General features: G+C 68.6%; 50 protein-coding genes (2 of these 50 only partly in view). 17 read left to right on the plus strand and 33 right to left on the minus strand.

What is annotated here, in order from left to right; translation table 11 throughout:
* The 11 genes from ACWPXK_RS14005 to dop form a co-directional block, all read right to left on the minus strand.
* Window positions 1-1294 carry the 5' end (the start) of a DEAD/DEAH box helicase gene (locus ACWPXK_RS14005; protein ID WP_454196549.1) on the minus strand. The gene continues 1409 nt to the left of window position 1, outside the view, so 1294 of the gene's 2703 nt are visible here — the first part of the coding sequence; its start codon is at window positions 1292-1294; its stop codon lies beyond the left edge, outside the window.
* 3 nt (window positions 1295-1297) lie between these two features.
* The gene (gene tatC / locus ACWPXK_RS14010; RefSeq protein ID WP_454196550.1) at window positions 1298-2251 is read right to left on the minus strand and encodes a twin-arginine translocase subunit TatC; all 954 of its coding nucleotides are present in this window, start codon (window positions 2249-2251) and stop codon (window positions 1298-1300) included.
* Window positions 2252-2349: 98 nt separating this feature from the next.
* Window positions 2350-2610 carry a Sec-independent protein translocase subunit TatA gene (gene tatA, locus ACWPXK_RS14015; protein WP_454196551.1) on the minus strand — a complete coding sequence of 87 codons (261 nt, stop codon included), beginning with the start codon at window positions 2608-2610 and terminating at the stop codon, window positions 2350-2352.
* Between the two features lie 64 nt (window positions 2611-2674).
* The gene (locus ACWPXK_RS14020) at window positions 2675-3724 is read right to left on the minus strand and encodes a 2-dehydropantoate 2-reductase (protein ID WP_454196552.1); all 1050 of its coding nucleotides are present in this window, start codon (window positions 3722-3724) and stop codon (window positions 2675-2677) included.
* A 125-nt stretch (window positions 3725-3849) separates the two neighbouring features.
* A complete protein-coding gene (locus ACWPXK_RS14025; protein WP_454196553.1) occupies window positions 3850-4824 on the minus strand; it encodes a helix-turn-helix transcriptional regulator in 975 nt (324 codons plus the stop codon).
* Window positions 4825-4837: 13 nt separating this feature from the next.
* Entirely contained in the window at window positions 4838-5836 is a 999-nt protein-coding gene (locus ACWPXK_RS14030) for a helix-turn-helix transcriptional regulator (RefSeq protein WP_454197036.1), read from the minus strand.
* Window positions 5837-5996: 160 nt separating this feature from the next.
* Window positions 5997-7355, minus strand: a complete 1359-nt coding sequence (pafA, locus tag ACWPXK_RS14035) for a Pup--protein ligase (protein WP_174186519.1) — start codon at window positions 7353-7355, stop codon at window positions 5997-5999.
* Between the two features lie 220 nt (window positions 7356-7575).
* Window positions 7576-8373, minus strand: coding sequence for a proteasome subunit alpha (gene prcA, locus ACWPXK_RS14040; protein WP_454196554.1), 798 nt, complete (start codon window positions 8371-8373; stop codon window positions 7576-7578).
* A 2-nt stretch (window positions 8374-8375) separates the two neighbouring features.
* The gene (prcB, locus tag ACWPXK_RS14045) at window positions 8376-9230 is read right to left on the minus strand and encodes a proteasome subunit beta (RefSeq protein ID WP_454196555.1); all 855 of its coding nucleotides are present in this window, start codon (window positions 9228-9230) and stop codon (window positions 8376-8378) included.
* Entirely contained in the window at window positions 9227-9421 is a 195-nt protein-coding gene (locus ACWPXK_RS14050) for a ubiquitin-like protein Pup (protein WP_014986166.1), read from the minus strand. Before ACWPXK_RS14050 ends, prcB begins: the two co-directional genes overlap by 4 nt.
* A gap of 136 nt (window positions 9422-9557) precedes the next feature.
* Complete coding sequence (gene dop, locus ACWPXK_RS14055; RefSeq protein WP_454196556.1) at window positions 9558-11057, minus strand: depupylase/deamidase Dop; 1500 nt, start codon at window positions 11055-11057, stop codon at window positions 9558-9560.
* 121 nt (window positions 11058-11178) lie between these two features.
* Here dop and ACWPXK_RS14060 point away from each other — a divergent pair, with 121 nt between their 5' ends.
* From ACWPXK_RS14060 to ACWPXK_RS14080, 5 genes are all read left to right on the plus strand, one after another.
* Window positions 11179-12393, plus strand: coding sequence for a DUF418 domain-containing protein (locus ACWPXK_RS14060; RefSeq protein ID WP_454196557.1), 1215 nt, complete (start codon window positions 11179-11181; stop codon window positions 12391-12393).
* 184 nt (window positions 12394-12577) lie between these two features.
* Complete coding sequence (locus tag ACWPXK_RS14065; RefSeq protein WP_454196558.1) at window positions 12578-13141, plus strand: NUDIX hydrolase; 564 nt, start codon at window positions 12578-12580, stop codon at window positions 13139-13141.
* Between the two features lie 111 nt (window positions 13142-13252).
* A complete protein-coding gene (locus ACWPXK_RS14070) occupies window positions 13253-13540 on the plus strand; it encodes a DUF427 domain-containing protein (protein ID WP_067470643.1) in 288 nt (95 codons plus the stop codon).
* A 256-nt stretch (window positions 13541-13796) separates the two neighbouring features.
* Window positions 13797-14594 (plus strand): helix-turn-helix domain-containing protein, encoded by a 798-nt coding sequence (locus ACWPXK_RS14075; protein WP_454196559.1) that lies wholly within the window; start codon window positions 13797-13799, stop codon window positions 14592-14594.
* Window positions 14595-14932: 338 nt separating this feature from the next.
* Window positions 14933-15583: a slipin family protein gene (locus ACWPXK_RS14080; RefSeq protein WP_454196560.1), complete on the plus strand. Its 651-nt coding sequence runs from the start codon at window positions 14933-14935 to the stop codon at window positions 15581-15583.
* Between the two features lie 323 nt (window positions 15584-15906).
* On the opposite strand, the gene ACWPXK_RS14085 is transcribed toward ACWPXK_RS14080, so the two are convergent.
* A complete protein-coding gene (locus ACWPXK_RS14085) occupies window positions 15907-16287 on the minus strand; it encodes a nitroreductase family deazaflavin-dependent oxidoreductase (RefSeq protein WP_454196561.1) in 381 nt (126 codons plus the stop codon).
* A gap of 53 nt (window positions 16288-16340) precedes the next feature.
* Between ACWPXK_RS14085 and ACWPXK_RS14090 the strand changes: the two genes are divergently transcribed.
* Entirely contained in the window at window positions 16341-16934 is a 594-nt protein-coding gene (locus tag ACWPXK_RS14090; RefSeq protein ID WP_454196562.1) for an NUDIX hydrolase, read from the plus strand.
* Here ACWPXK_RS14090 and ACWPXK_RS14095 read toward each other — a convergent pair whose 3' ends face one another.
* The gene (locus tag ACWPXK_RS14095; protein WP_454196563.1) at window positions 16935-17615 is read right to left on the minus strand and encodes a TIGR00266 family protein; all 681 of its coding nucleotides are present in this window, start codon (window positions 17613-17615) and stop codon (window positions 16935-16937) included. It abuts the gene before it with no gap.
* 124 nt (window positions 17616-17739) lie between these two features.
* Complete coding sequence (gene arsC / locus ACWPXK_RS14100) at window positions 17740-18108, minus strand: arsenate reductase (glutaredoxin) (RefSeq protein ID WP_454196564.1); 369 nt, start codon at window positions 18106-18108, stop codon at window positions 17740-17742.
* Between the two features lie 105 nt (window positions 18109-18213).
* Here arsC and ACWPXK_RS14105 point away from each other — a divergent pair, with 105 nt between their 5' ends.
* Window positions 18214-18726, plus strand: coding sequence for a nitroreductase/quinone reductase family protein (locus ACWPXK_RS14105; protein WP_454196565.1), 513 nt, complete (start codon window positions 18214-18216; stop codon window positions 18724-18726).
* 613 nt (window positions 18727-19339) lie between these two features.
* Here the strand turns inward: ACWPXK_RS14105 and ACWPXK_RS14110 are convergent.
* A complete protein-coding gene (locus ACWPXK_RS14110) occupies window positions 19340-20758 on the minus strand; it encodes a hypothetical protein (protein ID WP_454196566.1) in 1419 nt (472 codons plus the stop codon).
* Between the two features lie 707 nt (window positions 20759-21465).
* Between ACWPXK_RS14110 and ACWPXK_RS14115 the strand changes: the two genes are divergently transcribed.
* Window positions 21466-22194, plus strand: a complete 729-nt coding sequence (locus ACWPXK_RS14115; protein WP_454196567.1) for a peptidylprolyl isomerase — start codon at window positions 21466-21468, stop codon at window positions 22192-22194.
* 48 nt (window positions 22195-22242) lie between these two features.
* Here the strand turns inward: ACWPXK_RS14115 and ACWPXK_RS14120 are convergent, their stop codons facing one another.
* From ACWPXK_RS14120 to ACWPXK_RS14130, 3 genes are read right to left on the minus strand one after another with little or no spacing between them, the layout of a single operon-like run.
* Entirely contained in the window at window positions 22243-22674 is a 432-nt protein-coding gene (locus tag ACWPXK_RS14120) for a VOC family protein (protein WP_454196568.1), read from the minus strand.
* 43 nt (window positions 22675-22717) lie between these two features.
* On the minus strand, window positions 22718-23974 hold the full coding sequence (locus ACWPXK_RS14125) for a cation:proton antiporter (RefSeq protein ID WP_454196569.1): 1257 nt from the start codon (window positions 23972-23974) through the stop codon (window positions 22718-22720).
* Window positions 23975-23980: 6 nt separating this feature from the next.
* Window positions 23981-24463 (minus strand): cation:proton antiporter regulatory subunit, encoded by a 483-nt coding sequence (locus ACWPXK_RS14130; protein ID WP_454196570.1) that lies wholly within the window; start codon window positions 24461-24463, stop codon window positions 23981-23983.
* 207 nt (window positions 24464-24670) lie between these two features.
* Here ACWPXK_RS14130 and ACWPXK_RS14135 point away from each other — a divergent pair, with 207 nt between their 5' ends.
* Window positions 24671-26770, plus strand: coding sequence for an acyltransferase family protein (locus ACWPXK_RS14135; RefSeq protein WP_454196571.1), 2100 nt, complete (start codon window positions 24671-24673; stop codon window positions 26768-26770).
* A 9-nt stretch (window positions 26771-26779) separates the two neighbouring features.
* Here the strand turns inward: ACWPXK_RS14135 and ACWPXK_RS14140 are convergent, their stop codons facing one another.
* The 3 genes from ACWPXK_RS14140 to arc form a co-directional block, all read right to left on the minus strand.
* A complete protein-coding gene (locus tag ACWPXK_RS14140; protein WP_454196572.1) occupies window positions 26780-28303 on the minus strand; it encodes an ArnT family glycosyltransferase in 1524 nt (507 codons plus the stop codon).
* Window positions 28303-28932 carry a TetR/AcrR family transcriptional regulator gene (locus ACWPXK_RS14145; RefSeq protein WP_454196573.1) on the minus strand — a complete coding sequence of 210 codons (630 nt, stop codon included), beginning with the start codon at window positions 28930-28932 and terminating at the stop codon, window positions 28303-28305. The genes ACWPXK_RS14140 and ACWPXK_RS14145 overlap by 1 nt, the downstream gene beginning before the upstream one ends.
* A gap of 99 nt (window positions 28933-29031) precedes the next feature.
* On the minus strand, window positions 29032-30792 hold the full coding sequence (gene arc, locus ACWPXK_RS14150; RefSeq protein ID WP_454196574.1) for a proteasome ATPase: 1761 nt from the start codon (window positions 30790-30792) through the stop codon (window positions 29032-29034).
* Window positions 30793-30929: 137 nt separating this feature from the next.
* Here arc and ACWPXK_RS14155 point away from each other — a divergent pair, with 137 nt between their 5' ends.
* Window positions 30930-31484 (plus strand): hypothetical protein, encoded by a 555-nt coding sequence (locus ACWPXK_RS14155; protein ID WP_454196575.1) that lies wholly within the window; start codon window positions 30930-30932, stop codon window positions 31482-31484.
* A 50-nt stretch (window positions 31485-31534) separates the two neighbouring features.
* Here the strand turns inward: ACWPXK_RS14155 and ACWPXK_RS14160 are convergent, their stop codons facing one another.
* The gene (locus tag ACWPXK_RS14160) at window positions 31535-32368 is read right to left on the minus strand and encodes a tRNA (adenine-N1)-methyltransferase (RefSeq protein WP_454196576.1); all 834 of its coding nucleotides are present in this window, start codon (window positions 32366-32368) and stop codon (window positions 31535-31537) included.
* A 176-nt stretch (window positions 32369-32544) separates the two neighbouring features.
* Here ACWPXK_RS14160 and ACWPXK_RS14165 point away from each other — a divergent pair, with 176 nt between their 5' ends.
* The gene (locus tag ACWPXK_RS14165) at window positions 32545-33354 is read left to right on the plus strand and encodes a RecB family exonuclease (protein WP_454197037.1); all 810 of its coding nucleotides are present in this window, start codon (window positions 32545-32547) and stop codon (window positions 33352-33354) included.
* Window positions 33355-33634: 280 nt separating this feature from the next.
* On the opposite strand, the gene ACWPXK_RS14170 is transcribed toward ACWPXK_RS14165, so the two are convergent.
* The 10 genes from ACWPXK_RS14170 to metH form a co-directional block, all read right to left on the minus strand.
* A complete protein-coding gene (locus tag ACWPXK_RS14170; protein ID WP_454196577.1) occupies window positions 33635-34828 on the minus strand; it encodes a YeiH family protein in 1194 nt (397 codons plus the stop codon).
* A complete protein-coding gene (locus ACWPXK_RS14175; RefSeq protein ID WP_454196578.1) occupies window positions 34828-34962 on the minus strand; it encodes a hypothetical protein in 135 nt (44 codons plus the stop codon). Before ACWPXK_RS14175 ends, ACWPXK_RS14170 begins: the two co-directional genes overlap by 1 nt.
* 112 nt (window positions 34963-35074) lie before the next feature.
* Window positions 35075-35926 carry an ATP phosphoribosyltransferase gene (gene hisG / locus ACWPXK_RS14180; RefSeq protein WP_454196579.1) on the minus strand — a complete coding sequence of 284 codons (852 nt, stop codon included), beginning with the start codon at window positions 35924-35926 and terminating at the stop codon, window positions 35075-35077.
* 42 nt (window positions 35927-35968) lie between these two features.
* Entirely contained in the window at window positions 35969-36250 is a 282-nt protein-coding gene (locus tag ACWPXK_RS14185; RefSeq protein ID WP_174315390.1) for a phosphoribosyl-ATP diphosphatase, read from the minus strand.
* A gap of 100 nt (window positions 36251-36350) precedes the next feature.
* Window positions 36351-38165: a choline/carnitine O-acyltransferase gene (locus ACWPXK_RS14190; protein ID WP_454196580.1), complete on the minus strand. Its 1815-nt coding sequence runs from the start codon at window positions 38163-38165 to the stop codon at window positions 36351-36353.
* A complete protein-coding gene (locus ACWPXK_RS14195) occupies window positions 38162-38998 on the minus strand; it encodes a class I SAM-dependent methyltransferase (protein ID WP_454196581.1) in 837 nt (278 codons plus the stop codon). Before ACWPXK_RS14195 ends, ACWPXK_RS14190 begins: the two co-directional genes overlap by 4 nt.
* A 44-nt stretch (window positions 38999-39042) precedes the next feature.
* Window positions 39043-39906: a HalD/BesD family halogenase gene (locus ACWPXK_RS14200; protein WP_454196582.1), complete on the minus strand. Its 864-nt coding sequence runs from the start codon at window positions 39904-39906 to the stop codon at window positions 39043-39045.
* A 158-nt stretch (window positions 39907-40064) separates the two neighbouring features.
* Window positions 40065-40736: an HAD family hydrolase gene (locus ACWPXK_RS14205; protein WP_454196583.1), complete on the minus strand. Its 672-nt coding sequence runs from the start codon at window positions 40734-40736 to the stop codon at window positions 40065-40067.
* A gap of 19 nt (window positions 40737-40755) precedes the next feature.
* Window positions 40756-42588, minus strand: a complete 1833-nt coding sequence (locus ACWPXK_RS14210) for a protein kinase domain-containing protein (protein WP_454196584.1) — start codon at window positions 42586-42588, stop codon at window positions 40756-40758.
* 640 nt (window positions 42589-43228) lie between these two features.
* Window positions 43229-46825, minus strand: a complete 3597-nt coding sequence (gene metH / locus ACWPXK_RS14215; protein ID WP_454196585.1) for a methionine synthase — start codon at window positions 46823-46825, stop codon at window positions 43229-43231.
* Window positions 46826-47129: 304 nt separating this feature from the next.
* Here metH and ACWPXK_RS14220 point away from each other — a divergent pair, with 304 nt between their 5' ends.
* Both ACWPXK_RS14220 and ACWPXK_RS14225 read left to right on the plus strand, forming a co-directional pair.
* Window positions 47130-48014, plus strand: coding sequence for a PAC2 family protein (locus ACWPXK_RS14220; RefSeq protein WP_040779604.1), 885 nt, complete (start codon window positions 47130-47132; stop codon window positions 48012-48014).
* A gap of 111 nt (window positions 48015-48125) precedes the next feature.
* On the plus strand, window positions 48126-50720 hold the full coding sequence (locus ACWPXK_RS14225; RefSeq protein ID WP_454196586.1) for an AMP-binding protein: 2595 nt from the start codon (window positions 48126-48128) through the stop codon (window positions 50718-50720).
* On the opposite strand, the gene ACWPXK_RS14230 is transcribed toward ACWPXK_RS14225, so the two are convergent.
* Window positions 50622-51110 carry a hypothetical protein gene (locus ACWPXK_RS14230; RefSeq protein WP_454196587.1) on the minus strand — a complete coding sequence of 163 codons (489 nt, stop codon included), beginning with the start codon at window positions 51108-51110 and terminating at the stop codon, window positions 50622-50624. The two genes, ACWPXK_RS14225 and ACWPXK_RS14230, sit on opposite strands and share 99 nt — an antisense overlap.
* Before the next feature lie 95 nt (window positions 51111-51205).
* On the opposite strand from ACWPXK_RS14230, the gene ACWPXK_RS14235 reads away from it, so the two are divergent.
* The 4 genes from ACWPXK_RS14235 to ACWPXK_RS14250 form a co-directional block, all read left to right on the plus strand.
* The gene (locus ACWPXK_RS14235; RefSeq protein WP_454196588.1) at window positions 51206-52399 is read left to right on the plus strand and encodes an XRE family transcriptional regulator; all 1194 of its coding nucleotides are present in this window, start codon (window positions 51206-51208) and stop codon (window positions 52397-52399) included.
* 155 nt (window positions 52400-52554) lie between these two features.
* Entirely contained in the window at window positions 52555-54222 is a 1668-nt protein-coding gene (locus ACWPXK_RS14240) for a TIGR02677 family protein (RefSeq protein ID WP_454197038.1), read from the plus strand.
* Window positions 54222-55646: a TIGR02678 family protein gene (locus tag ACWPXK_RS14245; RefSeq protein ID WP_454196589.1), complete on the plus strand. Its 1425-nt coding sequence runs from the start codon at window positions 54222-54224 to the stop codon at window positions 55644-55646. Before ACWPXK_RS14240 ends, ACWPXK_RS14245 begins: the two co-directional genes overlap by 1 nt.
* Window positions 55647-55649: 3 nt before the next feature.
* On the plus strand, window positions 55650-57671 hold the 5' end (the start) of the coding sequence (locus ACWPXK_RS14250; RefSeq protein ID WP_454196590.1) for a TIGR02680 family protein. Its footprint extends 2175 nt past the window's final position; 2022 of the gene's 4197 nt are visible here — the first part of the coding sequence; the start codon lies at window positions 55650-55652; the stop codon falls past the right edge of the window.

Raw genomic sequence — 57671 nt, forward strand, 5'->3', positions numbered from 1 at the left:
GCTGCCACAACACCACCGCGTGGCCTTCCACGTCGATGCCGCGCCGCCCCGCGCGCCCGGTCAGCTGGGTGTACTCCCCCGGCGTGAGTTCCGCGTGCGACTCGCCGTTGAACTTGACCAGCCGCTCCAGCACGACGGTGCGCGCGGGCATGTTGATGCCAAGAGCCAGCGTCTCGGTGGCGAAGACGGCGCGAACCAAGCCGTTGACGAACAGTTCCTCGACGGTGTGCCGGAACGCGGGCAACATCCCGGCGTGGTGCGCGGCCAAGCCCCGATGCAGCGCTTCGCGCCACTCCCAGTAGCCGAGTATCTCGAGATCGGTCTTGGGCAGGTCACCGGTGTGCCGCTCGATGATCGCGTCGATCTTCTCGGCCTCGTCCGCGCGGCCCAGATCCAGGCGCGACCGCAGGCACTGCGCGAGCGCACCGTCGCAGCCCGCACGGCTGAAGATGAACGTGATGGCCGGCAGCAGGCCCTCCTCGTCCAGCTTGGCCAGCACCTCGGGCCGGGGCAGCGGCCGGAAATCACGCCGTGGACCACCGCGGCCGTTGCGCGGGGCACCCCATCCGTTCATCCGGTCGGCGGCTTCCCGATGACGGATGAACCGCACCAGGTCCTCGTCCACGAGCACTTTCTGTTCGGTGGACTTGGTGTCGAACAGGTCGAACATCCGCCGCCCCACCATGACGTGCTGCCACAGCGGCACCGGCCTGGTTTCGTCGACCACGACCGCGGTGTCGCCGCGCACGGTCTCCATCCAGGCGCCGAACTCCTCGGCGTTGCTGACCGTGGCCGACAGGCTGACCAGCCGGACGTCCGGCGGCAGATGCAGGATGACCTCCTCCCACACCGCGCCGCGGAATCGGTCGGCGAGGTAGTGCACCTCGTCCATCACCACATACGACAAGCCGCGCAGCGCGTCCGAGGAGGCGTACAGCATGTTGCGCAACACCTCGGTGGTCATCACGACCACCGGCGCGTCCGGGTTGATCGACTGATCGCCGGTGAGCAGCCCGACGTTGTCGCGGCCGTGGCGCTCGGTGAGGTCGGCGAACTTCTGGTTCGACAGCGCTTTGATCGGCGTGGTGTAGAAACACTTTCCGCCCGCGACCAGCGCCAGGTGCACGGCGAATTCGCCGACGACGGTCTTGCCCGCCCCGGTCGGGGCGCAGACCAGAACGCTGTGGCCCTCCTCGAGCGCCACACAGGCGTCGCGCTGAAACGGATCCAGCCGGAACTTCAGCTCGGCGGAAAATGCGGCCAACTCGGCCGTCTGCGACCGGTGATCTGTCACTTGTCAGAGCGTATCGGAGTAGTCCGACACTGGTCGTGTGGATTTCTCCTGCGCAGTCGTGACCGACTCCGCCGGGTCGATCGGCTCGGGCGCACCCAACTCCGAGGCTTCCTCGTCGGACAGCGCGCCCCAGCCTTCCCGCTCCTTGCGGGCCCGGCGCAGGTCGTTGATCCGGGAGAACTGGACCGCGACCTCGAACAGGACGGTCAGTGCCAGTGCCAGCGCCAGCATGGAGAACGGGTCCTGCGGGGTCACGATGGCGGCGAAGACGAACAGACCGAACGTGATTCCGCGTCGCCAGGCCTTGAGCTTCTGATAGGTCAGCACCCCGATCAGGTTCAAACCGATGATCAGCAGCGGGGTTTCGAAGCTGACCCCGAAGATGATCAGCAACTGGATGATGAACCCGAAATACTGCGAGCCGCTCAGCGCGGTGATCTGCACGTTGTCGCCGATGGTGAGCAGGAAGCTCAACGCGTGCGCGATGACGATGTAGGCCAGCACCGCCCCAGCGGTGAACAGCACGGTCCCCGAGGACACGAACCCGATCGCGTACTTGCGTTCCTTGGCGTACAGGCCAGGGGTGATGAACGCCCACAGCTGATACAGCCAGATCGGCGCGGCGAGCACGACACCGGCGGTCATGCCGACCTTCAGGCGCAAGGTGAACTGTTCGAACGGCGCGGTGGCCAGCAGGCGGCATTCGCCGTCCGGGCTCAGCGCCGCGCGCGCCGAGGCGGGCAGCGAACAGTACGGCCCGCGCAGGATCTCACCCAGGCTGTCGATGCCCAGGAACGAATGCCCGTACCAGAGGAAACCGAGCACGGTGGTGGCGATCACCGCGGCGATCGAGACCAGCAGGCGGTAGCGCAACTCCTGCAGATGCTCGACCAACGACATGGTGCCGTCGGGATTGGTCCTGCGCTTGCTGCGCCGCGGATCGAACGGGATTCGCATGGTTGGTGATCGCCCCTGGGTTGGTGTGCCTCGCTCGGCTCGGCAACAGCACTACGACCGGAGTGAGTTCTTCCTCACTCCGGCACGAGCGGACCCGCTCAGACCGACTTCGGCTCGCTGCGGGGCTCGGTCGCCGACGGCGTCGCCTGCTGCGCGGCGGGCAGCTGCGGCGCGGGCTGCTGAGCGGTGGCGCCGGTGTTCGGCGCGTTGCTCTCGCTCTGCATCTGGCTGACCTCGCTCTTGAAGATGCGCAGCGAGCGGCCCAGGCTGCGGGCCGCATCGGGCATCCGCTTCGCCCCGAAGAACATCACGAAAACGACCGCAATGATCAGCCAGTGCCAGATGCTCAGACTGCCCATGATCTACCTCCCAAGACTGTGATGTCTCGATGCTACCGGACCGTGACGTGCGCGAACGCCGCCGTCACCGCTCGTTCGCCCGCCGTTCGGCCGACCCGCCCGCCGCGGCGTCTCGCAGCTGGCCGAGCAGTTCCGGACCGGTCCAGGCCCGCCGGTCGCCCTGTTCGGCGGCCACGATCAATTCGATCAACCGCTGATTCACCGGCGTCGGCATCCCGACCATCGCGCCCAGCCCCACGATTTCGCCGCACAGCCAGGAGATTTCGGTCTTGCGGCCCAGTGCCAGATCATCCGCCATGGACGACCGTGCCACCGGATCGATGGCGAGGACCTGCCCGGCCACCCGCTGGAACAGAGCGTCGGGGACGGTCAGCAGCCCGGCCATCAGACGGGGTGGCAGCGGGGTCAACCGCGCCGGGCGAATGCGTGCCCGGCTCATCACCGCGAGCGCTTCGCGCTGGGTCAGCGCGAGGCAGCGGCGATAGTCGCGGTCGGCGAGTTCCTCGCGCAGCGGGCGCCCGGACAGCGCGTTGATCGGATTGTTCAGGTTGAGCAGCAGCTTCGCCCACTGCACCGGGCGCAGATCCGGATACCGGCGCAATTCGAGTCCCGCGCGCTCGAACACGTCCAGAAACGGCGCGAGAGCCGGGTCGTCCTGCACCGCTAGGCCGCCTTCGGTGCCGCGGTGGAAGCGTCCGCCGGGATGGTGCACGACGTTGAACATCACCATGCCGGCCAGCACCACGCATTGCGGCAGGATCTCCCGGATCACCGAGTCGTTGCCGATGCCGTTCTGCAGGCTCAACACCACGGTGCCGGGCCGGATCTTCCCGCAGAGTTCGCGCACCGCGTCCGCCGTGGCCGCCGATTTCACCGTGACGAGCACCAGATCGGCCGATCCGGCGTCTTCCGGCTCGGTGGCGACGCGGAACCGGTCCGCCGCGAGCGCGTCGTCGCCGCCGTCGAGGTCGGTGAGCCGTAGCCCGGACGCGGTGATCTCGTCGAGCATCCGCCTGCGACCGACCAGGGTGACGTCCGCACCGGCCACGCCCAGCTTGCCGCCGACGAAGTTGCCGATGCTGCCCGCTCCGATCACCAGCACACGAGTGTTCACGCCGTTCCCGCCTCTCGTGTCCGGCGGAAGACCTGCACTCGACCGCTGCGTAAGGCGCCGGGCGAACTACCGCACATCGAGCCTCCGGTGCGCCGCCGCTCGGCGGCGCGCTGTTGGGTTGTCCCTCATCGGGCCTCCAGGTATCCGGCTTCCTCGTAGGCGGCCAGGGCGGCGTTGGACCGCTCGCGCACGGCCGCGACCAGTTCCGGCGGACCGAGAACGGTGACGCCGGCACCGAAACCGAGCAGCAGCCGCGCCATCCAGTCCAGCGTGGCGAACCGCATGGTCGCCTCCAGGCTGCCGTCCGGGTGTACCGCGAGCCGGTGCATCGGGTATTGATCGAGTACCCAAGCGTAGTCGGCGTGGATGCGCAACCGCGCCAGGGGAACCGCCGGATCGTCCTGGAACAGGTCGAGGCCCGCGGTCGCGTCGGTGGCGTGTTTCGGCGGCCGGGCCGGCTCGTCCAGTTCGGTCGCGGCCTCGATCCGGTCGAAGCGGAACAGCCGCACACCTTCGGCCTGCCTGCACCACCCTTGCAGATAGCTGTTGTCGTCCACGAGGACGATGCGGATCGGGTCGACGATGCGTTCGGACACCACATCGCGGCTGGCGGAGTAGTACACCAGGCGCACCGCGCGACCGAGCGCCAGCGCCGAGCGCACGGCGGCGACGGCGGGTGCTTCCCGCGGCGGCATGCGTTGCTCGTCCTCGGCGGAGGCCGACCCGCCCGCGATGGCCGATTCGATCTTGGCGATGGCCGCGTGCGCCGCGGTGGGGTCGACCATTCCGGGCATGTCCACGATCGAGCGCAGCGCGACCAGCAGTGCGGTCGCTTCGGTCGAGGTCAGCCGCAACGGCCGATCGATGCCGGCGGAGAAGGTGACCTCGATGCTCTCCTCGGAGAAGGACAGGTCGATCAGGTCGCCGGGGCCATAGCCGGGCAGCCCGCACATCCACAGCTGGTTGAGGTCGCTCATCAACTGCTTGGTGGTCACACCCAGGTCGGCGGCGGCCTCGGCGGCGCTGATGCCGGGGTGGGCGATGAAGTACGGAATCATGTTGAGCAGCCGCGACAGCCGGACCGAGAGCCGGGAACTCATGACGACATCACTCTCATCGGGCTCGCACCTCCGTGTGGTCGAACACCGAGCGCAGCCGGGCGATCACGTCCGACCTGAGGATCTCGGGGGCGAGCACCACCGCGTCCGGGCCGAGACCGGTGATGAGCCGGGCCAGCCAGTCACGGGAACGCACCGGCAGTTCCACCACGGAGCCAGGGCGGCCGCCGATGGCGCGCTCGCCGGTCACCTCACCGATCCTGCGAATCTCACGCCCGCGGCCCTCCGCCACCCACACCGTGGCTGTTCCGCTGACCGGCGCCGTGCTGGTGACTTGGTCGACGATGGCGCGCAGGTCGACGCCCTCGGGCTTGCGGACCGCGTTGCGCGGCCCGTACGGGGTCACCTCGTCGCCGATCCGGGACAACCGGAAGCTGCGCACCGCGTTGCGGGCCCGGTCGTGCCCGACCAGGTACCACCGGCCGTGGTGGGTGACCACACCCCACGGCTCGACGTCGCGCATCAGGTATGGGGCGTTGATCGCGCCGCGGTGCTCGAATCGCACCGCCTGCCCCGCGTCGATCGCGGCCAGCAGCTTGCCCAGCACCGGTTCCGACCCGCGGGTACGGGCCGGTACGGCGGGCACCGACGCCACCGCGGCGTCGGTCTCCACGTGGATGCCCGCCGCGCGCAGTTTGAGCAGCGCGCCCTCGGCGGCCGCGGCGAGCTCTGGCGACTCCCACATCTGCACGGCCACCGCGACGGCGGCGGCCTCCTCGTCGGTCAGGTCGATATCGGGTAGTTCGTAGGCGTCCCGGTTGATCCGGTAGCCCTCGAGCGTCGAGTACCGGCTCACCGGTCCCACTTCCAGCGGAATACCGAGATCACGCAACTCGTTCTTGTCCCGCTCGAACATCCGGCTGAACGCCTCGTCGCTGACGGAGTCCTCGTAACCGGCGACACTGTCCCGGATCCGCTCCGCGGTCAGGAACTGCCGGGTCGACAGCAGCGCGATGACCAGATTCATCAGCCGCTCGACCTTGGATATCGCCACGCGATAGAGGGTAATCGGCATGGTGGCGTCGCCGCGCGGCGGCGCGCGATTTCGGTCGGTCACATGTTCAGGAGATCAATTCGACCTGACAGGGCAGACCCGGCGCCTTGCTCTACGTTGTGCTGGCTCAGCGCTACATCAGCGCCGAGACAGCGCTTCATCACATCGAGGCAATCAGGCGATCCACGCGCTCGTCGACCGACCGGAACGGGTCCTTGCACAGCACGGTGCGCTGCGCTTGGTCGTTCAGCTTCAGATGCACCCAGTCGACGGTGAAGTCGCGTCCTGCCTCCTGGGCGGCGGTGATGAAATCGCCACGCAACTTGGCCCTGGTGGTCTGCGGCGGGGTGTCGACCGCGGCGTCCACCGCCTCGTCCTCGGTGACGCGCTTGGCCAGGCCCTTACGCTGCAGCAGGTCGAACACGCCGCGTCCGCGCTTGATGTCGTGGTAGGCCAGATCCAGCTGGGCGATCTTCGGATCGGACAGTTCCATGCCGTAGCGGTCCTGATAGCGCTGGAACAGTTTGCGCTTGATCACCCAGTCGATCTCGGTGTCGACTTTCGCGAAATCCTGCGCCTCGACCGCGTCCAGGGTCCGTCCCCACAGGTCGACCACCTGGTCGATCTGCGGATCGCGGTCCCGGTTGCGCAAGTGCTCCACCGCACGGGCGTAGTACTCCCGCTGGATGTCCAGGGCGCTGGCCTGCCTGCCGCCCGCCAGGCGCACCGGCCGGCGGCCGGTCAGGTCGTGGCTGACCTCGCGGATCGCGCGGATCGGGTTGTCCAGGGCGAAGTCGCGGAACGACACGCCCGCCTCGATCATCTCCAGCACCAGGGCGGCCGTGCCGACCTTGAGCATGGTGGTGGTCTCGGACATGTTGGAGTCACCGACGATCACGTGCAGGCGGCGGTACTTCTCCGCGTCGGCGTGCGGCTCGTCGCGGGTGTTGATGATCGGTCGCGAGCGGGTGGTCGCCGAGGAGACACCCTCCCAGATGTGCTCGGCGCGCTGCGACAGGCAGAAGGTGGCGGCCTTCGGCGTCTGCAGCACCTTGCCCGCGCCGCAGATCAGCTGGCGAGTCACCAGGAACGGCAGCAGCACATCCGAGATCCGGGAGAACTCCCCCGCGCGGACCACGAGGAAGTTCTCGTGGCAGCCGTAGGAGTTGCCCGCGGAGTCGGTGTTGTTCTTGAACAGATAGATGTCGCCGCCGATGCCTTCTTCGGCCAGACGCTGCTCGGCGTCGATCAGCAGCTCTTCCAGGACCCGCTCGCCCGCACGGTCGTGGGTCACCAATTGCGCCAGGTTGTCGCACTCCGCGGTCGCGTACTCCGGGTGCGACCCGACATCGAGGTAGAGCCGGGCACCGTTGCGGAGGAACACGTTCGAGCTACGGCCCCAGGACACCACCCGGCGGAACAGATACCGGGCCACCTCGTCGGGGGACAGTCGACGGTGACCGTGGAAGGTGCATGTCACACCGAACTCGGTCTCGATCCCCATAATTCGTCGCTGCACACCATCGACATTACAGCCATGACAGGGACTTGCGTGGGGCAGCGAACAACCCGTATGCATACGTCTTCACAACGATTTGGCCCGCTTTGTCGGAATTTGCGCGTGCGAAACGGCGGTTCCGCCGGAAGGATGCCCACCTCGGCACCGCACCCGGACATGACGGCACGGCCCGCGAACAAGCCATCGTTCGCGGGCCGTCGCGCCTCCTCGTCCGGGTGGGTCACTCCGCTGAGGGAGTGTCCTCCCCCGGGGCTTCCTCGTCCTTCGACTCGGGCTTGCCGTTCTTGGACGCGGAGGTGTCGGCCCCCGCCGGGCTGAGCAAACGCTCCAGCGCGGTATTGGTGACCCGCCGGAACGCCCTGCGCGGGCGCGCCTGCTCCAGCGTGGCGACCTCGAGCGAGCTCACGTCGAGCATCCGCTTCTCCTTTTCCAGGCCTTCCGGTGCCCGTGCCTGCAGCGCGTGCACCGCGACACCGATCGCGGAGGCCAGGTCCAGACCTGGCTGGTAGGACGCCTTCAGCGCGGTGACGATCGGCTCGGTGGTGCCGCCCATCACCACGAACTCCCGCTCGTCCACGATCGAGCCGTCGTAGGTGATCCGGTACAGCACCGACTGCGCGGCCTGTTCCGGATAGCCCACCTCGGCCACGCAGATCTCCACCTCGTACGGCTTGAGCTGGTCGGTGAAGATCGTGCCGAGAGTCTGCGCGTAGGCGTTGGCCAGCGCGCGGCCGGTGACGTCGCGGCGGTCGTACTGATAGCCGCGGATATCGGCCTGCAGGATGCCGCCCCTGCGCAGGTTCTCGAACTCGTTGTATTTACCGACCGCGGCGAACCCGACCCGGTCGTAGAGCTCACTCACCTTGTGCAGCGTCGCGGACGGGTTCTCCGCGACGAACAGCACACCCTTGTCGTAGGTCAGCACCACGACGCTGCGCCCCCGAGCGATGCCTTTGCGCGCCAGCTCGGTCTTGTCGCGCATGATCTGCTCGGCCGATGCGTAGTACGGCAACGTCATGATCAGGCGCTCCCTTCTTCGGCGGCCTCGCGGTCGGCGACGATCCCGCGAGCGATCTCCGCGAGCCGCGACTCGGTCACCTCGACCGCACCCTCCTCATCGATCAGAATCGCCGTCGGGAAGATGCCGCGCACCAGATCCGGGCCACCCGTCGCGGTGTCGTCGTCGGCCGCGTCGTAGAGCGACTCGACGGCGATGCGCAGCGCACGGTCCTGATCGATTCCCTTGGCGTACAACTTCTTCAGCGCGGACTTCGCGAACATCGAGCCGGAACCGACCGCGGCGTACCCGAAACGTTCCTCGCTGCGTCCACCCACCACATCGAACGACACGATGCGGCCCACTTTGTCCGGATCAGTGGCGTCCAGGTCGTAGCCGACCAGAATCGGCACCACCGCCAGGCCCTGCAGGGCCGCGGGCAAATTCTCCCGCACCATCTTCGACAGCTTGTTCGCCTTGCCGTCGAAGGTCAGCGACACGCCCTCGAGCTTCTCGTAGTGCTCCAGCTCCACCGCGAAGATCCGCACCATCTCCACCGCCATGCCCGCGGTGCCCGCGATGCCCGCAGCGGAATAGCTGTCGGTGATGAAGACCTTCTCGATGTCCCGGCTGGCCAACAGGTTTCCCTGCGTGGCGCGCCGGTCACCGGCGATCAGCACACCGCCGCGGAAGCTGACCGCGACGATGGTGGTGCCGTGCGGAGCGATGTCCTTCGCGGAAGTGCCGCCGGAAATTCCGGCGGCACCCTGTCCGAACCTCATGGCAGGCAAGAGGTCCGGGGCATGCATGCGTAGGTATTCGGAGAAGGAAGAGAGGGCGTACCCCAGGTGGAGACGCGAGGGGTCACCGACTGTCACTGGCCACCTTTCTGCACGTACGCGCGGACGAAGTCCTCGGCGTTCTCCTCGAGCACGTCATCGATCTCGTCGAGCAGGTCGTCGGTTTCCTCCGCCAGCTTCTCGCGGCGCTCCTGACCGGCGGCGTCTACACCGTCCGGGCCCTCGTCCTCGTCGCCGCCCCCGGCGCGCTTGGTCTGCTCTTGTGCCATGGCAGCCGACCTCCTCTGTCCTCATCATGACCGGGAACCATCGTGAGCACGATCCCGATCATGAGCATTGTCCGTGCTCGTCACTCAACACTACCTACCAGCACCGACAGTGTGCCGATTTTGCCGCCGTGCGGTGTCAGGTGGTCAGTTGCTCGACCAGGTCGGCGGCGGTGTCCACGCCGTCGAGCAGCTTGCCGACATGCGCCTTCGTGCCGCGGCGCGGTTCCAGGGTGGGGATGCGCACCAGGGAATCGCCGCCCAGATCGAAGATCACCGAATCCCAGCTCGCGGCCGCGATGTCGGCGCCGAAGCGGCGCAGGCATTCGCCGCGGAAGTAGGCGCGGGTGTCGGTGGGCGGGTTGGTCATGGCGTCCAGCACCTGCTGTTCGGTGACCAGCCGCTTCATCGAGCCGCGGGCGACCAGGCGGTTGTAGAGACCCTTGTCCAGCCGCACGTCGGAGTACTGCAGGTCCATCAGGTGCAGCTTGGGGGCCGCCCAGCCGAGGCCCTCCCGGTGGCGCATGCCCTCCAGCAGGCGCAGCTTGGCGGGCCAGTCCAGCAGGTTCGCGCACTCCATCGGGTCGCGTTCGAGCAGGTCCAGCACCATGGCCCAATTCTCGATGATGTCCTGGACGCGCTTGTCGTCGTTGCCGGTGCGGTCGACGAACTTGATCACCCGGTCCAGGTAGACGCGCTGCAGTGCCAGACCGGTCAGCTCGCGCCCGTCGGCGAGCGCGACGGTCGCGCGCAGCGTCGGGTCGTGGCTGATCGTGTGCACCGCGGTGACCGGGCGGGCCAGCTGCAGATCCGACAGGTCCTCGCCCGCCTCGATCAGGTCGAGCACCAGGGCGGTGGTGCCGACCTTCAGGTAGGTCGACATCTCGGCCAGGTTCGCGTCGCCGATGATGACGTGCAGCCTGCGGTACTTGTCGGCGTCGGCGTGCGGTTCGTCGCGCGTGTTGATGATCCCGCGCTTGAGCGTGGTCTCCAGGCCGACCTCGACCTCGATGTAGTCCGACCGCTGGGACAGCTGGAACCCGGCCTGGTCACCGGACTGGCCGATGCCGACCCGGCCGGACCCGCAGATCACCTGGCGGGACACGAAGAACGGCGTGAGGCCGACGATGATCTGGTTGAACGGCGTCTCCCGGCTCATGAGGTAGTTCTCATGCGTGCCGTAGGAGGCGCCCTTGCCGTCGACATTGTTCTTGTACAGCTGCAGCCGCGGAGCCCCCGGCACGCTCGAGGCATGCCGTGCCGCGGCCTCCATCACCCGCTCGCCTGCCTTGTCCCAGATCACCGCGTCCAGCGGGTCGGTGACCTCCGGCGCGGAGTATTCCGGGTGGGCGTGGTCCACGTAGAGCCGCGCGCCGTTGGTGAGGATCATGTTGGCCGCACCGACCTCGTCGGCGTCGATCACCGGAGCCGGGCCGTTCATCCGGCTCAGGTCGAATCCCCGCGCGTCGCGCAGTGGCGACTCCACCTCGTAGTCCCAGCGGGTCCGCTTCGCACGCGGTACGCCCTCGGCCGCGGCGTAGGCCAGAACCGCCTGCGTGGAGGTGAGGATCGGGTTGGCCGACGGCTCGGTTGGGGTCGAGATGCCGTATTCGACCTCTATTCCGATGATGCGCTGCATGGTGTCGAGCCTAGGCGACGAGCCCCGCCGCACCCGTCGCGACCGGCGGAGTTGAATGTCATACCGTAGGTGGTACTTACGGAGGACCCGTCGCGGCGCAGGTCGGCGCGATAGTCTGGGCATGACCGAATCGATCGCCGATCCGCACGCCGACACGCCGGGCCGCCCCGGCACGGCGGCTCCGCGGCAGTCACCCGCACCCACCCGGCTCGTCGCCTTGGACGTGCTCCGCGGTATCGCCATTCTCGGCACGCTCGGCACCAACATCTGGATCCTGACCCACCCGCGGGGGCTGGTCGGCTACCTCCAAGAGCTGGGCGGGTCATCCGGCGGATGGATGTGGACCGAGCGGGTGCTCCAGCAACTGGCGCAGGGCAAGTTCCTCGGGCTGCTCACCATCATGTTCGGTATCGGCCTGGCCATCCAGCGAGGCTCGGCGACCAGAGCCGGGCGGCGCTGGCCGGGCAAGTACCCGTGGCGCGCGGGACTGCTGTTCCTGGACGGCCTGCTGAATTTCGTGTTCGTCGCCGAGTTCGACGTGCTGATGGGCTACGCCGTGACCGGCCTGGTCGTCGCGTTCGTGCTGGCCACCGGCGAGCGGGCGCAGCGACGCTGGCTGGTCGGCGCGGTAAGCGTGCACGTGGCCATGCTGACCTTGATCGCGATCGCCATGGCCTTCTTACCGCAAGAGGATTCGGCGGCGGATCGGCCACTGGACCCGAATCCCTACGCGGACGGGTCGTTCTGGGAGCTCGCGCTGTTCCGGCTGGAGAACGCGGTCATGTTCCGGATCGAGGCGGTCTTCGTGTTCGCGATGTCGGTCGCGCTGTTCCTGGTCGGCGCCCGGTTGTTCCGCGCGGGGGTGTTCCGCCCGGATGGCGCGCGGATCCGCAAGCGGCTCATGATCATCGGCTTGGGCGTCGCCGCGCCGATCGACCTGATCGCCGGTATCGCGGGTGGCGGTGATCTCATCCTGTTCACCCGCTACGGCAGCGCTCCGTTCGTCTCCCTCGGCATTCTCGCGGCGGCAGCCGAGTGGTACGTGCGGCGGCCGCGGGCCGGATTCGCCGGGCGTCGGCTCACCGAGATCGGCCGGACCGCGCTCAGCTGCTACATCCTGCAGAACCTGGTGGCGTCCATCCTGTGCTACGGCTGGGGTTTCGGGCTCGCCGCGCGGGTCTCGCCCGGCGACCGGGTTCCGTTCACCGTCGGGGTCTATCTGCTGGTGTCGCTGATCATCGCCGTCGGTGCACACCTATGGTTGCGCCGCTTCGAGCGGGGACCGGTGGAGTGGCTGTGGCACGTCAGCTACCGGGCACTGGCCCGAGAGCGATGACGTCCACCAGCGCTGCCCGCGGCCTCGACCGCCTCGGTGTGGTCGAGCACGCGGCCCGGCCATTGCCGTCGGTGAAGTGCTCGCACGGCCGAATCCAGCTGCGTCGCTTCATGTCTCGCGCTGGATTTTCGCAATCCGGGGGAAACCAGCGGACATCGTGGTCGGCGACCGCTACCGTCGAGCTGTGACGCTCGCCGACCGCTACCCGTTGCTGCACGCGCCGACGCACTGGGCCTGGGGTGATCTGGACGTGCGTTTCTCCACCACGCTTCCGTCCGACGAGCTGGTCACCAATATCCACGTCGTGTGCTTCGTCGGCGAGGAGATCGTGCTCTGCCGCGACGATCGCGACGTCTGGCTGGTTCCCGGCGGCACCAGGGAGCGCGGCGAGTCCGTCGACGCGTGCGTTCGCCGGGAGCTGCGCGAGGAGGCGGGCGCGCGCCCGGTCGGCCCGATTCGATGGTTCGGCGCCCACCACGCGACGAGCAACCAGCCCGCGCCCCATTACGAGTGGCAGCCGCATCCACACAGGGCGTGGCTGTGGTGCACCGCGGACGTGGTACTCGACTCCGCACCGACCAACCCCGAGGATGCCGAACAGATCCTCGAGGTCCGCACCTTCCCCGTCGCCGAGGCCATGCGGCGCGCCCGGACCGACGGCGATCATATGAGCGAACTCATCGCATTGGCCGTCGAACTCCACCGCTCGGCGGCTCCACCGATGACGAATCGGAACCGCCCCGCATAACCGCATGAACTGCCCGAATTGGGGTAGGACTGGCGAATCCGCCGGACCGGGAGCGACAAGGTCCGCCCGCCGGCCCGCCCACCGTCCGTGGAACTGGGGCAGAATCGAGATATGGCAACGGCAACCTGGCACGGCCGCGTCCTCGCGACCAGCGACGACACCATCATCGTGGAGGGCAACCACTACTTCCCGCCGGATTCGGTGCGCTCGGAGTTCTTCCAGCCCTCCGACACCAACACGATCTGCCCGTGGAAGGGCACCGCCAGCTACTACACCGTGGTGGTCGACGGCGAGACCAACCCCGACGCCGCGTGGTACTACCCCGACCCGAAGCCCAAAGCCGCGCAGATCAAGGATTACGTCGCCTTCTGGCGCGGTGTGGACGTGACCGACAACTGACCCGGAACTTTCCTCGGCGCCCGCACGCCGGGGCGCTCCGGGAGCGACAGCCGCCGACCACCGCGGAGAGATCGGTGGCGGGGCTGGTTCCCGAGTTCGCGTGGCAAGGACCGGTCACGATGAGTGCGCACGACCGGGTCGGTGGTGAGTTCGGCCCACATGCCAGCGGCGGCGATCGGCAAAGCGCGAATGTCGCGTGCGCGAAAAAGCTAGTCTCGTCGAAGGATTCAGCGAGCGCGTCTGCCGGGAGCAGCCCATGATGAAGGCTCTGGTCACCAACGGCTTCTCGCCAGCGGCCGATGGCGCGGCCGACGAACCTCCGCCGGCGGGCGCGGCCCTGCTGCGGCCCGGGGTCCTGGCCATCACGGGATCGATCGGGCCGACGGAGTTGCACGCGCACCATGCCGTGCAGATCGTCGCCGCTCGTACCCCGATCGTCGTGGTGGACGGCAGCGGCGTCCGCAAGCAGGGCACCCACGTCATCGTTCCCACCGACGCGCCGCACCGAGTCGATGTCGGCGCCGCACACGGCACCGCGATCTACCTCGACCCGGAAACCGCCGCAGGCGCGGCGGCCGACCACAGGGCCCACCTCAACGGCTGGACCGACAGCGCGGACACCGTCGGGATCGCCGACCTCGACGCCGACCTGGCCACCCAAGTCGGCACCGTCGTCGACGATCTGCTGCCGCGCGATCCCGCGGACGGAAAGAGCCAGCGGCACGCCGTGGTAACCGCGGCGCTGCACCTGCTGCCCGCGTTGGTGCGGACGGGCTCGGTGCGGGGCGCGGATGTCGCACGGCAGCTGGGTGTTCCGGCACCGCGGCTGACCCAGCTGTTCAGCGAGCAGATGGGAATCCCGTTGCGCCGCTATATTCTCTGGCTGCGGTTGCACATCGCGCGGACCCGGACGCTGGCCGGGGATGATCTCACGATGGCGGCGCAAGCGGCCGGTTTCTCCGATGGCGCGGACCTGACCCGCACCTGCCGTCGCACCTTCGGACTGCCGCCGTCGGCGCTGACCCGCACCGGCGAGGCAACTCCGGACGCATAGCCCTGCCGACGCGAGACCATCGAGGCGAAAATGGCTCGCGTTCCGCCTACCTGGTTCTCTATCGTCGTTCTCGGTTGCGCAAGGGGCGCACCGGATTCTCCGGACCGCGTTCCCCGTGTCGGCGCAGCCACGTCCTTCAGGTGGGCGCAGACCTTTTAAGTCTGTAGGGGTTCGATTCCTCTCCCGATGTCCTCCGTCATGGCCATTTGCGCCAGACGCGGCTCTGCGGGCCGACCGGCACCGTCCGGCAACGCCCCCGCCGCGTCCGCCGCGTCCGTGACGGAGGCATCCGAAGGGCAACGCGCACAACGACTTACGTCGCGGGAAGGAGTGAGACCATGTACACCACGGTGATGGAGTGGCAGCGCACGCTGCTGTACCGGGACGGCACGCTGGAGCGGATTCTGGAGCCGGGGCGACACCGGTACGACGCGAAGCGCTGCACGCTGATCGAGGTCGACATGCGCCCCCGGCTGCTGTATGTCACCGGGCAGGAGTTGCTCACCCGCGACGGGCTGGCACTGCGCGCAAGTTACACCGCGCAGTGGCAGGTCACCGATCCGGTCGCGTTCACCACGGGCGCGCAGAACGCGGAGACGGTGCTCTACGCCGCGGTCCAGGACGCCGCCCGCGGCGCGGTCGCCACGCACACCCTCGACGAGCTCATCGCCGATCGCGGTTTGCTCACCGGTGATCCCGATGAAATCGGCGCGGCCGTGGCGAACCTGGGAATCCGGGTCGCCGGGGTCCGCGCTCGCGATCTGATGCTGCCCGGCGAACTGCGCAAGGCGGCGCTGGAGACGGTGCTGGCCAAGGAACGCGGCCGTGCCGAGTTGGAAAAGTCGCGTGCGGAGGCGGCGGCGTTGCGCTCGCTGGCCAATACCGCGCGGCTGCTCGAGCAGCACCCGGCTCTGTTGCGCCTGCGGACGCTGCAGGTCGCGACGGTGCCCGGCGCCCAAGTGGTGCTCGACCCGCGCGACAACGCCTAACCGCCACGCGCAACACCGCACACCCGGACGTCGAGCCGTTGGACGAGTCCCCCGGCTCGGCGTTCGCGTGTGGATCAGCTCCCCTGACTGGGGCCGAGCCGGACAGCAGCGCCGTGCGTCCGGATGACTGGCACACCCACGACGACGCCGAGCACGCCGACGCACGGTCGGTCAGCGACGGCAGGCTGATCGGCCGCCCGGCGGACAACATCCGCTCGAAAGCGCTCACGCAGCGAACCTGTCCGAGGGCCAGAGGCGATATCTGCGTCTTTGCCGGTCAGCCATCCCCCGCATTGCTCGGGCGCAGGAGCACCTGTCCCGGCTCAGTCCGCCGCGATGGCCTCGACGTAGTACTCGGCTGAGATTGTCTTCAGGACCTGCCGGACACCGAGCGGCGCCCAGCTCGCGGACCGGTCGTGCCGAACCACCGGGTCGGTCAGCTCGACGACGCGTCCGCGGGTCTCCAGCGCGAATCCGCCCGCGGCGCGAATGTTCTTGACCCAGTCCACGTTTCGCCCGTAGGTCAGCGCGATACGGTAGGCGCCGTCCTGGTCGAAGACCATCACCGGCGTCCGGTAGGACCGCCCGGACTTCCTGCCTTTGTGTAGCACGATGCCGAAACCCGGCGCCCGGCCCGCGACCAGGCCCGTGGTCGGGTTGGTGACATGCCGGTTGAAATTCGCCAGTGCGTGCGGAAGCACCATGGGCGGCGATCCTCTCTCAGGGTGGCGTGCGGTGTTCACGTTACTCTCGATCAATGTCCGCTCCGCCGCATCGTGACTCGCCGTACACCGGGGACCCGCGCACCGAACCGATCGCGGTCTACGACCCCGCGGGCAACCCGATCGGCGCCGCGGAGCGCGCTACCGTCTACCGCGACGGATTGTGGCATGCCAGTGCCGGTGTGCTGCTGCGTTCGTGCGACGGCGCACGGGTCTACGTGCACCGCCGCACCGACACCAAACTGGTGTTCGCGGGTATGCACGACTGTCTGGCGGGCGGGGTGGTCGCGCCGGGCGAATCACCGTGCGACACCGCCCTGCGCGAACTGGCCGAGGAATTGGGCGTCACGCCCGATCCCGAAGAGCTCGCCCCACTGGCAACCGCCACCTGGGATGGCGAGTGGGACGGCCGGCCGATGCGCTGCCATCTGTTCGCCTACGAACTGCGCTACGACGGGCCGGTCCGGCACCAACCCGACGAGATCGCCGACGGCTGGTGGTGGACCGACGCCGAGCTGCGCGCACATCTGGCCGACCCGGATTGGCCGTTCGTCCCCGACACCCGGCTGCTGATCCCCGACCTGCTCGCCGCACGGCGACCGGAGGACGCGGCGGGGCTCACACCATGATCAGCTGGACGAGGCGGCCGATCCCGCCCAAGCGGCGAACGCGCCGGGGTTGCGGGTCTGCAGCAGCACCCGGCCGGGACCGGTGAAGTCGAACACGAATCCCTCGCCGGACTTCAGCGACTGGATCGAACGACCCGAAACCGCCCGCCGGATGCTGAAATTCATCGCCAAGTCGTAGGCGACCACATGACCGGTGTCGATCGTGATCGGCTCCCCCGGCTGCAGATCGATGACATCGATCGCGCCGAACACGCCGACGACCGCCTCTCCCTCACCGTGCGCCCGCAGACCGAAACCGCCCTCGCCGCCGAAGAGGTTCGCGAAGCCACCCCATTTGCCCTCCACCTGCACGCCGGAGGAATTGGCGATCCAGCCTCCGCGGCTGATGAAGAACGGCCGGTCCTGGGTGATCTGCAGGTTCAGCATGTCGCCGGGCAGTGCGGGTGCCACGTCGACCCAGCCGCCCTCCGGCGGCGCGGTGAACGTCGAGACGAAGAACGATTCGCCGGCCAGCACCGACCGCTTCAACCCGGCCAGGATGCCGCCTTCGGCCTTGGCCTGCAACGTGATTCCCGCCGAATGGGCGACCATGGCGCCGCTCTCGACGCGCATCGGTTCGCCCCCGGCGAGAAAGCACCGCGCTACGGTCGAGGCGGGGCTGTGGCGCAGTTGTACCTTCATGCCCGCCGACCCTACCCGCAGAGCCGGAACCGTAGGGTGGGCCGGATCCGCTCCGCACAGCGGACACCGCTACGCGATCTCGGCTGGATCGGCTCGCAGATCCGGGCGCCGGGATGGGTGATCGTCAGAGCAGGTCGCGCAGCGCGGCCTCGTCGCGCGCGACCACCGCGGCGCCGTCGGCGGTGAGCACGATCGGGCGCTGGATCAGATTCGGATGTTCGACGAGCGCCTCGATCCACCGGTCCCGGTCCGCGGCGGTGCGCCCCCAGCTCGCCATGCCCAGGTCCTTGGCGATCTGCTCGCCGGTGCGGGTGATGTCCCATGGTTCGGCACCCAACCGCCGCAACACGTCTCGGAGTTCGGCGGCGGTCGGCGGCTGATCCAGGTACTTCCGCACGGTGTAGTCGACACCGGCATCGTCCAGGAACGCCGTGGCGTTGCGGCTCTTGCTGCACCGCGGGTTGTGCCAGATCTCGGTCTGCCCGGAAGTCATACCGGCAGGGTACCGAGGGTGCTTTCAGCGACAGTACGGGCCACGGTGCTGGCGAATCTCGGCCGTACGGGCGCGTACCGCGGTACGTGCTTCGATACTGGGTGCATGAGCGAGGCATCTGTTCCCGATTCGTCCGAAAACCCTTACGGCACACCGACCACGTCCGGTCCCGAACCCATCCGGTCCTACCAGAAGGTCGTCAATCGGATCGTGCGGACGCTGCTGCGCGTGCCGGGCATCTCCGGCGTCGTCGGGAAACGGCTGATGATCCTGCACGTCGTCGGGCGTAAGTCGGGCGCGGTCTACGACGTGCCGTTGGCCTACACCAAGCACGGCGACACCCTGCTGATCGGAACCGCCCTTCGCCCGTGGGTCAAGAATCTGCGCGCGGGCGACCCCGTGCGGGCATCGTTCGGCGGCAAGCCACGCACCTTCGATCCCGTGGTGCACACCGCCGAGGCCGACGTGCTGCGGCTCTACGAGATCGTCGCGCGGGACAACCCGCAGAACGCGAAGTTCAACGGGATCGGCTTCACCGCCGATGGCTCACCGTCGAAGGCCGACATCTACCAGACCTGGCAGCAGGGCGGCGTCGTGGTCGAACTGACGCCGCGGTGACCGCGGCAATCGCTCGGCGAACGCGCCGCCACCGCGAACGCCGGGTGCGCGGATCGTGCACCGCTCCAGCGCCGGAAGAAGCCGAAAGGCTCTCAATCCCGATTGTCAACGTGGCCGTGTCCCATGGGCACGGCGTGGTTGACCGACGGGATCAGCATCCTGCCAAGGCTATCCGGTCCGCGGGTCGGTTCACTGCTGCTTGGTCGAGAGGGATGTGGTCGGGCGATCCGAGACCGGTAGAGCGAGTGGCGCTGTCGACGCCGTCCAGACGTCGCTGCGCGACCGGTCAGCGGCGTTTCAGGACGTTGTCCAGTGGCTGCTGTTTGTTGTGGCATGCGTACGAGCGAGTCGAGGTGCGGACCAGGCCGGACGGCAAGACGGAGGGTTGTTGAGATTCGATCCATTGTTGGGCAGTTCTCCGGTCTGTGTGAGTGCACAACTGAGCGGGTGACCCGCTCTGGGCGTGCCGCAAGCCGGCACCTATCGGTACTCTCGATTTGGAGTGATGGGCCCCGCTCGCGGCGGGGCCCATCGCGGTTCAACGTTGTGTGCCCGGCGCGGCAGTGGGTGCGTGGCCGGGAGTCGCGTGTTCAGTGGGGTTTGTGCGGTGTGTTCATGAGCCGCGGTGTACGCACAGCAGTTGGTCTTCGGTGCCGTTCGGGTCGCGGTAGGTGACGAGGGCGGGGCCTTGTTCGCTGTAGTGGCCGGGGAATTCGGCGTCGCGGCTCCAGCTGGAGCCGTCGAAGCGGGTCCAGTACAGGCGTGCGGTGGAGCCGCCGCGGTGCACGCAGTAGAGGTCGTTGCCGTACACCGCCAGTCCCGGTCCTTCCTGGCTGGCGTGCGCACCCAGCGCCCGGTCGCCTTCCCACCCGCCGCTTTTCCCGCGGCGGGTGTACCACAGCATCGTGGTGCCCTTGCCCTTGTAGACCGCGTAGAGCTGGTCCCTGTAGACGGCCAGGGCGGGGTTGGAGTCGGTTTGGGGAGCCATCTCCGATTCGCCGCTCCATCGGGTGCCGTCGAAGGTTCGCGAGTACAACCGGTTGTTGTTGTAGCCCTTGTAGACACACCAGAGCTGGCCGTTGAATACCGCAAGAGCGGGGGCGTGGCTGGTCTGCCCGCCCAGCACCTGGTCGGAGTTCCACCGGGTGCCGTCGAAGCGGCTCCACCACAGGCGGGTGTCGCTGCCGTTGCCGCGGTGCGCGCAGTACAGGTAGTTACCGAAAGTGGCCAGCGCGGGTCCCGCGGCGGAGTAGTGCGCGGGGAATTTGGTGTCCGGTGTCCACCCGCTCTTGGGTTCACCGGCGTCGGCTCGGGTGGTTTCGTACATCGTCCACCACAGCGAGGCGTCGTTGGTGTTGCCGCGGTGCGCGCAGTACAGCTTCCCCTGATAGACCGCCAGGGCGGGGTTGGACTTGGAGAAGTGGCCGGTGAATTTCTCGTCCGTGCTCCAGCCGTACTGGCCGGTGTCGGCATTGCGGCCGTAGACCGTCCACCACAAGCTGGTGTCGTCCTTGGGCGCCAGCGAGATCGGGATGAGCATGCCCGGCGCGATCCACGGGGAAACGAGCCTGCAGCCGTAGTCCCCACCCACCGCCTTGATCCAGGCGGCCTTCAGCTTGAAACACGCCTTGATCAACGGCGCGATCGGCTTCAGCTTCGGATAGTTGGCCACGATCTTGCCCACCTGCTCGGTGATCTGGGCGGCGAGCCTGGCAGCCTCGGCGTTGAGGCGGATCTCGAAACCCCACCACTTGAACACTGGGTGCACTTCCACGCCCAAGGCGCCCAGCTCGCGCTGAGTCTGGCGAATCTCCTCTCGAGCCTCGGCCGGCAGTTGCGCGATCTGCTCCTCGTCCAGCAGCCGCGCCTCCTCCAGTTGCGCCCCCGCTATCTGACGCGCTTCGGCGTCGCTGACGGTGTAGCGCGGCTGCTCCTGCTCTGGCGCGGTAGTCGGGTCGGTCAGTTCCTCGATACTGGCAGCCCCCGGCCCCATGTGCTGCTCGCCGGAGTGCGGGTCAGACCCTTCAGGCATAACGAATCCCCCCTTTCGTCCGCTGCCGACACCGCCGAAGACCCAGAAAAACGCACGCCAAACCAAGCCATCGACGGCATCGGTACATAGCCACGGAAAACGATCAACACAGCGATCAGAACGCGCACCGAACCCACCGGCCCGGCACCCCAACTCCAGCGACAATTCTCCCGCACCCGAGCCGGACACGGAGCCCATTCCCGACAAATACACCACCACGATGACCTGCCGGGTCCCTGAATCTCGCTCCGATCGACCACAGCCAGGTCTCGAGAATCGTTCGGTCCCGCAGCGCCGGTCCGGCCGTCCGGACCGCCTGGAGCGACGACTCCCGGCGGTGTCGAAAATCGCGTCGAGAAGGCTGCCGTGTCGTGCCCTCCAACCGCTTCCGATCGACGAAACGCTGCGTGATTTTCGTATCAGCGGCCGAGCCGTCCAGATACCGGGCGGCCAGCCTTGGAAAGCCACCAACCGCAGCAGCCACATCCAAGCCACACCCGGCACCCGTCGAGACACCGGAACCCGTCCGCCCGAGCGGGATTCAGGGTAGGGGCCACATCCGCAGGGTCCGCGCCCGGGCCCAGACCGATGTGTGCCCGCCCCGCATGGTGGGTAATCGGGCCGTACGCCCACGGCGCGCGGGTCGAAATGGAATGATTCGCGCTGCATCGTCCGGTGCGTATCCCGAATGAAGGAGATTTCCAGCGGTGAGCAAAGTGCAGGCGCGACAACTCGTCAACGGTCGGCGCGCGGGGCGACGGCGCTTACCGTGGCGCTCGCTGCGGGTTATCGGCATCTTGGCGGTCGGCGCGACGGTGGCGGTGTTCACGGCTGGCGGCGTCTCGGCGAACCCCGGGCCGGCACGGGAGCAAGCCCCGGCCACCTGCGCCGCTCCGGTCGCGGGTCAGCCGAACGGCAAGCAGTGGCCCGCCGAGCCCGGCCTCACCATCGATCCCAACGCCGGGTACACGGCGACGCTGGCCACCACGTGCGGCACCGTGACCATCGCGCTGGACGCGGCGCGCGCGCCGCGCACGGTCAACTCGTTCGTGTTCCTTGCCGGTGAGCAGTACTTCGACCACACGACGTGTCACCGGATCACCACCGAGGGCATCTACGTCCTGCAGTGCGGTGACCCGACGGCGACCGGTACGGGCGGCCCCGGCTATCGCTTCCCCGACGAGAACCTGGCGGGCGCAACATACCCGGCGGGCACTGTCGCGATGGCGAATGCGGGCCCCGGCACCAATGGCAGCCAGTTCTTCCTGGTCTACCGCGACAGCCAGTTGCCGCCCGACTACACCCCGTTCGGGCGGGTCACCGCGGGCATGGACGTGCTCACGTCCATCGCCGCCGCTGGCGTCAAGGATCGTTCGGGCGACGGCGCACCGGCCGTCGGCGTCGTGCTCGATTCCGTTGCGGCCGTGCGCAACTGAGTGCCTATCGCGGTGGCGGCGTGGCGCCGCCACCGCGGTGGCCGGGAATCAGCTGCCGCGCTCCTCGAAATACACGACCTCCCAGAGATGGCCATCCGGGTCCGCGAAGTAGCCCGCGTAGCTGCCCCACGGCCGCTGCCTCGCCGGATGCACGAGGCTCCCGCCCGCCGTGTGCGCGAGTTCCAAGGCTTTGTCCACCTCCGCGCGGCTGCCGACGAACCACCCGAGGCTGACCGGCGAGCCGTCGACACGGTCGAGCGGGATGCCCGCGTCCTTTGCCAGGTCCTCGCGCCCATACAGGGCCAGAATGAGCCCGTTGTCCAGCGTGAACATGACGACCGAACCACCGGGATTCCGCTCGTCGCCGACGTATTCGGTGCCGATGATGCCCGGCGACGACAAGCCGAGCTCCCGATAGAAACGCAGTGCGCGCTCCAAGTCGCGCACACCGAGGCTGATCACATTGAGTCGCGCCTGCACGGCGGCACCTCCGAATTCTCGACCGACTATTTGCCGAGTCGAGTCAACTCTCCTGTCCGCCGGACGTCTTGAACGAATCGGACATCGGTATCGGACCAGTATCCTGCGGAAGGTGTCGGTCAGCGGACACCGTGCGGCGTCGGAGCACCATCGCGAGAACCGGCTCGACGATTCGGCTGGCGATCGGGCCGAGAACCGCCATCAGCAGCACGTAGGTGGTGGCCAGGGCGGCGAACTCGCCGGGGACGGCGCCCGACGAGACGGCGAGACCTGCGATGACGATCGAGAACTCACCGTGGGCGACCAGAGCGGTGCCCGCGCGCGCCCGGCCGTAGCGGCCCGCACCGGCGCGCTTGGCCGCCCACCATCCGGTGGCGACCTTGCTCGCCGTCGTGACGAACGCCAGCAGGCACGCCCAGGCCAGCACCGGCGGGATGGTCGCAGGATCGGTGCTCAATCCGAACAGCACGAAGAACAGCGCCGCGAACAGATCGCGCAGCGGTTCCAGAACCTTGGTGGCGTTGTGTGCGGTCGAGTCCGAAATCGCGATGCCGAGCAGGAACGCACCCACCGCCGCGGACACCTGCACCGCGGAGGCCGCTCCGGCCACCAGCAGCGCGGAGCCCAACAGCTTCAACAGGAAGATCTCGCGAACCTCGCTGTCGACGATCGCAGAGACGTAGCGGCCATAGCGTAACGCGACGATCAGCACCACCGTGACGGCGATCAGGGCGATGCTCAACGTCTTCAGCCCGGCGAGGAAACCGACACCGGCCAGCACGGCCGTGAGCACCGGCAGATACCCGGCCATTACCAAGTCTTCGAACACCAGGATGGACAGCACCACCGGTGTCTCGCGGTTACCGAGCCTGCCCAGATCGTTGAGCACTTTCGCGACGATGCCCGAGGACGAGATATACGTGACGCCCGCCATCGCGATCGCGCCGGTGAAACCCCAACCGAGCGCGAGGGCGACCAGCACGCCCGGTGTGGCGTTGAGCACGATGTCCATGACGCCCGCGGCCCACGATCGGCGCATACCGGTGACGAGTTCCGCCGCACTGTATTCCAAGCCGAGCAGCAGAAGCAGCAGGACGACGCCGATTTCGCTGGCCAGGTGGATGAAGTCGTCGACCTGCCGCAGCTCGACCAAGCCGCCCGTGCCGAACACCAGCCCGCCGATCAGGTACAGCGGGATCGGCGACATGCCGATGCGCGCGGCGATCCGGCCGAGCAGGCCGAGGCCGAAGAACACCGCGCCCAGCTGGATCAGCGCGAGCGCGGTCTCGTGCGCCACCATCGCCGCTCAGCCGTCCGTCAGGATCTTGGCGGCGGCGTCCAGGCCCTCCACCGTGCCGACGACGACGAGCACGTCACCGGCGGTGAAGGTGAAGTCCGGTCCCGGCGACGGAATCGGCTGCCCGCCGCGCACCACCGCGACGATGGACGCTTTTGTCCGCGTGCGCATCTGGGTCTCGCCCAGCCTGCGCCCGTCGTAGCGGGAGCGATCCGGAATGGACATCTGGCGCGTGGTCAGCCCGGTGAACTGGCGGTGCTCTTCGCGCAGCTGCTCGACCAGTTGCGGCGCACCGAGCAGGTTGGCCAGCACGGCGGCCTCTTTCGCGGACAACGGTATCTGTTCGGTCTCGTCGGGGTTGTCGACCTTGCTCACGATCAGGTCCATCGTGCCGTCACGATGATCGATCACCCCTATCCGGCGCCGCGTGCTGGCCAGCGGAAACTCCTTGCGCACACCGATACCGGGAAGGGGCGTCACCTCAACGTTCACCACTCCACCCTATCGACCACGGGTAGCCACCAAGACGGCAGGTGACCGAATTGTCCGTATCGATACCGCCGTTTCCGCACGACACTCCAACTCGCTTGATGGACCGTGGTTTACCACGCGTGGTAAGAGGAATGACGTGTCCCGTACATTCGCTCGTCGCCGAGCCGTCACTGCCGGCTTCCGATCCGGCCGCAGCATGCGAGTCCTGTGACGGTCGCCCGTGTGGTGAACCGGTTACGACGACCGGGTGCGCTCGTCGTCGCGGGCGCACCGCCGCGCGAGAAGGACAGTGGCTACCGGCACGACCTGGACGGGCTGCGCGGGGTGGCGATCGCGCTGGTGGTGGCGTTCCACGTCTGGTTCGGCCGGGTTTCGGGCGGGGTGGACGTCTTCCTCGTCCTGTCCGGGTTCTTCTTCACCGGCTCGCTGCTGCGCGGCGCGGAATCCACCGGCGCGGTCCTGGTCCTGCGCACCGCGCGCAGGCTTGCCCGCAGGTTGCTACCGGCCCTGGTGACCGTGCTCGCCGCGGTCGTCGCGGCGACGATTCTGCTACGGCCGTTCACCCAGTGGGGCGAGATCGCCGCGCAAACGCTGGCGTCGCTGCTGTACTACCAGAACTGGTATCTGGCGCTGTCCTGGTCGGACTACCTGGCCGCCGATCCGTCCGTGAGCCCGCTGCAACATTTGTGGTCGATGGCGGTGCAGACGCAGTTCTACCTGGCCGCCTTGCTCGGTGTCGCGCTCGCGGCGCGGCTGTGCAGGCGTTTCGCGGGTCCTGCCGCGCTGCGGCCGGTTCTGGCGATCGTCCTCGCGGCGGGCGCGGTGGCCTCCTTCGTCTACGCGGCGCACGGCACCGCGGTGCACCAGGGCTGGAACTACTACGACAGTTTCGCGCGGACCTGGGAGCTGCTGGCCGGGGCACTGCTGGCGGTCGCGGCGCCATGGCTGTCGCCCCCGCGGCTGGTGCGCGTGGCCGCGGCCGTGCTCGGCGCGGTCGGGGTGTTGACCTGCGGTTGGCTGATCGATGGCGCCGACCGGTTTCCCGGTCCGGCGGCGCTGGTTCCGGTGGGCGCCGCAGTGGCGCTGATCGTGGCGGGCAGCAACCTGCCCGCCGGCGCGCGGCCGCTGCCCAACCGTCTGCTCGGCGCGCCCGGCGCCGTGCGGCTCGGCGCACTCGCCTACGCGCTGTATCTGTGGCACTGGCCGATCCTCATCTGCGTTCTCGCGCGGACCGGAACCGCCACCGTGGGACTCGTCGGCGGACTCGGCGTCATCGCGGCGTCGCTGCTGCTCGCCTCCCTGACGAACAGATTCGTCGAGGAGCCGCTGCGGAGGCGGTCGGCCGACCGGACACCCGCTCGCACCAGCCGAACCGGCCGGCTCGTCGCCGCGCTCGGCCTCACCGTGCTCACGGTCTCGGTGAGTGAACAGGTGGTGACTCGGATAAATCCGCCAGAGGCGGTGGGCCTTCTCGACCCGATGCACTATCCCGGTGCGGAAGCGCTGGTCAATGGAGCGAGCGCGCCCCCAGTGCGGATGCGTCCGACCGTATACGAAGCTCCAGCGGACCTCGCCTACCCGGCACGCGACGGGTGCATCGCCGACTGGGACACCCGCGACGTCATCACCTGTACCTACGGAGACGCGGACGCACACCGCACCGTGGCGGTGGTGGGCAGCTCACACGCCGAACACTGGGTGCCCGCCCTGGACGTGCTGGCCCGCAAGCACGGCTTCCGCGTCGAGGTCTACCTGAAGATGGGCTGCCCGCTGACCGTGGCGGCGGAACCGAGGTACAAGGGCGAAGCCATCCCGGACTGCCGCGACTGGTCCGCCGAGGTGATCGACCGCTTGGGGGCCGACCGGCCGCAGTGGGTGTTCACCACCGCTACCCGCCCACGCGACGGTGTCGGCGATGAAACCCCGACGGACTATCCGGACGTGTGGTCGCAATTGGCCGAGCGGGGGCTCAACGTGCTGGCCATTCGCGACACTCCGTGGCTACGCCGCGACGGCGTGCGGTATCGGGCGATCGATTGCCTCGCGCAGCAGGGCGACCGGATCAGCTGCGGCATGCCACGCACGGCGGCGCTGGACGAGGTCAATCCGGCCCTGGAGTTCGCCGCCTCGTTCCCCAACGTATTCCCGTTGGACCTGTCCGACGCGGTCTGCGCGCGCGAGGTGTGCGCGGTCGCCGAAGGCAACATCTTGATCTATCACGACGAGCACCACCTCACGGCCAGCTACTCGCGGTCACTCGCTCCGGAGCTCGGCAGGCAATTGTCGCCGATCCTCGGCTGGTGGTGATGCGGACGGTCAGTTCAGCCGCAGCATGTCCGGCCACGCCTGCGACCATGGCGTGTGCGGTTGCGCGCAGCGCCAGATGGTGACATTGCGAGTGACGCCGGGGAATCCGAGCCGGGCGTCGACGCGTCCGATCGAGGTCACCTCGGCACAGTGCGCGCGCACATCCGCCTCGGTGCCGCCCACCCACAGCACCGTGGTCGCGTCGTCCGGTGGGGTGCCGAAGTAGCCGAAACCGCGGTTCGGGCTGTAGACGGCGGGCAGGCCGTAGGCCGTGCGGTGGACATCCAGAGCGCTTGCCTGCCAATACGAATCGGCGACCACCACGGCCGACGCCCGTTCCGGTTCGGGCAGCGCCCGGTAGGCGGCCGCCGTCTCCGCCGCGAGTTCCGACCAGCCGAAACGCCCGTAGACCGCGATCTCCAAGCCCGCCTGGGCCTGGGTGTCCACCGGCTCGATCTCGGACTCCGGGCGCAAGGGCAGCGAGAACACCACCAGTGCGGTGGACAGCGCGACGAGCACGACGGCGACGATCCCGCGCGTGCGGCCCCAGTTCTGCGTCCAGCGCACCGCGCCCACGGCGAGCAGCACTCCGTAACAGCCCGCGGCGTAGTACGGGCGTCCGTTGGTCGCCACGAAGATCACGATCAACACCAGCGGCAACAGCCCGAGAAATCGATAAGTGCGCCAGGATTCGGCTCGAAACAGCGTCCACACCGCATAGACCAGCAACAGGCCGCCGAGCAATCCCGCCGACGCGAGCGCCAGCGGCAACCAGACATAGCGGCCGCCGATGGTGGCCTGTTCCGCGGCGACCACTCCCCCGAGACGTAGCTGCGGCCACCCGTGCGCCGCCTGCCAGATCAGGCTGGGCACCGTGGTCAGCGCGACGATCCCCGCGCCCCACCACAGGGCCGGCCGGCGCAGCAGCTCACGCGGTCCGTAGACCGCCACACCGATCGCGATCGCGATCCAGAAGAACGGAATCAGCCACTTGACCTGCATGTCCACCGCGGTGACCACTGCCGCCGCCAGCAGCAGGCCGTCGCGGCGGGTACGGACCCAGCGGATCACCAGCCAGCTGACCACCACCCACAACGCCGTGTCGATCGTGTTGGTGGCCAGCTGGTCGCCCTGCACCAGCAGAAAGGGCGAGGTAGCGTACGCCGCGGCGGCCAGCACCTGCGCGGAGCGGGTGCCGCCGAACTCCCGGGCGATCTGGGCCGTCACCACCACGGCGGCCACGGTGATCAGCACGGCCGGAAGCCGCAACGCCATCAGCGAATCCGGGGCGAGCAGATCCATCACCCGGGCGATCGCGGGCACCAGCGGCCCCTGGTCGGCGTAGCTGACTGCGAGCCTGCGTCCGGCGGCGACGAAATACAGCTCGTCGCCGAAGAATCCGTACCGTCCGATCGAGACCAGCAGCGCCAGCGCGGCAAGCGCCGACACCGCGCCGACACCGCCGAGCGCGAAAGGCGGCAGCGGCTTCCCCGAATCCGTCCGGCTCCGTTCGGCCTCCAATACCTCCGTCATCAGTGCCCGCCTTTTCGCGTCGCAATGTCGAACAACGTGCATAGATGCGCCGAGTACGCGGCAAGCGCGAAATCCGGCTCGCGGACCGCGCGTCCGGCAGCGCCATCAATGGCGTCACGAATCGACTTGGCCATCAGCAGGGGATCGAACTCCCCGAAATCGCCCGCGCGCTGACCTTCGCTGAGGATGTCGACAAGCGGCACGATGATGTCGCGTTCCCCATCGGCGGACGCGAACCTCGGATTGCCGTCCGCGTCACGCAGATTCGTCACGACGTCGACGAGCGCGGCCACGTACGTGGTGTTCGCGGCGATGAAGCCCAGATTCGATTCGAGGTAGGCCAACAGCTGGGCGCGCGCGCCGACGGCCGCCCCCACCCGGGGTGCGATGTATTCCGCCGCCGACACGTACAGCTGGACCACCAGCTGCGTCATCAGATCGTCTTTCCCCGCGAAGTGGTAGGAGATGACGCCCTTGGAAATTCCGGCGTGCTCGGCGATCCGCGCCAGCGACGCGTTGCTGTACCCGACCTGGGAGATCACCTCGACCGCCGCGGCAATGATCTGCCGACGCCGTGCCTCTTCGATGAACGACCTTCGCTGGCCGCCCGGCTCATTTTCTGGCCGCATGGTCAAATATTAGCACGATCGGTCAGATCACCTGGTCCTCAAACGAACGAAAGGGCCGCGCCTCCAATGGAGACGCGGCCCTTCGTGGTCCGGCGAACCTTACAGGTACTGACCGGTGTTCGACTCGGTGTCGATCGCCCGGCTGGCGCTGGCGTTCTTGCCGGTGACCAGCGTGCGGATGTAGACGATCCGCTCGCCCTTCTTGCCCGAGATGCGTGCCCAGTCATCGGGATTCGTGGTGTTGGGCAGGTCCTCGTTCTCGGAGAACTCGTCCACGATCGAATCGTAGAGATGCTGGATGCGCAGGCCGGGGCTGCCGGTGTCGAGCACCGCCTTGATGGCGTACTTCTTGGAGCGGTCCACGATGTTCTGGATCATGGCGCCGGAGTTGAAGTCCTTGAAGTACAGGACCTCCTTGTCACCGTTGGCGTAGGTGACCTCCAGGAAGCGGTTGTCCTCGCTCTCGGCGTACATCCGGTCGACGACCCGCTCGATCATCGCGGCGATGCACAGCGCCTTGTCGCCGCCGAACTCCGCCAGATCGTCGTCGTGCAGCGGCAGGTCCTCGGTGAGGTACTTCGAGAAGATGTCCTGCGCGGACTCCGCGTCCGGACGCTCGATCTTGATCTTCACGTCCAGGCGGCCCGGCCGCAGAATGGCCGGATCGATCATGTCCTCGCGGTTGGAGGCGCCGATCACGATGACGTTCTCCAGGCCCTCGACGCCGTCGATCTCCGACAGCAGCTGCGGCACCACCGTGGTCTCCACGTCCGAGGAGACGCCGGAACCACGGGTGCGGAAGATCGAGTCCATCTCGTCGAAGAACACGATCACCGGAGTGCCCTCGGACGCCTTCTCCCGAGCGCGCTGGAAGATGATCCGGATGTGCCGCTCGGTCTCGCCGACGAACTTGTTCAGCAGCTCGGGGCCCTTGATGTTGAGGAAGAACGACTTGGCTTCCTTGGCATCCTCACCGCGCGCCTCGGCGATCTTCTTGGCCAGCGAGTTCGCCACCGCCTTGGCGATGAGCGTCTTACCGCAGCCGGGCGGACCGTAGAGCAGCACACCCTTCGGCGGACGCAGCGCGTACTCCCGGAAGAGATCCTTGTGCAGGAACGGCAGCTCCACCGCATCGCGGATCTGCTCGATCTGCCTGCCCAGACCGCCGATGTCGCTGTAGTCGACGTCCGGGACCTCTTCCAGCACGAGATCCTCGACCTCGGCCTTGGGGATGCGCTCGAAGGCGAACCCGGCCTTGGTGTCGACCAGGAGCGAGTCACCGGGCCGCAGCTTGCGGATGGGGGAATCGGGGTCTTCCAGGTCGTCGAGCTCGGCGATGTTGGCCAGCGGACCGGCCAGCCACACCACGCGCTCCTCGTCGGCATGTCCGACGACAAGGGCGCGACGCCCGTCGTCGAGGATCTCCCGTAGGGTTCCGATCTCGCCGACCGCGTCGTAGTGCCCGGCCTCGACGACCGTGAGCGCCTCGTTGAGGCGGACGGTCTGGCCGTACTCGAGCGTCGAGGTCTCGATATTCGGCGAACACGTCAACCGCATCTTGCGACCCGAAGTGAACACGTCGACCGTCTGATCGTCGTACACACCGATCAGAATGCCGTATCCGCTCGGCGGCTGACCCAGCCGATCGACCTCCTCACGCAGCGCGACCAACTGCTGGCGCGCTTCCTTGAGTGTGTCCATCAGCTTCGTGTTGCGAATGGTCAGCGAATCGATGCGGGCTTCCAATTCCCGTGTGCGATCCGGCGAGTCGGCGAGTTGCCTTCGGAGTGCAGCCGCCTCGGCGCGTACTGCCTCGAGTTCTCTCCAGGCCGCCGAATCCGAATTCTCGATGGGGCTCATGTGCTGCTCCTCCCAGTCCCGGTCTATCAACGCTACCGGGCGCGACCCATTCTCGCTTTCCGACATGGTTTCTTCGTGATCACATCTGGGCCGCGATCGGCCGCAGGACCACCATGTTAGCCTGCCCTAACCCGACCATGGCGAGCCTGCTCGCCCATCATGCCGAAAGGTTGCCGACCATGCTCCTTCCCGCCAGAACTCTGCGCGTTTCCGTTGTCACCGCCGCGGCGGCGCTGGCCATTTCCTGCGGTCTGGCTGCTTGTGGCTCCGACGAGGACTCCGCCACCACGACCACCTCGGCGGCAGCCAACCCAACGTCGAATACCCAGAGTCACGGCGACCATGCGGCGGGCGCACCGACGGCCGAGACGCTGCAGGCGGTACTGGTCAAGCTCGCCGACCCCACCGTGCCCACGGCCGAGAAGGCGAAGCTGATCGTGAACGGCGAGCAGCGCACGGCGAACATCGACAAGATGAACGCGGGCCTGCAGGGCTACACGCTCACCTTCGCGGTCGCCGACATCACCGCCCAGGGCAGCACCGCCAATGCGCAGGTGACCATCACCTCCCCCCACGGCTCCGCACCTGCCGTGCCGCTGACCTGGGAAAACGTCGGTGGCACCTGGAAGCTGTCGGACGCGAGCGGCTGCCTGCTGCTCGGCTTCGCTCAGGCGCCCTGCGTCCCGGCCTGAGCCGAGCGCTCCCAGCGGCGGGCGACCCGCCCTCGCCCGCCCCGCGGCGCTCACCCCTTCGAGGGCCTGCGCTGCGGCTTGGGGGTGACGGTGCCCTCGGCCAGCCTGCGGGCGCTGACGAGGAAGGCGGTGTGGCCTTGCATGCGATGTTCCGGACGCACGGCGAGGCCGACCACATGCCACGGCCGCACAAGTGACTCCCAGGAGCGGGGCTCGGTCCAGCACTCCTGCTCGCGCAGCGCCTCCACCACCTTCGACAGCTGGGTGACGGTGGCCACGTAGACGATCAGCACGCCGCCCGGCACCAGCGCCTTGGACACCGCGGGCAGCGCGTCCCATGGCGCGAGCATGTCCAGCACCGCGCGGTCGACCGGCTCCCCGGCGTAGTCGGCCACGTCGCCGACCGTCAGCGACCAGTTAGCCGGGCGTTCGCCGAAGAACGTCTCCACATTGCGGACGGCATGTTCGGCGTGGTCGGCGCGAATCTCGTAGGAGATCACCTCTCCCTGCGGACCCACCGCGCGCAACAGCGAGCAGGTGAGCGCGCCCGAACCCGCACCGGCCTCGAGCACGCGAGCGCCGGGGAACATGTCGCCCTCGTGCACGATCTGCGCGGCGTCCTTCGGGTAGATCACCGCGGCGCCGCGCGGCATGGACAGCACGTAGTCGATCAGCAGCGGACGCAGCGCCAGATACGGCGTGCCGTTGGTGGAGTGCACCACACTGCCCTCGTCGGCGCCGATCAGGCTATCGTGCTTGATGCCGCCGCGATGGGTGTGGAACTCTTTGCCCGGCTCCAGGACCACCGTGTACAGGCGCCCTTTGGCATCGGTCAGCTGCACCCGGTCACCGACGCTGAATGGCCCGGTCCGTCTGGCCGTCATGAATCTCCGTTCCCCTGTTCGAATCCGTGCTGTCGCGCACCGGCGTGTCGGTGCCGCGGGATAGCCTGCCAGGTATGTGCTCGCCCGTGTCCACGCCCCCTGCCGACGACGCGCAGGCGTCCGAGCCCGACGCGACGGCGAGCCGGGTCAGGCCCGCGCTGTCGCCTTCCCGGGCAATGGATTTCAAGCAGTGCCCGCTGAAGTACCGGTTCCGTGCGATCGATCGAATCCCGGAGCCGCCGTCGCGGCACGCGGTGCGCGGCACGGTGGTGCACGCGGTGCTGGAGGACCTCTACGGGCTGCCCGCGGCCGAGCGCCTGCCCGAGCGGGCCGACGCGCTGGTGCCCGCGGCGTGGGCGCGGGTGCGCACCGAGCAGCCCGAGGTCGCCGAGCTGATCGTCGACGAGGAGCTCGACGCGTTCCTCGACGAGGTGCGCGCGCTGGTGGGGCGCTACTACCGCCTGGAGGATCCCACCCGGTTCGATCCGGAATCGCGCGAGGCGCGCGTGGAGGTCGAACTCGACGACGGCGCGCTGCTGCGCGGGTTCGTCGACCGGATCGACGTCGCGCCGAGCGGTGCGCTGCGCGTCGTGGACTACAAGACCGGCCGGTCGCCGGGGCCATTGCAGGAGACCAAGGCGCTGTTCCAGCTCAAGTTCTACGCGCTGGTGGTGCTGCGCACCCGCGGCTTGGTGCCCGCCCAGCTGCGGTTGATCTACTTGGCCGACGAACAGATCCTCACCTACACCCCCGATGAGCAGGAGTTGCTGCGCTTCGAGCGCACGCTGTCGGCCCTGTGGGCGGCCATCCTGGAGGCGGGCCGCACCGGGGATTTCCAGCCGAACACCAGCTGGCTGTGTTCCTACTGCGACTACAAGCCGCTCTGCCCGGAATTCGGCGGCACGCCCCCGCCCTATCCCGGCTGGCCGACCGGCGGCGTGGCCGAATCACCGGACGAGACCCTCGCCGAGGCGGTGTCCGACTGAACGCCCGCATGTAGCCACGTGGGTCCGATGCTGGTGCCGTGCGCATCGAGGCAGTCGCGGCCGCGCGTACCGCCCGGCAAGCCGCGGCGTCGTGACTCCCGCGCCGCGGACAGAATGCCCTGCCGTCGCTTCCGACCGGTACGAACAGGAGTGCCCGGCCGAACCGCGGAGTCGACCAGCATCGCCGATACGGTTCGGCGACTATCCTCTCGCGCACGCCCCGGCACAGGCCCGGGTACGGGTCTTCCGGCGCCGTACCCGGACTAGGCGGCGCTTGCGCTCAGACAGTGAAGTCGCGGAACAGCAGGACCGAAAGCCCAAGGCCGACAGCCAGATTCACGACAGCCGCCGAACCGAACACCACGATCGGCCGCCAGCCCGCCTCCCGCAATCCGCGCAGCGAGAACTCCAGGCCGATCGAGACGAACGCGAGGATCAGGAACCAGGTACGCAGATCGTTGACGATCGCGATGTGCGCCGCGCCCGACTTCTTGTCCGCGGCCTGCAGATACAGCGTGCCGATGATCGAGGCGGCGACGAAGCCGAGCACGAACTTCGGGAACCGCTCCCAGAACTGGCGCGCCGACGGCCGCACCGCACCCGGTGATCGCTCGACACGCAGCGCGAAGTACGCGGTCAACGCGATCGCGACGACGCCGATCAGCGCGTTCTGCGTGGTCTTGACGATGGTGGCGATCTGCAGCGCCTTCTCCCCCGCGATGGCGCCGGATGCCGCCACCGCCGCCGTGGTGTCGATATTGCCGCCGATCCACGCGCCCGCCACCGCGTCCGACAGCCCGAACACCTCTGCCAGCCAGGGCAGCAGGAAGATCGACGGAAGCGCAAAGAGAATCACCAGCGAGGCGGCGTAGGCGATCTGCTCGCGGCGCGCCTGCACCGCACCCGCGGCCGCGATGGCCGCGCTGACGCCGCAGATCGACACCGCCGAGGACAGCAGCGCGCGCAGCTTGTCGTCCAAGCCGAGCCGTCCGCCCAGCCACCAGGTGAAGCCGAATACCGCCGTGATCAGCAGCAGCGCCTGCAGGATCGACGGACCCGCGGCGGTGACCAGGATCTTCAGATTGATCGACGCGCCGAGCAGCACCACGCCGGTCTTGATGAAGAACTCGGTCCGGAAGCCCGCCGAAAGCCGGTCTCGCAGGGCGAGTTTGGTGAGTATGACGTTGCCTGTCAATCCAATCGTGATGGCATACACCGGGTATTCGATCGATTTGGCGACCCGCTTGAAGGGGGTGTCCGTCGCCCACTGCGGGACGTGGGTGTCGAAGTAGCGGGTGAGCGCGCCGAGCACGAACACGACGGCGACACCCGCCACGATGGCTCCCGCGGTGGGCCGGGCGACCGCCTGTACCGCCTCGGTCTCCGACGACGGCACCTCGGATCGCACGGTGCCGGATACCTTGTCCGTCAAGGCTTTCGGTTCGTTCGCCGCTCCGGCGCCGGTCTCGGCCATCACGGCACCAGCCAGTCCGGGATCACGCCGGACAGGACCAGCGCGATCAGAACCAGGCCGACGATCGCGGCCAGCCAGTCCTCGTTCCAAGTGAATGTGCTGCCCGAGCGTTCCTCGGGTGATGGCTGTGACACGGGGTGCTCCTTGCGTTCCTCATCGAGAGGCCGCACGGTAGCAACACCCGGTCACAGCGCACACCGGTTGCGCTCAGCGTGAATGAATCACGCGAACCGGACGATCCGGCGTTCAGAATGCGCGGCAGGAGCGAATGTCGGTGGCCAGGATGGCTTTCGCGCCCAGGTCGGCCAGCTTGTCCATCAGCTCGTTGCTCTGTTTGCGAGGAACGAGCGCGCGCACCGCGACCCAGCCGGTGTCGGCCAGTGGAGCCACGGTCGGCGACTCCAGGCCGGGCGTGATGACGAACGCCTGGTCGAGCAGGTCCTTGGGGCAGTCGTAGTCCAGCATCACGTACTGCTGGGCGAAGACCACGCCCTGGACGCGGGCGACGAGCTGGTTGCGCGCCCGGTCGCTCTGGTCGGCGTCCTTGCGTTCGACGAGCACGCCCTCGGAATCGCACAGCGATTCCCCGAACGCGGCCAGGTTGTGCTGGCGCAGAGTGCGCCCGGAGCCGACCACGTCGGCGATGGCGTCGGCGACGCCGAGCTGGATGGAGATCTCCACCGCACCGTCCAAGCGGATCACCTCGGCCTCGATGCCGCGGCGGCGCAGATCGCTCAGCACCAGGTTCGGGTAGGAGGTCGCGATGCGCTTGTCGTAGAGGTCCTCGACCTTCCACTCCCGTCCGGCGGGGGCGGCGTAGCGGAAGGTGGAGCGGCCGAAGCCGAGGGCGAGCCGTTCCTGCACGGGTGCGCCGGAATCCAGGGCGAGGTCACGCCCGGTGATGCCGAGATCGAGTTCGCCGGAACCGACGTAGATCGCGATGTCCTTGGGCCGTAGGAAGAAGAACTCGACCTGGTTGGCCGGGTCGAGCACGGTCAGGTCACGCGAGTCGGTGCGCTTGCGGTATCCCGCCTCGGCGAGGATCGAGACGGCGGATTCGGACAGGGCGCCTTTGTTGGGGACTGCGACGCGCAGCATGGGGAGTCCTTTCGGGAGGAGAAACCAGGTATGAGACGGCCGTCACAGATGTCGGTACACGTCTTCCAGCTTCAGCCCGCGACCCACCATCAGCACCTGCACCCAGTACAGCAGCTGGGAAATCTCCTCGGCGAGCGACTCGTCGCTCTCGTGTTCGGCGGCCAGCCACACCTCACCGGCCTCCTCGAGCACCTTCTTACCCTGGGTGTGTACGCCTGCGTCCAGCGCCGCGACGGTTCCGGACCCCTCGGGGCGGTTGACCGCACGATCCTGCAGCTCGGCGAACAGGGATTCGAAGTTCTTCACGATGAGCCATTGTTTCAGACCCGGATGCGGGCCTGTTGCTCCGGCCCACGATGGCCGCGAACGGCCACCGCCCGGCTCCCCGCACGCTCGCGGTGCGCAAGAGCCGGACGGGAGGCGACTAGTTTCCGGAGAGCAGCGCCGTCAGATCCGCCACCGCCGTGCGCAGGTGGTCGGCGAAGGCGTACATCTGGTCGGCGACCGGCGTGGGCGTGGCGAGGTAGATATTCCAGCGGTCCGGGAGCAGGACGTAGGCGACGCCGATGCACCGCGAGCTGGTGGAGCCGAAACCGAAGTAGCGGATGTTCACCGACGGCGCCGAGCTGGTGCTCAGGTAGTCGTCCCGCATGATGGTCCAGCCGGGGCTGTCGTAGAGCGGGATCGGATCGGTGACGCCCAGTTCCGCACCGCGGCGGCGCTGGATCCATTGCAGCTCCCACAGGTGCTGCTCGGGCGCGTCTCCCGCCTGGCACTGCTTGGCCCGCTCCACGTGCGCGGCCGCCGCCGCGCGTGCCGCGGCGAGCTTCGCCTCGGCGTCGGCGGACGGGTCCTGCATCGTGTCCACGAAGGCGACCATCTCCGGGGTGACCACCCGCATGGCCTCGGTGCGGCCGTTGCGGTACTGCCTGGTCGCGATGGACTCGTACGTGGCGCCGGTGAGTCCCTTGCTGCGCCGATGGGCGAGCTGGTAGCTCAGCTGCGCGAAAGCGTCCGGTGAGATGCCCAGCTGTTTGGCGCGGGTCGTGCCGAAATCCGCGAACGACACCGTCTGGGTGGCATTCTCGGCGGCATAGTCGGCGAAGTCGGCGCCCGCCGCGGCGATATCGGCGCGCTGCTCCGCGTCGAGGACGAACTCGATCGGCTCGACCGGGGGCAGTCCTTGCGCCTGCGCGCCGGAGCGGGTGGCGTGTTCCTGGACCGAGGTTTCCAGCAGGGCGTCGACGAACGAGAGGATGGTGGTGCCGTCCAGCCCGCAGTGCTCGACGTTGATACCCGCCTGCCCGTCGCCGAAGACGATGAACGACACCGACTTGTCGAACCACCGGTTCGCGCTGTCCCCGTGCAGCAGCTGATCACAGGCGTGCAGTTCGTCACGCGGAGCGAAGTCCTCGAGACAAATGGCGAACAGCGCGGTCTCGATGGTGTCCAGCGCCGCGACGTTCGCGGGCTCGGCCAGCAGCCGCTGCCTGCTCGCCGCCCATTCCGCGCGTGCCTTGGTCGTCAGCTGTCCCACGGCGGAGTCGGTGCGGGCCGGGCGCGCGCCCGCCTTCAGCACCGCGCGCAGCCCGTCGGCGAGATCCTCCGGCGAGTAGGGCGCGCCGTCCGGACCGATCACGTCCATCCGGAACATGCTGCCGCGGAAGAACACCGCGATGTGCCGGGCCTCGGAGTGGCCCGGCCACTCGTCGCTGTAGGGGACCCGCACCGAGTCCTGCTCGGCGCCGGGAATCCTGGTCTCGGAGAACAGGTACTTGTTCTGCCACATCGACAGCTGCTGCCCGCGCTGGGTCACCGGCGGGATGGCCTCCTGGTCGAGGGCCAGCTTGTAGTCGACCGCGGCGGAGATGATGCCGGCGGCACGATCCACCTGAGTCGCGGCCGTTGAGGTGGCCAACGGCGTATCGTCCCGGAACAGGAAGAAGAAGTTCGCGTTCAGCGCGATCCGGTCCCGCCGGCCCAGATAGCGCGACGGCCAGAACAGATCCAGCCAGCTGCCCACCCCGGGTGTGGCGTCGTACTCCGCGAGCGCCGCGTGCAGGACGCGGCCGGGCCCGTCGGCGCGCAGCAGGTCGTCGACCGCGGCGCGGGTGGCGGCGAGTTCGTCGGTGGTCAGCAGCGGCTCGCACCACTGCAGGAACCGGCCGCAGCTGTCCTCCAGCGTCGGCAGGGGCACCCGGGGTAGGTGATCGTCGGCGGCGAACGTGCGTTCGGTCAATGCGGATCCTCGGTGTCGGCGTGTTGTTTCGGCAGCGGCCTGGACACGTACAGGGTGGCATACAGCCATCCCTGGTCTTCCCGGCCGGTGGTGTCGATCCCATTGGCGGACAGGGTGTTCAGCACTTGCGCCCGCTCGGCCTCGGAGGCGAACCTGCGCTGCTCGTACAGCCCCGGCGCCTGTTCGGTCCGGTAACCGAGCGCGGCGAGTTCCGCCGCGATCGGAGCGAAGTCGAACATGCGCAACACGAAGTGTGCCATCCACGGCCGCCTGCGCGGGTGTGCCGTGGCCACGCGCGTCAGGGTCTTTTCGGTGACATATCCGACGCAGCCGGTGGAGACGACCAAGTCGGCGGTGGCCAGTAGCGCGCGCTGCTCGTCGGTCGGCTCGCCGGACTCCAGGTCGGCGTGCACCACGTCGTGCACCAGCCCGGCCTCGTGCGCGTACTCGAGCGCGGGACGGGCGGCGTCCATGCCGAGGAAGCGGACGTCGGCCGGTCCGGCGCCCGCCGCCAACCGGGCTCGGTCACGCCGGATCAGACCGGCTCGGTCGGAGCCGGTATCGGCGTAGTGCTCGGCCAGATCACGCATGGTCGTGTCGAAGCGCAGCAGCGCGGCGTTCACGCCATAGGAGCAGCCGATGTCCAGCACCGTCGGTGTGGTGACCCGGGCGGAGGCGCGATACTCCCGGATCTGCTGCTGGAAGAACGGCTTGGCCAGTTCCGGAATGCGGTAGTCCAGATCGGACATGCGCGCGTAGTACGCGCGTGGATCGGGGCGGTCATAGATGTCGTCGAAAGACGCTTTCCCGGTGGTGTGTAACGGCACTGGCACTGTCGGTCCTCTCGGGTCGAGCTCGGTCAGTCGAGCCGTTCGGCTCAGTCGAGCAGTCGATCGCCCCGGACAGCGTCGGCCGCGGCGGCTAGGTGGTCGGGTAACACGCGGCCGAAGAGCTGCCGAGTACGCTCCACCGTGCCGACCATTCCGGGGCGATCGGTGTAGGCGAAGATGGCCGAATGGCGCTGGCGCGTACCGCTGACGGGTGAGACGCGGTGCAACGAGAAACGACCGCGGAACAATTGCAGGTCGCCCGGGCGCAAATCCAGCCGCTGGACGAAACGCTCACCGGAGCCGGTCAGCACCGCGCGCACGTGATCGAGGTGCTCCGCCTCGGGCGTGCGGATGTTGGGGCAGTATTCGAAGACGCCACCGCTCTCCGCCGACTGGGTCAGCATGGAGACGGTGAATTCGTTGGTGTCGAAATGCCAGGGATGCGACATGCCCGGCGCGACGACGTTGAGGCACAGTCCCGCGAGGGGATCGGCGAACTCGTGCAGCTCGGACAGGCCGAAGCAGTCGGCGACGAACTGCTGGAACAGCTCGTCGGTGTAGAGTTGGTGGATCAGCGCGTCGGCGGGGATGCGGTCGCGCGGCACGAAGGCATTGCCGCGCTCCAGCACGATCCGGCCCGGATGGTCCTGCGGCAGTTCGGCATCCAGCGGAATGTTGTACGCGTTGACCCGCTCGACCTCGTAGTACGCGTGCGGGGCCATCTGCTCTCCCTGCGCCCGCAGGGTGTCGGCCAGCTCCGGCCGGATGAAACCGCGCAGTACGGTGCAACCACTGTCGGCCAGGTCCGCGCGGGCGCGACGCACCACGGCACGCAGAGCGGGGCCGTCCGGAGCCGCAAGAGGAAACCGTGCGGTATCTACGATCTCGTCGAGTACGCCCAACGCTGCCATGGCGTCATTTTGGTGCAGCGCCCGCCGACACGCCCGAGATTCGGCGAGATTGCCGGTGATCACGGTCACACGTATGATCTGCACTCACTCCCGTTGCGGCACAGTAACTCTCGGTGGATCGAGATCGACTCGGTCGCTCGGGCGATCGCCGGAGCGGTTCAAACGCGCAGGCGCAGTAGCTTTTCGAGGTCGCCGACGGTCAGACCGACCAGTGAATCGCGGAATACTCTCCCTCGCGCTTGCGGCACCGGAATCTCGCACGGAACCACCAGCACCGCGCAGCCGGCGGCCTGCGCGGCGCGCGCACCGGTAGGAGAATCCTCCACCGCCACACAGTGGCTCGGGTCCAGGCCGAGCAGCTCGGCGGCGCGCAGGTAGACATCCGGTTCCGGCTTGCCGTGCGCCACCTCGTCGCCGCAGACCGAGACATCGAAGAAGTCGCGACCGAGGGTGTCGAGCCCGAATTCGGTGAGCGACCGCTTGGTATTGGTGACCAGCGCGCTGGGCAGACCGGCCGCGCGAACCATGGCCAGCGCGTCCTTCGCACCGGGCCGCCACGGGATGGGGCCGGTCATCAACTCGGTCACCCGCCGTTCCAGGAACTCCCCCGCCGCTCGCAGCGAGGCCGGGGTCGGCTCGATGCCCAGGCCGGTGAACATGATCCGCAAGGCGTTCGGGCCGGACGCGCCGATCAGCGCGTGCCGGATCGCGTCGGTCATCTCGTGGCCGTGCTCGCGCGCCAGTTCGCGCACCGCGATATCCCAGAGCTTTTCCGAATCGAGCAGCGTGCCGTCCATGTCCCAGAGCACTCCGGCCAGTCGCGCTGTCACGTGCGGTGTATCTCCTCTGTCAGGTGCCCGATGCGGCGATCTGCAGCTTGGCACTGTCCCCGACGACCTCGATCCATCGGTTCTCGGAGGTCGTCGTGCCGTTCTTCAGGGTATAGGTCAGCGCGACCACCGCCCGATTCGCACCGTTCTGCGTGACCGAGCCCACGCGCACCGCACGGATCGTGCCCCAGAAGTTCACGTAGGAGTCGTAGCCGGTCTGTGCCTGGTAGCCGGGCGACAGCTGGGTCCAGGCGCCGGACACGTTGCCGGGCAGCATGCCGTAGTAGCCCTGGATGAAGGAGGCGATCCGGTCCGGCGTCGGCGGGCCGGACTGGGTGGTCGTCGCGGTCGCGGTCGGGCCGGTCGTGGTCGGCGTGGCGGGCGGCGTCGTGGGCTGGGCCGCGGGAGTCGGCGTGGGTGAGGCGGAACTCGGTCCGGGGTCGGTGTCGCCGGGGGTGTAGTGGCAGGGGCGGCGGGGCGGCGCGGCCGCTGAGGTAGTAGCCGGCGCGGGCCCGGACGTGGGCACCGATGCGGGTCCGGACGTGGGCGCGGCGGTGGCGGGCCCCGGAGCTTGTGCCGGGCCTTGCGCCGGGGCCTGTTGCGGGACCGGCCCGGCCGCATCGCCCGGCGGTGGCGAATTCTCGGCGGCCACACCAGGAGGCACGACTGCCGATGTCGGTGTGGCGCCATCGCCGTCGCGGTCCCCGGCGCTCACCGTCGCGACGATTCCAACCAGGATCAGTACCCCTACTACCGCCGCGGCGGCTATGGCGAGCATCCGGCCGCGGTTGGACCCGATCAGAACGCCCGGCAACGTCGCGGCCATGCGACCTTGCCACGGGATGGGAGGGCGCTGGGCGGCGACCGGCTGCGGCGCGGGCGGACCCATGACCGCGCCGGGCACGACCGCGGTCGCGCCGTTGTCGCTCGACTTCTCGGCCGACGCGGTCACGGTCCGTTGCGGCAGAACCGTCGTCGCGGCCGCGCCCGGTGCGGGCATCACCGTGGTCACCGGTGCGGGCAACTCCGGATTCCGGCCGGCGGCAACGGCTTCCAGCGCTTCCTTCGCCTCGTGCATGGTCGGCCGGGCATCGATGGTCGGAGCGAGCAAGCGCATCAGCACCGGAGCGAGCGGGCCCGCGGACTCCGGCGGCGGGATTTCGGCCCTGGCCACCGCGTGCAGCAGGGCGAGCGGGTTGTCGCCCTCGCCGAACGGCGGGCTGCCCTGCACCGCCGCGTACAGCGTGGAACCGAGAGCGAAGACGTCGGAGGCCGGTTCCGGATTCTCCCCGCGCGCCACCTCCGGCGCCAGGTAGGCGGGTGTCCCGGCGAGAAAGCCGGTGGCCGTGACCGTCACGTCGCCGACCGCGCGGGAGATGCCGAAATCGGTGATCTTCACCGTGCCGTCGTCGGCGACCAGGAGGTTGGCCGGTTTGACGTCGCGGTGCATGATGCCGGCGTCGTGGGCGGCGGCCAGAGCGCTCGCGGCCTGTGCGCCGATCTTGGCGACCTCCACCGCGGGCAGGGTCCGATTGCCCGACAGCTTGGCCGCCAGGCTCGGCGCGTCCAGATACTCCATGACCAGCCAGGGCTGGCCGTCTTCCTCGGCGACGTCGAAGACGGTGATGGCGTTCGGATGGTGCAGGCGCGCCGCGATCCGGCCCTCGCGCATGGCGCGCAGCTTCGCCTCGAGCGCCGCCGACCCGGACAGTCCCGGACCGAGCAGCAACTGCTTGACCGCCACGGTGCGCTGCAGTCGCACGTCGGTGGCTCGCCAGACCACGCCCATGGCGCCGGTGCCGATCGGATCCGTGAGCCGGTATCGTCCCGCGATCAATCGATCCGCCGTCATCGTGGTGTGCCTCTCCTACTTACGCGCCGAGCCGTTCCACACTCCGCGCGCAAGCCCCGGAGAAATCTCCGAAACACATACGCGCCGAGGGTGTTTTGCACCACCGAGCAGGGACGCGAACGCATCCGCCGACTGCTCCGGATGCAGTTACAACGCCTTCGACAATGGCACATCCATCCGACAGACATCCACCTGCCCGCGCCGGTATGGGCGATCGCCCAGGTCAACACCGCGCGCCCGCGGCCGGCGACGCGCCGTCCGGATGCGCGGATCCGCGCCGGACACGACATCCGAGCAGGTAGCAAAGGCCCTTGGCGCGGCGGCGCCCCATCCGAGGATAGGCGCGCCGTGTCGTGAACGGTGATCACCAACCGCTGGCATTCGTTCGAAGCACATTGCCCGCGCGGCGAGTTCGCTATGGACACCACGACGACCGATCGGCCCGGCCGTTCGACATCCGCGCATCCACTTCCCGCGCGACAGCAGACCAATCGGTCTTCTTACCGAGAGAGCCGAGCAGTGGATCGAAACAGCCGAGCGGATACGGCGCACCGAGCCGCCCGGTTTCGAAGTGCCTGCCCGAAGCCGATCCGGTTCGTCCGCCGAGAAGGCACGCGGCAGGCCAGGTTCGACAATCCGTTCAGGCGTTGAAGTACTTCGCCTCCGGGTGCAGGAGGACGAAGGCGTCGGTGGATTGTTCCGGATGCAGTTGCAACTCTTCGGACAGTACGACGCCGATGCGGTCGGCCTCGAGCAAGTCGACCAGCTTGGCGCGGTCCTCCAGGTCGGGGCAGGCGCCGTAGCCGAAGGAGTAGCGGGCACCGCGGTAGCCGAGTTTGAAGTACTCCAGCACGTCGGCCGGGTCGGAGTCGGCGACCGCGTGGCCTTCGAGGACGAGTTCCTCGCGGACGCGGCGGTGCCAGTACTCGGCGAGCGCCTCGGTGAGCTGGACGCCGATGCCGTGCACCTCGAGATAGTCGCGGTAGCTGTCGCCCGCGAACAGCTCGTTGGCGAAGTCGGCGATCGGTTGGCCCATGGTGACCAGCTGGAACGGCAGGACGTCCACCTGGCCGGTCTCCCTGGCGTAGGCGCGCGACCGGATGAAGTCGGCGATGCACAGGAAACGGTCGCGCTGCTGGCGCGGGAAGGTGAAGCGATACCGTTCCGGCGCATCGGGTTCCGGTTCGGTGAGCACGATGACCTCGTCGCCTTCGGACACCGCGGGGAAGTACCCGTACACCACCGCGGCATGCTGCAACACGCCCTCGGTGCTCAGCCGGTCCAGCCAGGCGCGCAGGCGCGGCCTGCCCTCGGTCTCCACCAGCTCTTCGTAGCTGGGCCCGTCGCCGCCGCGCTGCCCGCGCAGGCCCCACTGCCCGAGGAACAGCGCCCGCTCGTCGAGCAAGCCCGAGTATTCATGCAGCGCGAGACCTTTCACCACGCGCGTGCCCCAGAACGGCGGCACGGGCACCGGCAGGTCCGCCGCGACATCGGAGCGCTCGGGCACCACGACGGGCACCTCCACCGCCCTGCGTTCCGCGGCGATTCGCTGGGACCGCTCGTGCCGCGCCTTGCGCTCGGCGGCTTTCTCCCGCTCGGCGATGGCCTCCGGACTGTCCGGGTCGGGCCCGCCGCCGCGCTTTCGGGTCATGATGTCGTCCATCAGCCGCAGGCCCTCGAACGCGTCGCGCGCGTAGTGCACGTCGCCCTCGTACACCTCGGTGAGGTCGTTCTCCACATAGGAGCGGGTGAGCGCCGCACCGCCGAGCAGCACGGGGAACTGCTCCGCCACGCCTTTGGCGTTGAGTTCCTCGAGGTTTTCCTTCATCACCACGGTCGACTTCACCAGCAGGCCGGACATGCCGATGACGTCGGCCTTCTTGTCCACCGCCGCGTCGAGGATGGTGGAGATCGGCTGCTTGATGCCGAGGTTGACCACCTCGTAGCCGTTGTTGGACAGGATGATGTCGACCAGGTTCTTGCCGATGTCGTGCACGTCGCCCTTGACGGTGGCCAGCACGATCCGACCCTTGCCGCTGTCGTCGGTCGCCTCCATGTGCGGTTCCAGATACGCCACGGCGGCCTTCATCACCTCGGCGGACTGCAGCACGAACGGCAGCTGCATCTGGCCGGAGCCGAACAGCTCGCCGACCGTCTTCATCCCCGCCAGCAGGGTCTCGTTGATGATCTGCAGCGGCGGCACCTCGGTCATGGCCGCGTCCAGATCGGCCTCCATTCCCGCCCGCTCGCCGTCGACGATCCGCCGCTCCAGCCGCTCGAACAGCGGCAGCGCGGCCAGTTCCTCGGCCCGCGACGCCTTCGACGACGACGTGGACACGCCCTCGAACAGCGCCATCAGCTTCTGCAGCGGGTCGTAGTCCTCGGCGCGGCGGTCGTACACCAGATCCAGGGCGGCCTGGCGCTGTTCGTCCGGAATCCGGCTGATCGGCAGGATCTTCGACGCGTGCACGATCGCGGAATCCAAACCGGCCTCGACGCATTCGTGCATGAAGACCGAGTTGAGCACCTGCCGGGCCGCCGGGTTGAGACCGAAGGAGATGTTGGACAGACCCAGCGTGGTCTGCACCCGCGGGTGGCGGCGTTTGAGCTCGCGGATGGCCTCGATGGTCTCCAGGCCGTCGCGGCGCGACTCCTCCTGGCCGGTGCCGAGGGTGAAGGTGAGCGTGTCGATGATGATGTCGCTCTCCGACAGGCCCCAGTTGCCGGTGATGTCGGCGATCAGCCGCTCGGCGATCTCCACCTTCTTCGCCGCGGTGCGGGCCTGGCCCTCCTCGTCGATGGTCAGCGCGACCACCGCGGCGCCGTGCTCGGCGACCAGCCGCATGGTCTGCTGAAAGCGCGAGTCGGGGCCGTCGCCGTCCTCATAGTTCACCGAGTTCACCGCGCAGCGCCCGCCGAGATGTTCCAGCCCGGCCTGCAACACCGGAGCCTCGGTGGAATCGAGCATGATCGGCAGGGTCGAGGCGGTGGCGAGCCGGCCGGCCAGCTCCGCCATGTCCAGAGTGCCGTCGCGGCCCACGTAGTCGACGCACAGGTCGAGCATGTGGGCCCCGTCCCGGGTCTGGTCCTTGGCGATGTCCAGGCACTTCTGCCAATCCCCGGCCAGCATGGCATCCCGGAATGCCTTGGAGCCGTTGGCGTTGGTGCGCTCGCCGATCATGAGGACCGAGGCGTCCTGCTCGAACGGCACCGCGGTGTACATGCTGGACACGCTCGGCTCGTGCACCGGGTCGCGGCGCTCGGCGATCGGCGGCAACGCCGCCTCGACCTCGCGCACCGCGGCGGTCACCTGACGGATGTGTTCGGGGGTGGTGCCGCAGCAGCCGCCGACCAGCGCGAGCCCGAATTCCGTGACGAACCCGCGCAGCGCTACCGCCAGCTCTTCGGGGGTGAGCGGGTACACCGCGCCGTTGGCTCCGAGCACCGGGAGTCCGGCGTTCGGCATCACCGAGACCGGCACCTTCGCGTGCCGGGACAAATGGCGCAGGTGCTCGCTCATCTCGTCCGGGCCGGTGGCGCAGTTCAGGCCGATCAGGTCTATGCCGAGCGGCTCGAGCGCCGTGAGCGCGGCGCCGATCTCACTGCCGACCAGCATGGTGCCGGTGGTCTCCACCGTGACGTGCGTGATGATCGGGATCCGGCGGCCGAGCTTCGTCATCGCCCGCTTGCTGCCGGTCACCGCCGCCTTCACTTGCAGCAGGTCCTGGCAGGTCTCGATGAGGATGGCGTCGGCGCCGCCGTGCAGCATGCCGAGTGCGGCCTCGGCGTAGGCATCGCGCAGTGCGGCGAAGGCGGCATGGCCCAGCGTCGGCAGCTTGGTGCCCGGCCCCATCGAACCGAGCACATACCGCGGCGTACCGTCGGAGGACGGGCCCATCTCGTCGGCGACCTCGCGGGCCAGCCGGGTACCGCGCTCGGACAGGTCGCGGATCCGGTCGGCGATGTCGTAGTCGGCGAGGTTGGATAGATTGCATCCGAAAGTGTTGGTCTCGACCGCGTCGGCGCCCGCCTCGAAGTACGCGCGGTGGATGGTGCGCAGCACGTCGGGCCGGGTTTCGTTGAGGATCTCGTTACAGCCCTCCAGCCCGCGGAAATCGTCCAGGGTCAGATCGGCGGCTTGCAGCATCGTGCCCATCGCACCGTCGCCGATGACGACACGGCGGCGCAGCGTGTCGAGGAGCGTGGTGTCGAACTCGGCGGGGATGGACGCAGACATGCGCTCCAGCGTAGTGGGCGGGCCGGACAATCCAGGCCACCACGTAGAAGCTCGGTGTCCTGCGCCACACCCTCATGCCGCTGCCGGACATTACTGGGGCGCGCTGTACGACACTGTTCATGCCGCCGCGAGACACTACTGGGGCGCGCTGTACGACACCATTGATGCCGCCGCCGGACATTACTGGGTCGCGCTGTACGACACGCTCATGCCGCCGCCTTGTCCGTCCCAGCCGCGGGGAACATATCACCCGATCCCACCGGCATACGGCACGCCATGTCGACCGACGCCGTAGGCTGACCGAGTGAACGCCAGTGAAACTCCCGATCCGGAACTGCCGACGTTGCGGGATCCAGTACTGGTCGCCGCCTTCGAGGGCTGGAACGACGCCGGGGACGCCGCCAGCGGCGCCGTCGAGCATCTGGAACTGATCTGGGACGCCGAACCGTTGGCCGAACTCGACTCCGAGGACTACTACGACTATCAGGTCAACCGCCCGACGGTACGCCAGGTGGACGGTGTGACGAGGGAAATCCAGTGGCCGTCGACGATGCTGTCGGTCTGCTCGCCGCCGGGCAGCGATCGTGACGTGGTGCTGCTGCGCGGCATCGAACCGAACATGCGCTGGCGCAGCTTCTGCGGCGACCTGCTGGAGTTCATCGAACAGCTCGGGGTGCAGACCGTCGTCATTCTGGGCGCACTGCTCGCCGACACACCGCACACCAGGCCGGTGCCGGTGACCGGCTCGGCCTACAGCAAGGAGGCGGCCGAGCGGTTCAACCTGGAGCAGACCCGCTACGAGGGCCCGACCGGGATCACCGGTGTGCTGCAGGATCAGTGTGTGAAGGCGGGGGTGCCCGCGGTGTCGTTCTGGGCCGCCGTTCCGCACTACGTCTCCCAGCCGCCGAACCCGAAGGCGACCATCGCGCTGCTGCACCGGGTGGAGGACGTGCTCGACATCGAGGTCCCGCTGGGCGAGCTGCCCAAACAGGCCGAGGACTGGGAAACCGCGGTGAACGAGATGACCGTGGGCGATGACGAGATCAGCGAGTACGTGCGTTCGCTGGAGGAGCGCGGCGACGCCGCGGCCGACGTGAACGAGGCGATGGCCAAGATCGACGGTGACGCCATCGCGGCGGAATTCGAAAAGTACCTGCGTAGGCGGGGCCCGGGCAGCTTCGGGCTCTGAGCTCCCGGTCCGCGGCGGCCTCGGTTCGCGCGGCCGCTCGGCCAATTCACCAGAAGTTCGCCAGGGGGCCGCCTTCGGACCGGAAAGCGGCCGCCTCCTACACTCTCGCCGGTGACCGTGCACCCGATCGTCGCGCATCTGCGCAGCTTCGACGACCGGATCGCCGTCCACTGCCCCGACCCGGATGCGGCGAACGACATCGCGGCGGAGCCGATGCCCGAAGCCGCGCAGCGGGTCACGTACGCTCGGCTGGCCGCGCTCGTCGAGGACTACGCGACCGAGCTCGGGTCGTCCCGCCGCCTCGTCGCGCTCGCCGCGCGCAACGACCTCGCCTCACTCGTGGCGTACCTCGGCGCGCTCAGCGCCGGATGCGTGGTGCTGTTGACCGGAGAGATCACCGCGGAGTTGCGGGCCACCTACGATCCGGACATCGTCATCGAGGCCGGCCGTGCCGACGTGGTCCGGGAGAACTCCGCGCATCGCCTGCACCCGGATCTCGCGTTGCTGCTGAGCACGTCGGGTTCCACCGGGTCCCCGAAGCTGGTCCGGCTCTCGTCGACGAACCTGCGGGCCAACGCCGCCGCGATCGCCGAGTACCTGGTGATCGGCCCGGACGACTGCGCGGCCACCACGCTGCCGATGTACTACTGCTACGGGCTCTCGGTGGTGCACAGTCATCTGTTACGCGGCGCGAGCGTGCTCCTCAGCGACCGGTCGGTATTGGACGCGCAGTTCTGGCACGCGTTCCGGGACTGCCGCGCAACATCATTCGCCGCCGTCCCTTACACCATCGACCTGCTCGACCGCATCGGTTTCGCCCGTATGACGCTGCCGCACCTGCGCTATGTCACCCAGGCGGGCGGCAGGCTCGCGCCGGATCGGGTACGCGAGTACGCCGCGCTCGGCCGGCGATCCGGCTGGGATTTCGTCGTCATGTACGGCCAGACCGAGGCGACCGCCCGGATGGCCTATCTGCCCGCCCACCTGGCGACCGAGCATCCCGACTGCATCGGGATCCCGATCCCCGGCGGCGAATTCACCCTCGAACCGATCGAGGAGGACGCCGAGGGGCCAGGTGAGCTGGTCTATCACGGCCCCAACGTGATGATGGGCTACGCCCGATCCGCCGAGGAACTCGCCCTCGGCCGCACCATCGGCGCGCTGCGCACCGGTGACCTGGCCCGCCGCACCCCGGAGGGGCTCTATCAGGTGGTCGGCAGGCGCAGCCGGTTCGCCAAGATATTCGGCCTCCGCATCGATCTGGAGCGCCTCGAACGCGGCCTCGCCGATGCCGGATTCACGTCATGCTGCACCGATGACGACGCGCATTTGATCGTCGCGGTCGAGACCCCTCGGTCGGATCCCACCGAAATCGCGGCACGACTGGCCGGATTGCCCGCCGCGGCGGTCCGGATCCTTCCGGTCGAGCGGATACCGCGGTTACCCAGCGGCAAACCCGACTACCCGGCTATCCGGCGACTGGCCGAACCCGCGCCGCAAATGCGTGACGTGCGCGCCCTGTACGCCGCGACGCTCGGCATCGACCCCACGCGGATCCGGCCGAACCACACGTTCGTCGATCTCGGCGGCAACTCGCTGACCTATGTGACCACCGCGGCCCGGTTGGAGCGCATGCTCGGCCACCTGCCCACCGACTGGCCGAACACGTCCGTGTCCGACCTGGAACGGATTCCGGAGAGCCGCAGGCGCTTCGGACGTGCGCTGGATACCGGAACGCTGCTGCGCGCCGTCGGCATCGTGCTGATCGTGGGGTCGCACGCGGGCGTGTTCGTGCTGTGGGGTGCGGCGCACGTGCTGCTCGGCGTCGCGGGATTCAACTTCGCCCGTTTCGCGGTGACCGCGGCACCGCGCGCCGAGCGGCTGCGCCACACGCTACGCACCGTGGCGTCGATCGCGGTCCCGACCGCGGCCTGGGTCGCGCTCACCCTGGCGTGCGGCGATTACTACGGCTGGCAGAACGTGCTGCTGCTGAACAAGATTCTCGGACCCAGCGACAGCCCGACCGCCGGGCACCTGTGGTTTCTCGAGGTGCTCGTCTACTTCATGCTCGCCGCCGCGCTGCTGATCCGGATCCCCTGGGTGGACCGCCTGCAACGGGCCGACCCGTTCTGGTTCGCGATGACGCTCGTCGCGGTGAGTCTCGTATTCCGATACCAGGCGTTCGGTCTGTATCCGGCGAAGGATGTTCCGTTCTCCCCGCTGGCGGTGTGGCTCTTCGCGCTCGGCTGGGCGGCGGCGAAGGCGAGTTCGGTGTGGCAGCGGGTCACGGTCAGTGCCGTCGTACTGGTCACGGTGCCCGGATATTTCGGCGTTCCCGATCGGGAAAAGCTGGTCATGGCGGGTTTGCTCGCGTTGGTATGGGTGGCCGCGATCCGGGTTCCCGCCATCGTCGCCGCCTGCGCCGCCGTGCTGGCCGATAGCTCGCTGTTCGCCTATCTGCTGCACTGGCAGGTGTATCCACTGTTCGGTCGGTACCACCTGATGGCGCTGCTCGGGTCTCTCGCGGCGGGTGTGGCCGCGGCCAAGATGGTGGCGATACTGCGGCGATGGGGATCGAGGAGATTTCGGGCAATCCGGTCGAGCCGGTCAGCTCTCGACGGTCCAGACCCGAGCCGCCGCCTCCTGGGCGAGCTTCGCGATCAGGATGTCGCGCGGAATGGTCTGGCCGGCAAAGTGATCGAGTGAGGGAACCACCACGTGGTGCGCGTCGGCGCGCTTGAGTTCCGCGGTCAGCTCCGCCAGAGCCGTCCCGTCACCTCCGGTCGATTCATGGAACGTTGCGGCGAAGCAGAGTCCTTCTTCGCGAGCGAGGCTGCTCATCGCTGCCTCCAGCTCTTTGCTGTGGCCATCGGCCAGATCGTCACGCAAGTATCCATAGATCAACGCTTCCACCCGAACCTCCGTTGGATTGGGATCGCTGTTCTTTGAAGTGGATCCACCCGTTTTACGGGGTTGCTGCGCTTCATGCAAGAGCAGATGTACTTGCAGTTGCTCTGGTAAGGATGCCTGGCAAACTTTCCGCGTCGATGTCCAGCATGCACCATGCGGCAACGCGAATGGAGCTGTCAACCCCATGACATCTGTCTGCCCTATCGGGGCCACCAAACGTTAACTGGTGCGATACTACAGACGTGGCCGCTACTGACGATCGACCCGTCTGGGCTGTCCGGATGCGTTCCGAGCGTGACGCGAGGGGGTGGTCGCAAGCCGACGCGGTTCGCGTGATGCGCGGAAAGTCATCGCACAACCTGCCGACGGACAGCACCCTCCTACGTAACTGGCGCCGTTGGGAATCGGGCGAATCGCGCCCGGACGACTTCTACGCCCCCATCATCGCCGCCACCTTCGACACGGTGACCGCGGCGTTCTTTCCCAAGGCCAGGCCGAACCGGGACGACGAATTGCTCTCCGCGACGGGCATGGACACGCTCGAGTTCATCGGCAGACTCCGCATCTCGGACGTGTCCCCGGTGACGCTGGAGGCCATCCGGATCACCGCCGAGCGCCTGTGCTGCGAGTACTCCTACGCCGACCCGCACGAGTTGCACACCGAAGGCACCGCGTGGCTACGCAGGATCACCTCGTTGCTGGACGGTCGCCTGACACTGGCCCAGCACCGCGAAATCCTCGTCCTCGCCGGATGGGTCGCGCTGCTGGTCGGATGCGTCGACTACGACCTCGGCCGGCGCACCGCCGCCGAGGCCACCCGTCGGGCCGCCCTCTCGCTGGGGCAGGAGGCCGAGAACGCCGAGATCACCGCGTGGGCAGCGGAAATGGCCGCGTGGTTCGCGCTCACCCAGGGTAATTACCGTGGCGTGATCGAGACGGTGCGGCCGACGCTGGAAATGAGCCGAGACCTGCGCGTCGGCGTGCAACTGGCCGCCCAGTGCGCCAAAGCCTGGGCCAGGCTGGGCAACCCACGGGAGGTGGAGTCCGCCCTGGCGGAGGGTCGGGCAATCCTGGAGCGACTCGAACATCCGGCGAATCTGGACAACCATTTCGTCATCGACGCGAACAAGTTCGACTTCTACGCGATGGACTGCTGCCGGGTGGCCGGCGAGGACCGGCTCGCCGAATCCTACGCCCGTGAAGTGATCCGCAACGCGACCCGCCCCGACGGCACCGTGCGCAACCCGATGCGGATCGCCGAGGCGCACCTGACGCTGGCCGTGGTCGCCGTCCGCAACCGTGATCTGGAAACGGCGGTAGCCGAGGGTATGCGCGCGTTCGCCGGCAGGCGACGCTCGCTGCCGTCGCTGATGTGGATCGCCGGCGAAGTCGCGCGCGAGATCATCGAGCGCTATCCCGGCGATCCGCGCACCCGCGCGTATCTGGAGCAGCTGCGCTCGCTGTCCGTCGAGTGAGCCGACCTGGCTCGCGGCCTCGGCGAACGGTGGCGAACCGGATGCGGCCACGCCGAACACCGGAACGTCGTGCAGGCGGCGACCAGCCCGCTACTACCCTGTTCCCGGTGACCGACTCCGATGAGGGCTGCGCCGACGACCGCTGGGACGAGCGGCTGCGGCTGTTCTCCTTCGCCACCGCCGAGCGCCGCGCGGACTACCTCCGGGTGCTGCGCGCCTTCGACAGCGCGCGGGCGGCGTACGTGGTGTTGCTGCACGCGGACGACGTAGCGGAGTGGATCGAGCGCAACGGAAGCACACTGCGCACACTCGATCTGGATGATACAAACCAACCGGTCGCGAATCCGGAGAGTCTCGATAGCGCCGGGCAGCGGCGAAATCGTCCCAGCGATCCGCGCGGTGCGGCACGGGAGGAATCGGAAGCCCCTGCGCCGGACCATTCTCCGGCTGCCGAACGCGCGGAGGCGGCGCCGCGCCTGACCGCCGCCGAGATCGGTCCCCTGCTCGACCAGCTCCACCAATGGCGCGTGCTGGAGCGCAGTTACGACGGAACCCGCGCCGCGACCCTGGCCGAGTATCGCAATCGGCACTACGTATACCAGTTCTCCCAGGCCGGATTTCAGGCATACCGGGCGGTCGCCGGTGTGCTCAGCGCCCGCCTGGACGAGGCCTCGCTCTCGCGTCTGGTGCTGCCGGAGCTGCTGGCCGATCTGCACGCGCTGGCCCAGGCGAACCGGGCAGGCGACGCCGAGCGGGTCTACCGCACGTTGCGGCGCCTCGACGCCGCGCTGTCGGACCTGGCCGCCCGCGCCGCGCACTTCTATCTCGGACTCGGCGATCTGGTCCGGACCACCGAGGTCACCCCGGAATCGTTTCTCGCGCACAAAGACGCGCTGCTGGCGCACATGCGGGAGTTCAGCCTCGACTTGGCCAGATTCACCCCGCGACTGGCGGCGGCGATCGCGGAGATCGAGGAGACCGGCGTCGAGGAGCTGATCGCTCGTGCGGCGCGCTGTGACGAGCGGGTGCTGCTGAGCATCGCCGAACGCCGGTCGGATTGGCAGGCCAGATGGAACGGGCTGCGGACCTGGTTCGTCGCGTCCGGCAGCGGCGAGCAGGCGGGGGCGACGGAAGCCGAGCGGCTGCGCGAGGCAACCATGAGCGCCATCGCCGCGGTGCTCTCGCTGCTGCGGCGGGTCACCGAGACGCGGCGCGGCGGGGTGAGCCGGGAATCGGCGCTGCGGCATCTGGCCGCCTGGTTCACCGCGGCGCCGAGCGCGGACAGCGCCCACGCGCTGTTCGACGCGGTGTTCGGGCTCGGCAAGCCGCGGCATCTGGCGATGGAGCACCCGGACGCCGACCTGATTCCGGCGATCCGGTCCTGGTGGGACGCACCGCCATTGGAGATTTCGCGCACGCTCGCCGAGACCGGTCGCCCCCCGTCCGCGGGCGCGCCCGCACGTATCCACCGCAACGACGCCGGGATCCGGCGGCTGCGCGAGGCCCAGTTGGACGCGCAGCGGTCCCGCGCCGAGGCCGCCCGGTCGCTGGCCTCCGGCGACGTGCACGAGCGGGTGCTGGACGACCGGGAAACCGAAGTGCTGCTGCGCCTGTTGGACGCCGCGTCCACCGCGTGGGTTCCGGTGCGCGGCCGGGTGGCGGGCACCACCGGTTCGGACAGCGGGGTCACGCTGACGGTGTCCGAGCACGAGGGCCCGACCGTCGTGCGCACCACCCGCGGGCTGCTGCACTTGAACAACCGAGCGCTGAAGATCCAGCAGACGACCACCACGCGCTCGCGCACCCCCAGGGAGCGTGGCTGATGCACGGGCGCACCATCAACACGCTCGCACTGGACAACTATCAGCGCGCCGCCCGGGTCATTCTGGCCAATCATCTGGTGACCCGCACCTACCCGGATCGGATCGCGCTGCCCCTGATCCGCCGCTGGGCCACCGAGCTGCGTGAGGATCTCGCCGAATTGTTCGGCTACCGGCTGGAAGTCACCGAGACCACGGCGCGGGTGTTCCCCGTGCTGGACCGTCTCGACGCGAGCAGGCCGGCCCGCACGCCTGCCGAGCGCGTGTTCGACCGCCGACGCTACGCCTATCTCGCGTTGGCGCTCGCCGTGCTCGGGCGCGCGGGTGATCAGATCACGCTGTCCGAGCTGGCCGATCAGGTCGCCGCCTACGCGGGCCGGGTGGACGGCCTCGAGCTGTCCACGGACCGGGCCGCCGATCGCGACGCGTTCGTCGACGCGGTCGGCTGGCTGACCGTGCGCGGGGCGCTCACCTTGGCCGACGGCGACGCGGGCGGGTGGGCCAGCGATCCGGAGGCCGGTGAAGCGCTCTACGACATCGATCGGCCGGTGGTCTTCGCGCTGTTCCGGCCGCCGCGAGCGTTGCAGCATCTGCACAGTGTGCGCGGGTTGTTCGCCGAGGAGGCGACCGCCACCGGCGTTTCCCCGCATGCCCCGACCACCGCCGAGATCGCCCGCCGGGTGCGCAGGGCTCTGGTCGAACGACCGGTGGTCTATGTCGATGACCTCCCGCCCGAAGAACGTCCTGTGCTCGCGCAGGACCGGATCGTCGCGGATGTGGAGCTGTTCACCGGTCTGCGCGCCGAGCGCCGCGCCGAAGGTGTCGCGCTGATCGACACCTCGGGACGGCTGTCGGACACGCGTTTTCCCGGGACCGGCACGCTCGCCCAAGTCGCCCTGCTGCTGGCGGGGGAGATCGCCGACCGCGTGCTGGACATCGACAACCCGCTGCCGCGCCGCGGCGGCGCCCCGCACCCGAGTGAGACGCTCGCCGAGCAATTGGACGCGGCCATCCCCGAATCCACCCTGTTCACACCGCTGGCCCAGCTGCGCTCGCCGGATTCGCTTCCGGCCGGGTCCGGTTCGCCGGATGTCGAGCCGGAGCAGGAGGACGGGCCGGTGGCTAGCACCTATCCACTTGTCGAGCCGGCGTGGCTGCGCGAGACGATGCAAGCGCTCGCCGACCGCTACGGCGCCACCTTCGCCGCGCAGTGGCAGGCCGACGTCCCCCGTCTCACCACGGAGGTGGTGGCGCTGCTGGAGCGGCTGCGGCTCGTTCAGGCGGTCGACGAGGGACTGCTCGTGCTCCCCGCTCTGGCCCGCTACCGCGGCGCGGTCGTGACGGTGCGCACCAAGCGGGCCGCGGAACTGTTCGTCACCGCGGCCGACACCTACGGGCCCGACGGCACCGGGACGGAAGGGAACTGACGGATGTCGCTCATTCACGGAGGAGTGCGGTTCACTCCGACCCGCGCCGGGATCGTCAACCTCTGGGACTACCGCGATCAGGAATTCTGTTTCGCCGACGGCAGATTGGTGCTGCGCGGGCCGAACGGGTCGGGCAAGACCAAGGCGCTGGAGGTGCTGTTCCCGTTCGTGCTGGACGGACGGATCGAGCCGCGCCGGCTCAACCCGTTCGCCGGCGAGGAACGCACGATGAAGTCGAACCTGCTCTACCGCAAGCAGGACTCGGCCCACTCCTACGTCTGGATGGAGTTCGCGCGCGGTCGCTGGGACGACCCCGAAGTGGTCACCGTCGGCATCGGCATGCGCGCCACCCGGTCCTCGGACAAGGTGACCCGCTGGTACTTCGTCGCCGACGGCCGCGTCGGCGTGGATTTCTCGCTGATCGGTCCGGACGACCGTCCGTTCACCCGCAAGCAACTCGCCGAACAGATCGGCAGCGACTCGATCGTCGACCGGCCGGTGGACTACCGCAACGCCATCGACGCGCGCATGTTCGGTCTCGGAACCCAGCGCTACGACCAGCTGATCAATCTGATCCTCACGCTGCGCCGCCCGCAGCTGGCCAAGAACCTGGATCCGCGCGGGCTGTCCCAGGCGCTCACCGACGGCCTGCGCCCGCTCGACGAGCAACTGATCCTGGACGCCGCCCGGTCGTTCAGCGATATGGAGGAGGTGGCCCGCACCCTGGAGGGGCTGGTCCACGCCGACACCGCGACCAGGGCTTTCGTCGAGGTCTATCGGAAATATCTCGCCGTCCAAGCGAAAACGGACGTCGACCAGGTGCGGGCCCGGCTGGACGCGGTCACGCACGCGAGCACCGCGCTGTTCGCGGCGACCACGCTGCGCGAGCGCAGGGAGACTGAACGCATCGCCGCCGTGACCCGGGCGGAGGACGCCGACCTCGCCTACGAGCAGGCTCTCGCGGATCGGGAAAACCTGCGGCGTTCCAGCGCTTACGAAGGCAAGCAGCAGCTCGACGACCTGGCCGACGCGGTGCGGCGGCTGGAGACCTCGGCGGGCGTGCACGCCGACAAGGCGCTCAAAGCGCAGCAGACCTTGGACCAGCGCACCGCGGAGGCGGAACGCGCGCGCAGCGCGGTCCGCACCGCCGCGGCCGCGCTCGCCCGCGGCGAGGACGACCTGCGCGGCGCCGCCGAGGACGCGGGCATCGCATGGACGCCACTGCCCGAGACAGCACGGGCCGAACAGCTCACCGCGGCCGTCCGCGGCCACGCCGAGGAGCGCGACGCCGACGTGCGTGCGGTGCGCAGGGCGCTGGGTGCGATGGACACCGCGTCCGCCGAACGCACCAGGGCCGAGCGGCTCGCCGAGCGTGCCCGCGAACTGCGCGACGCGGCCGCCGCCGAGGTCGCGCACGCCGAGGCGACGGTCGCGTTGGCCCGCACCGAGGCCGCAGGCGCGCTGCGCGGCTGGTGGGACGAGCACCGTGAGGTCTACTCCTCCGTCCGCGCCGGCCTGTTCGAGGCGCTGAACTCCGCGGTGGCCGAGGCCGGTTCGGACGCAGTCACTGTCGCCGAAGTGCTGGCGGAGCGGGCCGATCCCCTGCTCGACGAGGTCCGCGGCCGCCGCCAGGAAGCCCGCACGCGGGCGGCGACGGCGGCCGCGCGAATCAGCGAGCTGACCGAAGAACGCGAGCGCGTCTCGGCCCAACGCGACGACGCTCCACCGGCATTCGCCGCCCGTTCCGGCCGTACCGGCGAACGGCCCGGCGCCGCGCTGTGGCGGCTGGTGCGCTTCGCCGACGATGTGTCGCCCGAGACCGCGGCGAATATCGAGGCCGCACTGGACGCCGCGAACCTGCTCGACGGCTGGGTCTGTCCCGAGGATGCGCTGCCGTCGGACTTCGAGTCGGATCAGTTCCTGGTGCCGCTGCCCGCCGCGGACCGGCCGACCGGACGCACCCTCGCCGACGTGCTGGTCGTAGAGGACGATTCGGACGCGCTCACCGTGCCCCGGCAGGCGGTG

The organism is Nocardia sp. Marseille-Q1738 (genome assembly GCF_965283145.1).

What these genes read in the sequence shown, in the direction of transcription:
- tatC (WP_454196550.1), bottom strand. Translation starts at nt 2,251, where the DNA reads ATGCGAATCCCGTTCGATCCGCGGCGCAGCAAGCGCAGGACCAATCCC.
- tatA (WP_454196551.1), bottom strand. Translation starts at nt 2,610, where the DNA reads ATGGGCAGTCTGAGCATCTGGCACTGGCTGATCATTGCGGTCGTTTTC.
- ACWPXK_RS14025 (WP_454196553.1), bottom strand. Translation starts at nt 4,824, where the DNA reads ATGAGTTCCCGGCTCTCGGTCCGGCTGTCGCGGCTGCTCAACATGATT.
- prcA (WP_454196554.1), bottom strand. Translation starts at nt 8,373, where the DNA reads ATGACGTTGCCGTACTACGCATCGGCCGAGCAGATCATGCGCGACAAG.
- ACWPXK_RS14050 (WP_014986166.1), bottom strand. Translation starts at nt 9,421, where the DNA reads ATGGCACAAGAGCAGACCAAGCGCGCCGGGGGCGGCGACGAGGACGAG.
- dop (WP_454196556.1), bottom strand. Translation starts at nt 11,057, where the DNA reads ATGCAGCGCATCATCGGAATAGAGGTCGAATACGGCATCTCGACCCCA.
- ACWPXK_RS14060 (WP_454196557.1), top strand. Translation starts at nt 11,179, where the DNA reads ATGACCGAATCGATCGCCGATCCGCACGCCGACACGCCGGGCCGCCCC.
- ACWPXK_RS14070 (WP_067470643.1), top strand. Translation starts at nt 13,253, where the DNA reads ATGGCAACGGCAACCTGGCACGGCCGCGTCCTCGCGACCAGCGACGAC.
- ACWPXK_RS14075 (WP_454196559.1), top strand. Translation starts at nt 13,797, where the DNA reads ATGATGAAGGCTCTGGTCACCAACGGCTTCTCGCCAGCGGCCGATGGC.
- ACWPXK_RS14080 (WP_454196560.1), top strand. Translation starts at nt 14,933, where the DNA reads ATGTACACCACGGTGATGGAGTGGCAGCGCACGCTGCTGTACCGGGAC.
- ACWPXK_RS14085 (WP_454196561.1), bottom strand. Translation starts at nt 16,287, where the DNA reads ATGGTGCTTCCGCACGCACTGGCGAATTTCAACCGGCATGTCACCAAC.
- ACWPXK_RS14090 (WP_454196562.1), top strand. Translation starts at nt 16,341, where the DNA reads ATGTCCGCTCCGCCGCATCGTGACTCGCCGTACACCGGGGACCCGCGC.
- ACWPXK_RS14095 (WP_454196563.1), bottom strand. Translation starts at nt 17,615, where the DNA reads ATGAAGGTACAACTGCGCCACAGCCCCGCCTCGACCGTAGCGCGGTGC.
- arsC (WP_454196564.1), bottom strand. Translation starts at nt 18,108, where the DNA reads ATGACTTCCGGGCAGACCGAGATCTGGCACAACCCGCGGTGCAGCAAG.
- ACWPXK_RS14105 (WP_454196565.1), top strand. Translation starts at nt 18,214, where the DNA reads ATGAGCGAGGCATCTGTTCCCGATTCGTCCGAAAACCCTTACGGCACA.
- ACWPXK_RS14110 (WP_454196566.1), bottom strand. Translation starts at nt 20,758, where the DNA reads ATGCCTGAAGGGTCTGACCCGCACTCCGGCGAGCAGCACATGGGGCCG.
- ACWPXK_RS14125 (WP_454196569.1), bottom strand. Translation starts at nt 23,974, where the DNA reads ATGGTGGCGCACGAGACCGCGCTCGCGCTGATCCAGCTGGGCGCGGTG.
- ACWPXK_RS14140 (WP_454196572.1), bottom strand. Translation starts at nt 28,303, where the DNA reads ATGACGGAGGTATTGGAGGCCGAACGGAGCCGGACGGATTCGGGGAAG.
- ACWPXK_RS14145 (WP_454196573.1), bottom strand. Translation starts at nt 28,932, where the DNA reads ATGCGGCCAGAAAATGAGCCGGGCGGCCAGCGAAGGTCGTTCATCGAA.
- arc (WP_454196574.1), bottom strand. Translation starts at nt 30,792, where the DNA reads ATGAGCCCCATCGAGAATTCGGATTCGGCGGCCTGGAGAGAACTCGAG.
- ACWPXK_RS14155 (WP_454196575.1), top strand. Translation starts at nt 30,930, where the DNA reads ATGGCGAGCCTGCTCGCCCATCATGCCGAAAGGTTGCCGACCATGCTC.
- ACWPXK_RS14160 (WP_454196576.1), bottom strand. Translation starts at nt 32,368, where the DNA reads ATGACGGCCAGACGGACCGGGCCATTCAGCGTCGGTGACCGGGTGCAG.
- ACWPXK_RS14165 (WP_454197037.1), top strand. Translation starts at nt 32,545, where the DNA reads ATGGATTTCAAGCAGTGCCCGCTGAAGTACCGGTTCCGTGCGATCGAT.
- ACWPXK_RS14170 (WP_454196577.1), bottom strand. Translation starts at nt 34,828, where the DNA reads ATGGCCGAGACCGGCGCCGGAGCGGCGAACGAACCGAAAGCCTTGACG.
- hisG (WP_454196579.1), bottom strand. Translation starts at nt 35,926, where the DNA reads ATGCTGCGCGTCGCAGTCCCCAACAAAGGCGCCCTGTCCGAATCCGCC.
- ACWPXK_RS14200 (WP_454196582.1), bottom strand. Translation starts at nt 39,906, where the DNA reads ATGGCAGCGTTGGGCGTACTCGACGAGATCGTAGATACCGCACGGTTT.
- ACWPXK_RS14210 (WP_454196584.1), bottom strand. Translation starts at nt 42,588, where the DNA reads ATGACGGCGGATCGATTGATCGCGGGACGATACCGGCTCACGGATCCG.
- metH (WP_454196585.1), bottom strand. Translation starts at nt 46,825, where the DNA reads ATGTCTGCGTCCATCCCCGCCGAGTTCGACACCACGCTCCTCGACACG.
- ACWPXK_RS14230 (WP_454196587.1), bottom strand. Translation starts at nt 51,110, where the DNA reads ATGGGGTTGACAGCTCCATTCGCGTTGCCGCATGGTGCATGCTGGACA.
- ACWPXK_RS14235 (WP_454196588.1), top strand. Translation starts at nt 51,206, where the DNA reads ATGCGTTCCGAGCGTGACGCGAGGGGGTGGTCGCAAGCCGACGCGGTT.
- ACWPXK_RS14245 (WP_454196589.1), top strand. Translation starts at nt 54,222, where the DNA reads ATGCACGGGCGCACCATCAACACGCTCGCACTGGACAACTATCAGCGC.